48 protein-coding genes and 1 tRNA gene (1 of these 49 cut by a window edge) are annotated in these 57,671 nt (G+C 38.0%); 27 read left to right on the top strand and 22 right to left on the bottom strand.

From position 1 onward, the window contains the following. Window positions 1–930 carry the 3' portion of a pitrilysin family protein gene (locus ASG38_RS05415; protein ID WP_056068451.1) on the top strand. Its footprint begins 399 nt before the window's first position, so 930 of the gene's 1,329 nt are visible here — the last part of the coding sequence; the start codon falls outside the window, past its left edge; the stop codon is at window positions 928–930. Between the two features lie 10 nt (window positions 931–940). Then, the gene (locus ASG38_RS05410; RefSeq protein WP_056067911.1) at window positions 941–2,983 is read left to right on the top strand and encodes a pitrilysin family protein; all 2,043 of its coding nucleotides are present in this window, start codon (window positions 941–943) and stop codon (window positions 2,981–2,983) included. A 196-nt stretch (window positions 2,984–3,179) separates the two neighbouring features. Here ASG38_RS05410 and ASG38_RS05405 read toward each other — a convergent pair whose 3' ends face one another. Next, entirely contained in the window at window positions 3,180–4,046 is an 867-nt protein-coding gene (locus ASG38_RS05405) for a DMT family transporter (protein ID WP_056067909.1), read from the bottom strand. A 120-nt stretch (window positions 4,047–4,166) separates the two neighbouring features. On the opposite strand from ASG38_RS05405, the gene ASG38_RS05400 reads away from it, so the two are divergent. After that, window positions 4,167–4,715: a heavy-metal-associated domain-containing protein gene (locus ASG38_RS05400; protein WP_082482161.1), complete on the top strand. Its 549-nt coding sequence runs from the start codon at window positions 4,167–4,169 to the stop codon at window positions 4,713–4,715. A 54-nt stretch (window positions 4,716–4,769) separates the two neighbouring features. Here ASG38_RS05400 and gldD read toward each other — a convergent pair whose 3' ends face one another. From gldD to mutY, 3 genes are read right to left on the bottom strand one after another with little or no spacing between them, the layout of a single operon-like run. Continuing rightward, window positions 4,770–5,333 (bottom strand): gliding motility lipoprotein GldD, encoded by a 564-nt coding sequence (gldD, locus tag ASG38_RS05395; RefSeq protein ID WP_056067907.1) that lies wholly within the window; start codon window positions 5,331–5,333, stop codon window positions 4,770–4,772. A gap of 2 nt (window positions 5,334–5,335) precedes the next feature. Then, window positions 5,336–5,761: a single-stranded DNA-binding protein gene (locus ASG38_RS05390; protein WP_056067905.1), complete on the bottom strand. Its 426-nt coding sequence runs from the start codon at window positions 5,759–5,761 to the stop codon at window positions 5,336–5,338. Window positions 5,762–5,818: 57 nt separating this feature from the next. After that, window positions 5,819–6,859, bottom strand: a complete 1,041-nt coding sequence (mutY, locus tag ASG38_RS05385; RefSeq protein ID WP_056067903.1) for an A/G-specific adenine glycosylase — start codon at window positions 6,857–6,859, stop codon at window positions 5,819–5,821. Between the two features lie 133 nt (window positions 6,860–6,992). On the opposite strand from mutY, the gene ASG38_RS05380 reads away from it, so the two are divergent. Together ASG38_RS05380 and ASG38_RS05375 are read left to right on the top strand one after the other, a co-directional pair. Next, the gene (locus tag ASG38_RS05380) at window positions 6,993–7,289 is read left to right on the top strand and encodes an HU family DNA-binding protein (RefSeq protein ID WP_056067901.1); all 297 of its coding nucleotides are present in this window, start codon (window positions 6,993–6,995) and stop codon (window positions 7,287–7,289) included. 388 nt (window positions 7,290–7,677) lie between these two features. After that, complete coding sequence (locus ASG38_RS05375) at window positions 7,678–9,222, top strand: ribonuclease E/G (RefSeq protein ID WP_056067899.1); 1,545 nt, start codon at window positions 7,678–7,680, stop codon at window positions 9,220–9,222. Window positions 9,223–9,276: 54 nt separating this feature from the next. Here the strand turns inward: ASG38_RS05375 and pbpC are convergent, their stop codons facing one another. From pbpC to ASG38_RS05360, 3 genes are all read right to left on the bottom strand, one after another. After that, window positions 9,277–11,610, bottom strand: a complete 2,334-nt coding sequence (gene pbpC, locus ASG38_RS05370; protein WP_200937028.1) for a penicillin-binding protein 1C — start codon at window positions 11,608–11,610, stop codon at window positions 9,277–9,279. Window positions 11,611–11,703: 93 nt separating this feature from the next. After that, window positions 11,704–17,199: an alpha-2-macroglobulin gene (locus tag ASG38_RS05365; protein WP_056067895.1), complete on the bottom strand. Its 5,496-nt coding sequence runs from the start codon at window positions 17,197–17,199 to the stop codon at window positions 11,704–11,706. A gap of 325 nt (window positions 17,200–17,524) precedes the next feature. Then, window positions 17,525–17,968 carry a nucleoside deaminase gene (locus ASG38_RS05360; protein WP_056067893.1) on the bottom strand — a complete coding sequence of 148 codons (444 nt, stop codon included), beginning with the start codon at window positions 17,966–17,968 and terminating at the stop codon, window positions 17,525–17,527. A 48-nt stretch (window positions 17,969–18,016) separates the two neighbouring features. On the opposite strand from ASG38_RS05360, the gene ASG38_RS05355 reads away from it, so the two are divergent. Both ASG38_RS05355 and ASG38_RS05350 read left to right on the top strand, forming a co-directional pair. After that, entirely contained in the window at window positions 18,017–19,795 is a 1,779-nt protein-coding gene (locus ASG38_RS05355; protein WP_056068450.1) for a 1-deoxy-D-xylulose-5-phosphate synthase, read from the top strand. 34 nt (window positions 19,796–19,829) lie between these two features. After that, window positions 19,830–20,804 (top strand): DUF3078 domain-containing protein, encoded by a 975-nt coding sequence (locus tag ASG38_RS05350; RefSeq protein WP_337954909.1) that lies wholly within the window; start codon window positions 19,830–19,832, stop codon window positions 20,802–20,804. Window positions 20,805–20,813: 9 nt separating this feature from the next. On the opposite strand, the gene ASG38_RS05345 is transcribed toward ASG38_RS05350, so the two are convergent. From ASG38_RS05345 to ASG38_RS05315, 7 genes are all read right to left on the bottom strand, one after another. Further along, window positions 20,814–22,160, bottom strand: a complete 1,347-nt coding sequence (locus tag ASG38_RS05345; RefSeq protein WP_056067890.1) for a deoxyguanosinetriphosphate triphosphohydrolase — start codon at window positions 22,158–22,160, stop codon at window positions 20,814–20,816. 202 nt (window positions 22,161–22,362) lie between these two features. Then, window positions 22,363–22,557, bottom strand: coding sequence for a hypothetical protein (locus tag ASG38_RS05340; protein WP_056067888.1), 195 nt, complete (start codon window positions 22,555–22,557; stop codon window positions 22,363–22,365). Window positions 22,558–22,686: 129 nt separating this feature from the next. Beyond that, window positions 22,687–22,911, bottom strand: coding sequence for a hypothetical protein (locus tag ASG38_RS05335; RefSeq protein WP_056067886.1), 225 nt, complete (start codon window positions 22,909–22,911; stop codon window positions 22,687–22,689). 33 nt (window positions 22,912–22,944) lie between these two features. After that, window positions 22,945–23,649: an AAA family ATPase gene (locus ASG38_RS05330; protein WP_056067884.1), complete on the bottom strand. Its 705-nt coding sequence runs from the start codon at window positions 23,647–23,649 to the stop codon at window positions 22,945–22,947. Window positions 23,650–23,750: 101 nt separating this feature from the next. Beyond that, entirely contained in the window at window positions 23,751–26,144 is a 2,394-nt protein-coding gene (locus ASG38_RS05325) for a ribonucleoside-diphosphate reductase subunit alpha (RefSeq protein ID WP_056067882.1), read from the bottom strand. 190 nt (window positions 26,145–26,334) lie between these two features. Beyond that, complete coding sequence (locus ASG38_RS05320; RefSeq protein ID WP_056067880.1) at window positions 26,335–27,324, bottom strand: ribonucleotide-diphosphate reductase subunit beta; 990 nt, start codon at window positions 27,322–27,324, stop codon at window positions 26,335–26,337. Between the two features lie 261 nt (window positions 27,325–27,585). Continuing rightward, complete coding sequence (locus ASG38_RS05315; protein ID WP_056067878.1) at window positions 27,586–28,155, bottom strand: DUF3109 family protein; 570 nt, start codon at window positions 28,153–28,155, stop codon at window positions 27,586–27,588. A gap of 179 nt (window positions 28,156–28,334) precedes the next feature. Here ASG38_RS05315 and ASG38_RS05310 point away from each other — a divergent pair, with 179 nt between their 5' ends. The 3 genes from ASG38_RS05310 to ASG38_RS05300 are packed head-to-tail and all read left to right on the top strand — an operon-like array spanning window position 28,335 to window position 29,774. Further along, entirely contained in the window at window positions 28,335–28,910 is a 576-nt protein-coding gene (locus ASG38_RS05310) for a MarC family protein (RefSeq protein ID WP_056067876.1), read from the top strand. A 50-nt stretch (window positions 28,911–28,960) separates the two neighbouring features. Beyond that, window positions 28,961–29,161, top strand: coding sequence for a hypothetical protein (locus ASG38_RS05305; RefSeq protein ID WP_056067874.1), 201 nt, complete (start codon window positions 28,961–28,963; stop codon window positions 29,159–29,161). 4 nt (window positions 29,162–29,165) lie between these two features. After that, on the top strand, window positions 29,166–29,774 hold the full coding sequence (locus ASG38_RS05300; protein ID WP_056067872.1) for an FAD-dependent oxidoreductase: 609 nt from the start codon (window positions 29,166–29,168) through the stop codon (window positions 29,772–29,774). Window positions 29,775–29,880: 106 nt separating this feature from the next. On the opposite strand, the gene ASG38_RS05295 is transcribed toward ASG38_RS05300, so the two are convergent. From ASG38_RS05295 to ASG38_RS05280, 4 genes are read right to left on the bottom strand one after another with little or no spacing between them, the layout of a single operon-like run. Further along, complete coding sequence (locus ASG38_RS05295) at window positions 29,881–31,467, bottom strand: S41 family peptidase (protein WP_056067871.1); 1,587 nt, start codon at window positions 31,465–31,467, stop codon at window positions 29,881–29,883. Beyond that, window positions 31,454–31,897 carry a dCMP deaminase family protein gene (locus ASG38_RS05290; RefSeq protein ID WP_056067869.1) on the bottom strand — a complete coding sequence of 148 codons (444 nt, stop codon included), beginning with the start codon at window positions 31,895–31,897 and terminating at the stop codon, window positions 31,454–31,456. The genes ASG38_RS05295 and ASG38_RS05290 overlap by 14 nt, the downstream gene beginning before the upstream one ends. Window positions 31,898–31,936: 39 nt before the next feature. Then, on the bottom strand, window positions 31,937–32,386 hold the full coding sequence (locus tag ASG38_RS05285) for a 6-carboxytetrahydropterin synthase (protein WP_056067867.1): 450 nt from the start codon (window positions 32,384–32,386) through the stop codon (window positions 31,937–31,939). Window positions 32,387–32,410: 24 nt separating this feature from the next. Further along, window positions 32,411–33,178, bottom strand: coding sequence for an enoyl-CoA hydratase/isomerase family protein (locus ASG38_RS05280; protein WP_056068449.1), 768 nt, complete (start codon window positions 33,176–33,178; stop codon window positions 32,411–32,413). 99 nt (window positions 33,179–33,277) lie between these two features. On the opposite strand from ASG38_RS05280, the gene ASG38_RS05275 reads away from it, so the two are divergent. From ASG38_RS05275 to ASG38_RS05225, 12 genes are all read left to right on the top strand, one after another. Further along, window positions 33,278–33,351: transfer RNA gene (locus tag ASG38_RS05275), tRNA-Ala, on the top strand. Window positions 33,352–33,674: 323 nt separating this feature from the next. Next, window positions 33,675–35,306: a T9SS type A sorting domain-containing protein gene (locus ASG38_RS05270; protein ID WP_056067865.1), complete on the top strand. Its 1,632-nt coding sequence runs from the start codon at window positions 33,675–33,677 to the stop codon at window positions 35,304–35,306. A 7-nt stretch (window positions 35,307–35,313) separates the two neighbouring features. Further along, window positions 35,314–38,907 carry a hypothetical protein gene (locus tag ASG38_RS05265; protein WP_056067863.1) on the top strand — a complete coding sequence of 1,198 codons (3,594 nt, stop codon included), beginning with the start codon at window positions 35,314–35,316 and terminating at the stop codon, window positions 38,905–38,907. A 10-nt stretch (window positions 38,908–38,917) separates the two neighbouring features. Further along, window positions 38,918–42,478, top strand: a complete 3,561-nt coding sequence (locus ASG38_RS05260; protein WP_162239662.1) for a DUF6443 domain-containing protein — start codon at window positions 38,918–38,920, stop codon at window positions 42,476–42,478. Next, a complete protein-coding gene (locus ASG38_RS05255; protein ID WP_056067859.1) occupies window positions 42,475–43,026 on the top strand; it encodes a hypothetical protein in 552 nt (183 codons plus the stop codon). The genes ASG38_RS05260 and ASG38_RS05255 overlap by 4 nt, the downstream gene beginning before the upstream one ends. Further along, entirely contained in the window at window positions 43,004–43,285 is a 282-nt protein-coding gene (locus ASG38_RS18440) for an RHS repeat domain-containing protein (protein ID WP_082482160.1), read from the top strand. Before ASG38_RS05255 ends, ASG38_RS18440 begins: the two co-directional genes overlap by 23 nt. Window positions 43,286–43,353: 68 nt before the next feature. Continuing rightward, entirely contained in the window at window positions 43,354–43,941 is a 588-nt protein-coding gene (locus ASG38_RS05245; protein ID WP_157486054.1) for a hypothetical protein, read from the top strand. Beyond that, entirely contained in the window at window positions 43,941–44,306 is a 366-nt protein-coding gene (locus tag ASG38_RS05240) for a hypothetical protein (protein WP_056067853.1), read from the top strand. The genes ASG38_RS05245 and ASG38_RS05240 overlap by 1 nt, the downstream gene beginning before the upstream one ends. An 87-nt stretch (window positions 44,307–44,393) precedes the next feature. Next, window positions 44,394–44,531 carry a hypothetical protein gene (locus tag ASG38_RS17640; RefSeq protein WP_157486052.1) on the top strand — a complete coding sequence of 46 codons (138 nt, stop codon included), beginning with the start codon at window positions 44,394–44,396 and terminating at the stop codon, window positions 44,529–44,531. Window positions 44,532–44,565: 34 nt separating this feature from the next. After that, window positions 44,566–44,835: a hypothetical protein gene (locus ASG38_RS05235; protein ID WP_056067851.1), complete on the top strand. Its 270-nt coding sequence runs from the start codon at window positions 44,566–44,568 to the stop codon at window positions 44,833–44,835. After that, entirely contained in the window at window positions 44,835–45,488 is a 654-nt protein-coding gene (locus tag ASG38_RS05230; RefSeq protein ID WP_056067848.1) for a hypothetical protein, read from the top strand. The genes ASG38_RS05235 and ASG38_RS05230 overlap by 1 nt, the downstream gene beginning before the upstream one ends. 398 nt (window positions 45,489–45,886) lie before the next feature. Next, window positions 45,887–46,288, top strand: a complete 402-nt coding sequence (locus tag ASG38_RS05225) for a DUF5071 domain-containing protein (protein WP_056067846.1) — start codon at window positions 45,887–45,889, stop codon at window positions 46,286–46,288. A gap of 15 nt (window positions 46,289–46,303) precedes the next feature. Here ASG38_RS05225 and ASG38_RS05220 read toward each other — a convergent pair whose 3' ends face one another. Then, window positions 46,304–46,807, bottom strand: a complete 504-nt coding sequence (locus ASG38_RS05220) for a hypothetical protein (protein WP_056067844.1) — start codon at window positions 46,805–46,807, stop codon at window positions 46,304–46,306. A gap of 80 nt (window positions 46,808–46,887) precedes the next feature. Between ASG38_RS05220 and ASG38_RS05215 the strand changes: the two genes are divergently transcribed. The 5 genes from ASG38_RS05215 to mgtA all read left to right on the top strand — a co-directional run bounded on the left by ASG38_RS05215 (window position 46,888) and on the right by mgtA (window position 53,249). Then, window positions 46,888–47,367 (top strand): hypothetical protein, encoded by a 480-nt coding sequence (locus ASG38_RS05215; RefSeq protein WP_056067842.1) that lies wholly within the window; start codon window positions 46,888–46,890, stop codon window positions 47,365–47,367. 125 nt (window positions 47,368–47,492) lie between these two features. After that, window positions 47,493–48,173, top strand: coding sequence for a response regulator transcription factor (locus ASG38_RS05210; RefSeq protein ID WP_056067840.1), 681 nt, complete (start codon window positions 47,493–47,495; stop codon window positions 48,171–48,173). Next, complete coding sequence (locus tag ASG38_RS05205) at window positions 48,173–49,537, top strand: HAMP domain-containing sensor histidine kinase (protein ID WP_056067838.1); 1,365 nt, start codon at window positions 48,173–48,175, stop codon at window positions 49,535–49,537. Before ASG38_RS05210 ends, ASG38_RS05205 begins: the two co-directional genes overlap by 1 nt. A gap of 193 nt (window positions 49,538–49,730) precedes the next feature. Further along, window positions 49,731–50,441: an MgtC/SapB family protein gene (locus ASG38_RS05200; RefSeq protein WP_056067836.1), complete on the top strand. Its 711-nt coding sequence runs from the start codon at window positions 49,731–49,733 to the stop codon at window positions 50,439–50,441. A 99-nt stretch (window positions 50,442–50,540) separates the two neighbouring features. Next, window positions 50,541–53,249: a magnesium-translocating P-type ATPase gene (mgtA, locus tag ASG38_RS05195; RefSeq protein WP_056067834.1), complete on the top strand. Its 2,709-nt coding sequence runs from the start codon at window positions 50,541–50,543 to the stop codon at window positions 53,247–53,249. Window positions 53,250–53,309: 60 nt separating this feature from the next. On the opposite strand, the gene ASG38_RS05190 is transcribed toward mgtA, so the two are convergent. From ASG38_RS05190 to ASG38_RS05180, 3 genes are all read right to left on the bottom strand, one after another. Next, window positions 53,310–53,933 carry a GyrI-like domain-containing protein gene (locus ASG38_RS05190; RefSeq protein WP_056067831.1) on the bottom strand — a complete coding sequence of 208 codons (624 nt, stop codon included), beginning with the start codon at window positions 53,931–53,933 and terminating at the stop codon, window positions 53,310–53,312. Between the two features lie 161 nt (window positions 53,934–54,094). Further along, entirely contained in the window at window positions 54,095–55,762 is a 1,668-nt protein-coding gene (locus ASG38_RS05185) for a T9SS-dependent choice-of-anchor J family protein (protein ID WP_056067830.1), read from the bottom strand. Window positions 55,763–56,092: 330 nt separating this feature from the next. Beyond that, the coding region (locus ASG38_RS05180) for a T9SS type A sorting domain-containing protein (protein WP_162239661.1) at window positions 56,093–57,671 on the bottom strand (1,579 nt) is incomplete at its 5' end.

Raw genomic sequence — 57,671 nt, 5'->3', positions numbered from 1 at the left:
ATCAACCAGATTGGAGTTGATACGCAAAACGAAGTTGTTAAGGAAGAAAAAAGATTACGTGTAGACAACCAGCCTTACGGAAATCTTATTACTGCCGTAAAACAAAACATGTTCAAAAAACACCCTTACCGTTGGGCTCCTATTGGTTCTATGGAACATTTAGATGCTGCAACTCTGGAAGAATTCCAGGCATTCAACAAAAAGTTCTACGTTCCTAACAACGCAGTTCTTGTTGTAGCTGGTGATATTGAGTACGACAAAACCATCAAATGGGTAAAACAATATTTCGGGTCAATTCCAAAAGGAAAAACAGACCTTACAAAACAGACTTTTACTGAAGACCCAATCACTCAAACTATTAAGGCTACTTATGAAGACCCGAACATCCAGATTCCGATGTTGGTAACGGCATACAGAACGCCTTCAATGAAAACCCGTGATGCAAAAGTTTTGGATATGATTTCTTCTATCCTTAGCGATGGAAAGAGTTCAAGACTTTACAAAAAAATCGTTGACCAGAAGAAAATGGCTTTAGAAATTGGCGCTTTTAACTACAGCCAGGAAGACTACGGCGTTTACTTCATCTATGGTTTGCCAATGGGTGACACTTCTCTTGATGCACTTACAAAAGAAATCGATGAAGAAGTTACTAAGCTTCAGACAGAATTAATTTCTGAGAAAGATTTCCAGAAATTACAGAATAAATTTGAGAACCAATATGTAAACAGCAATGCTTCAGTAGAAGGAATTGCAGAAAACCTGGCTACATATTACATGCTGTACGGCGATATCAACCTTATCAACACCGAGATTGAAATCTATCGCTCTATCACTCGTGAGGAAATCAGAGATGTTGCAAAAAAATACCTGAACCCGAACCAAAGATTGATTTTGGATTACGTACCAGCAAAAGACAAAGCTCAAAACTAAGATATACATCATGAAAAAGACAATATTCATTTTATCAAGCTTGTTCTTAACAGTAATTATGCAAGCACAAGACAGACCACAGCCAAAACCAGGTCCTGCTCCGGTTATCAATATCGGGAAGCCTGAAACCTTTGAATTAAAAAACGGATTGAAAGTAATGGTTGTTGAAAACCATAAACTTCCAAGAGTTTCCTACAACCTGACATTAGACAATGCTCCTTACGCAGAAGGCGATAAAAAAGGTGTTGCTGAAATTACCAGCGCATTAATTGGAAGCGGTACTAAAAAGATGTCAAAAGATGCTTTCAACGAAGAAATTGATTTCCTTGGGGCTAACATCGGATTTAGCGCTAACGGAGCTTATGCTTCAGGTCTTTCAAAATATTCTGACAGAATTCTTGAATTGATGGCTGACGGAGCTTTAAACTCTGTTTTCACTCAGGAAGAACTTGACAAAGAAAAAACAAAACTGATTGAAGGCTTAAAAACTCAGGAGAAAAGCGTTCAGGCTGTAGCTTCACGTGTTGAAGATGTGTTGGTTTTCGGAAAAAATCATCCAAACGGAGAATATCTTACTGAAGAAAGCATCAACAAAGTTACTTTGAATGATGCCATCATGAACTATACTACTTATTTTGTTCCTGCTAACGCTTACCTTGTTATTACAGGTGATGTAAAATTCAAAGACGTTAAAAAGGCTGTTGAGAAATATTTTGGTTCATGGAAAAAAGCTACCGCTCCGGTAATCACTTATGCTGACCCAAAAGATGTTCAATACACACAGATTAACTTTGTGGACATGCCAAACGCTGTTCAGTCTGAAATTTCTTTGGTTAACGTTTCTAACCTAAAGATGACTGATAAAGATTATTTCGCTGTTCTTTTGGCTAATCAAATTATTGGTGGTGACTTCAACAGCTACCTAAACATGAACCTGAGAGAAGCTCACGGATGGACATATGGTGCCCGTTCAAACATTAGAGGTGACAAATATGTTGGAAAATTCAAGTCTAACACTCAGGTTAGAAATGCCGTAACTGATAGCGCTGTAGTTGAATTCTTCAAAGAATTGAAAAGAATCAGAACTGAAAAAGTAGCTCCGGACATGTTGAAAAACGTAAAGGCAGGATACATTGGAAACTTCGTAATGCAAATCCAAAAACCGGGAACTGTTGCCCGTTATGCTTTATTGACCAAAACACAGAACCTTCCTGCTGATTTCTACGAAAACTACATCAAGAATATCAACGCAGTAACTGCTGATGATATCATGAGAGTAGCAAACAAGTATTTCCTTGCTGACAATACAAGAGTTATCATTACAGGTAAAGGAAGTGACGTATTGCCAGGTCTTGAAAAACTTGGAATCCCGATGTTCTATTTCGACAAATTCGGAAACCAGGTTGATAAGCCTGTTGCTAAAAAAGCGGTTCCTGCCGGTGTAACAGCAAAAACTGTATTTGACAACTACATCAAAGCAATTGGTGGAGACAAAAATGCGAAGTCAGTAAAAACTGTATTCTCTACATTAAACGGAAAAGTTCAGGGAATTGATGTTACCATGACAAGAAAATCTTCTGCAGCCGGTAAAAAAGTTGACGAAGTTAAAGGTATGGGCCAAACATTAAGCAAAGAAGTTTTTGACGGAACTAAAGGATATGAGTCGGCTCAAGGTCAAAAAGAAGACTACAGCGCAGATAAAATTGCTAACGCAAAATTCTATTCTCTTCCTTTCCCGGAATTGACTTTAGCTACAAAACCTGGAATCACTTTATCCGGAATCGAATCTATTGACGGAAAAGAGGCATATGCTATCAAAGACGGTAAAAAGACGCTTTACTATGATGTAACAACAGGATTGAAACTGGCAGAAGCAAACACTGAGGAAATGCAAGGACAGCAAATGACTCAGGTAGTTTCTTTCTCTGACTACAAAGATGTAAAAGGCGTAAAAGTTCCTTTCAAAACTACATTAAACGTGGGTATCGAAATCGAATTAACAGCTTCTGATGTAAAAATCAACGAAGGTGTTTCTGATGCAGATTTCAAATAATCCGAATCAAACATAAAATTAAAAAGACTGTCAGCAATGGCAGTCTTTTTTTATGCGGTAAATTTCATCCAAAGGAGAAACACGAAATATTTTCATACAGAAATATTATAAACTTCGCGGCTCTGCGTCTTTGCAAGCAACTGTTTCACGCAAAGGCGCAATGACGCAAAGCTTAAAATTAAATAGAATTGCGAGTTTATTTTTTAGCAGACAAATAAATCCCGATCAATACGATAAAAGCACCTAGAGCCTGAACCAAAGTAAGGCTTTCGCCATCCAGAATACCCCAAAAGCAAGCCACAATTGGCAACATATAGGTTACGGATGAAGCAAAAATCGGGGAAGAAATCTGTATCAGCTTAAAATACAACACATTCGCCACACAGGTTCCAAATACGGCCAGGACACTTATAAACAGCATCGACGTTTTTACATTTGGCAGATGTGCCACTTCATGAAAATTTGTAGTAAACAGAATAATAAGAGCCGGAACCAATAAAACGGCGAAATTGCCTACCGTTATACTCAAAGGATTTACATCCGAAAGATATTTTTTAATCAGGTTGACATTCACAGCATAGCAAATCGCACCACAGACAGCCAGGGTCGCAAACCAGTAATTCTGTCCGGGATGGTTTACAGCTCCGCTCAAAATCAACAAAACACTCCCAAACAAGCCAATCGTCACACCAAAAATCTGCCTTCTTTGAAAATTCAGCCCAAAAACCAACGCCCCTAAAACCAATGCAGCCAAAGGTGTGAGTGAATTTAAAACAGCACTGATAGAACTGTCAATTTGTGTTTGGGCAATCGAAAAAAGAAATGCCGGAAAAAAAGTCCCCATCATTGCCGTCAGTGCAATATATTTCCATTGGTGCTGCTTGATATTTTTAAGGCTTTTAAAACCTATTGCCAAAAGAAAAACAGCCGCAAAAATCATCCGCAACGAGCCCAGTTGAAATGGTGTAAGCCCCACCAAACCTTTTTTTATCAGAATAAAGGAACTTCCCCAAATTAAGGAAAGGAAGAATAAGAAAATCCATTTGGATGGCACTGCTTTCATAACTCATTTTTTACAGCCCAAAATTCTGTCATTTTAACGAATTTCCCGTTTCTTTTTTTATTAATTTTGTAAACCTTTAAAATTCAAAGGGATTGTTAATTCAAATTTAAATACAACATTATGAATTTTTCAAAATCATTACTTATCCTTGCGCTTTCAGGAATGTTATTCGTAAGCTGCAAAAACGAGCCAAAAGCAACAGAAACCGGAGAACCGACAGAAACTGCTACAGACACGACTGCAACGAAACCAACTGCTGAAAACTTACAAACCGCAAGTTTCCAAATCGACGGAATGTCATGTGCTGTTGGATGCGCAAAAACCATTGAGAAAAAATTAGCCAGCCTGGACGGCGTACAGGAAGCCAAAGTTGATTTCGAAAAGAAAACAGCTACCGTAGCTTATGATGCTGCAAAACAAACTCCTGAAACATTAGTTGAAACAGTAGAAGCTGTTGCAGGCGGAACCACTTACAAAGTTTCTAATGTAAAATCATCTGCTGACAAAGCAATGCTTTACAAAGAGAAAGAAAAGGAAAAAGAGAAAAAGAAAAAAGACGACAAGAAAGCTTCTTGCCACGATGATAAAGCTAAAGATGCAAAAGCAGGCGGATGCTGTTCAGGCAAGAAATCTTGTGGTACAGATGAGAAAAAAGCAAAAAGCGCTTAATGCTTCTTCAAAACAAGATAAATAAAAAAAGAGAACCAAATTGGTTCTCTTTTTTTATTTCCATTTTAATGTTTCCATCAATACCTGCATATCATTTTTGACATAGCTTGAGGCCGGCATAATTGAGTCAAAATTAGGCTTTGCATAAAAATATACAGAACCCGTGACAAAATGCTTTAGACTGTCTGTAGCATAAAACTGTGCATTCGTTGCCGCATTACCGCCAACCCTGTAGAACATGCCGTAAACCTTGCTCTTTTCATTCACGAAAGGCTGTTCCACAATATCATCTGCCTTAATAGTGTGTTTGTAAGTCAGATTTTGGGCATCTCTTAAATGTGCCTCAATATCATTCTTAACAGGTTTGTAAGTCAGATAAATTGTGGCTTTCATTTTTGGATAGCTGATTGTAAAATCGCAATCTCCTTTTTGCGAAATAATTGCGTCTTCGTTTATATCAAACGTATAAGGGCAATTATTTTCAAAGTGTACATATTGGGCTTTTGGATATTCCAGTCTTAATTGTCCTGCCGGTTTTGGAACTGTATCGTTCTGGCAACCCCACACAGAAGCAAGAATACATCCGGAAATAAAAAGGCCTATACTTTTTCTAAACATTATTAGTACAAATCTTCTTCAGGTGAGTTAGAATCAAAATTGGCAGATTTTACATCAACTGATGACCCTTGCTTACCAGCTTCAATATCTTTCTTCGTCGTTAAGAAAGTAAATTCCGTTACCTGGATTTCGGTAGTATATTTTGTAACACCTTCTTCTGTTTGCCATTGACGGGATTTTATCCTTCCTTCAACATATATCTTGTCGCCTTTTGACAGATATTTTTCACAGATTTCTGCTGCTTTATTCCGGACAACAAGATTGTGCCATTCCGTAGAAGCAATCTTTTCGTTTGTCTGCTTGTTAATATAAATTTCATTCGTAGCCAGTGGAAATCTGCCAATGCAGTTACCACCTTCAAAATAGTGCATCTTGACATCATCGCCTAGGTGCCCAATTAAAATCACTTTATTTAGCGTACCATTCATTTTTCGTGGGGAGTTAGTAAACCTTCAAATATAATAATTTCTGATAAACCTTATAAATTATGGCAAATCTTTTTCTATAAAATTATAAATTACAATTGGAAATGGCAATGAAATCATTGATTCATAAGACATTGCATTTTCCATCTCGCCTTGAACAGACACCCGAAAAAAGCGAATATGCAAATGCTGATGTGATAATTTATGTAAAATAACGTCATTTTTTAACGGCTTTATTGAAAAAATTTCAAACTTTGAACCATATTCTTCAAAAATTAATTTTGAAATCGTATCAAAATCAACTTCTGCTGCCGTCTCGATTAATGGAAATTCATAGAGGTTATGCCAGATTCCTTTTTCGGTTCGTTTTCTTACAATATGATTCTGGTTGTCATCTGAAAAAACAAGATAGTTAAAATAGCGATTGCGCACTTTTGTCTTCTTCAACTTGACGGGAAGTTCATTTACTTTATTCTTTTGCAGTGCCAGACAGCCCGAATTCAGCACACATGTTCCACAATCCGGATTTTTAGGTACGCATTGCAGCGCCCCAAACTCCATAATGGCCTGATTGAATAAAGCAGGATTGTCGTGTGGAATGAGTTCGCTTGCCAACTCTGTAAATTCCTTTTTGGCTCCACTGGAAGCAATATCGGTTTCAATGTCAAAATATCGCGACAGTATGCGAAAAACATTTCCATCAACCACCGGAACCACTTCATTATACGAAAAAGAAGCGATGGCCGCAGCAGTATATTCACCTACTCCTTTTAACTGTAGTAATTCTTTATAATTATCCGGAAAAATTCCGCCCCTTTCAAATGCTACCAATTTCGCCGTATTGTGAAGATTTCTGGCTCTTGAATAATAACCCAAACCCTGCCAAAGCTTCAACACCTGTTCCTCGTCAGCATTTGCCAAATCAAAAACGGTTGGAAATGAACTGGTAAATGACAAAAAATAAGGCAAACCCTGCGCCACACGCGTCTGCTGGAGCATAATTTCTGACAGCCAAATATGGTACGGATTGACCGTATTTCGCCAGGGTAAATCGCGTTTATTTTGTAAATACCATTGGATTAATAAGTTAGAAAATTCCATCAGATAAAATTGGTTAGCAAAAGTAAAAGTTTATGTTATTAAATTTTAATCGTTTATGGTTGAAATATTGTTTTTTTAATTCATATATTTGCAACCTCAAAATTTTACACAATAAATTTAAAATAGAAAGAAAATGACGAAAGCAGATATCGTTGCGAAAATTTCAGAAAAATTAGGTCTTGAAAAAGGAGATGTTCAAGCAACAGTTGAATCTTTTATGGACGAAGTAAAAAACTCTTTGGAAACGGGTGATAATGTTTACTTAAGAGGTTTTGGTAGTTTCATCATCAAAACAAGAGCTGAAAAAACAGGTAGAAATATCTCTAAAAACACTACAATTAAAATTCCTGCACACAATATTCCTGCATTCAAACCGGCAAAAGTTTTTGTTGAAGGAGTTAAAACGAATACCGAAGCTAAAGTAAACTAATTTATTAATCACTAAATTTTCAAAATATGCCAAGTGGTAAAAAAAGAAAAAGACATAAGGTAGCGACTCACAAACGTAAAAAGAGAGCGAGAGCTAACCGTCATAAGAAGAAAAAGTAGTCTGACTACTTTTTTCTTTTTTAAGAATATTTATAGTTCATTGAAATTTGAAAATAGAATTATTGAAGAAAGAATAAAAAATGAGGCGCTGTTATGCCTTTGATTTTTTCTTTTGTGACTCTATTTTCTCCGGGTACAATACCTGTTAAATTATTGTTTAATCCATCTGTAGATAAGATTTTAGGCTTTAGACTTTAGATTTTAGATTTTAAATCTACACTCTTTTCTCTATCTTCTATTTTCTGAAAAAACAGATAAAAATTTACAGTGTGAATAAAGAACTGATCATCAGATCTGGTTCGGATGCCGTAGATTTTGCCTTATTAAAAGATGGAAAACTAATTGAATTACACAAAGAAGAAGAAAAAAGCAACTTTCAGGTAGGCGATATTTTTATTGCCAAAATCAGAAAACCCGTTGCGGGACTAAATGCTGCTTTTGTAAACGTAGGCTTTGAAAAAGATGCCTTTTTACATTATCATGATTTGGGTCCTAATCTGACTTCTCAGTTGAAATTCATAAAACTTGTAAGCGCAGGTAAATTAAAAGATTTCTCCCTAAAAAGCTTTCCTTTTGAAAAAGAGATTGATAAGGATGGAGTTATTACTGATGTAATCAGTGCCAACCAGTCCATTTTAGTACAAGTTGTCAAAGAACCTATATCGACCAAAGGTCCGAGAATTAGCTCAGAGCTTTCTCTTGCCGGCCGATTTATTGTTCTCGTTCCTTTTTCTGACAGAGTTTCTATATCGCAAAAAATAGAATCCAAAGAAGAAAAAGATCGTCTTAAACGACTCGTACAGTCAATCCGTCCAAAAGGATTTGGTGTTATTGTGAGAACAGTAGCAGAAGGCAAAAAAGTAGCCGAACTAGACAAAGATTTGCAGAATCTGCTCAGCAGATGGACTGCAATGTGCAAAAAATTACCAACTGCTCATCATCCGTCTAAAGTATTAGGAGAGCTCAACAGAGCTTCCTCCATCTTACGGGACGTATTCAATGATACCTTCACGGGAATTCATATAGATGACGAAGAGTTGTACAATGAAACGAAGGATTATCTGCAAGAAATTGCCCCTTCAAAACAATCAATAGTAAAGTTTTATCAATCCAAAGACACGCCTATCTTCGAAAAATATAACATAGAGAGACAAATCAAAACTTCCTTCGGAAAAACAGTATCCATGAGCAAAGGAGCTTACCTGATTATTGAACACACTGAAGCTTTGCACGTTATAGACGTCAACAGCGGAAACCGTTCAAACAAAGCTTCCAATCAAGAAGATACAGCCTTAGAAGTAAACCTCATCGCCGCTGCTGAAGTGGCACGACAGCTCCGCCTGCGAGATATGGGCGGCATCATTGTTGTCGATTTTATTGATATGTCTAATCCGGAAAATCGTAAAGTCCTTTTCGATTTCCTGAGAGAAGAAATGAGCGATGATAAAGCCAAACACAAAATCTTGCCGCCTAGTAAATTTGGTTTGATCCAGATTACACGGCAAAGAGTACGACCTGAAGTGAATATTAAGACCAGAGAAGAAGACCCTAACAATGAACATGGGGAAATTGATGCTCCGATCTCGATTGTAGATAAAATTACTTCAGATGTCGAACGACTATTGAAAGTCCACAAAAAAATCGTGCTGAATGCACACCCTTTTGTGGCAGCATACCTTACTAAAGGTTTTCCATCATTACGTTCAAAATGGTTTTTTGAACATAAAAAATGGGTGAAAATAATACCTCGTGACGCTTACACGTTTTTAGAATATCATTTCTATGATAAAAATGGAAATGAAATTAAAGATTAGATAAAAGAACCGCCTCTCGCAAGATTGGCGGTTTTTTTTGTTCTATACAAACTGCTATTCTTTTACAATTTCAATCCTCCTACTAATCTCATTTCCGGCTTCATCCGTTACTGTGATATAATATTTTCCGGTTTTTGCTTCTACAGACATCTCATGAAAAGTTTGTGTTGTACCTAAAAACTTATCATTCAGATACCAGAATAGTTTTGCCTTTTGGTCGGAATGGGCCACTTTTATAATAAAGGGCTGGATTTCTCCGTTAAAATTTTTGGTGAGATAGACTTTGCCATTCTCTTTTGGGTAAATAAAATCCATTGAATAAGAAGAAGCTCCGAGACAATCTGGCCTAAACGGAGGCAGTGGAACATAATTGATGTGCTTGGTCTTATAATACAATTCCATAACCGGAGGCAATACAAACCAGGGTTTTGCTACCATCCGGTCTACTTCTTCACAATTGCTGTTTACCTGATATTCTCCCGAAGCATCGAGATGTATCAGTTTATGATAAGGACAAACCGTAGTCTGTTTGCTTTTTAGCGGAATCCACTGTTTGATTTTAGGGCAATATTCGCCTGCAATATGTCCGCTCAACTGGCAAACTTCGGCTTCTTCCAAATCATCATACGGAGTTGTAAACCATTTTTTTCTGGGCAAAAGATTGAACACATCAAACAAAACAGGCGCCGCACTTCCTACTCCGGTCAAAGAAGGACGTCCTTCACCGGAAGCATTTCCAACCCACACTCCTACTACATATCTTGAATTTGTCCCGATGGCCCATCCGTCGCGGTTGCCAAAACTGGTTCCTGTTTTCCAGGCCACCTCCAGTGATGAGTCATAGAATTTCCAGGCTTCATCCCCTTCCGGACGGTTGACTTCTTTCATGGCGTTATACGTCAGCCAGATAGACGCCGCACCTAAGTTTTTCTTATCATAAGATTCCTTTCCGAAATCCAATTTTGCTCCGTGTAACCAGTTCAGTTCCTTGAATTCATCCGTACGGTATTTTGCTGAATGCGTCGTAAAGTAATTTAAAGTAGAAGTTAGTCCGGCATAGGTTTTCGTCAAATCCCAAAGATTGCTTTCTGCTCCACCAAGAATGAGTGAAAGTCCGTAATGGTTTGGATGTTTGTTGATGTCCCGCAACTTAAACTGCTGTAATTGGTCGTAAAAACGATAAACGCCATGATCTTTAAGCATCAGTACTGAAGGAATATTCAACGAACGCGACAAGGCTCGATGAGCCGGAACAGCTCCGTCATAAGTCAAATCGAAGTTTTTAGGGCTATAACCCGCAATTTGTGTTGGAATATCCGGAACCAGAGTATTAGGAAGTATTTCTCCTGCATCAAGCATCGAAGCATAGAGCAACGGTTTTAATATACTACCTGTACTTCTTGGAGCCGTAATAATGTCAACATCTTTTTGATGGTCTTTGTCTGTTGGAGAATTACCTACATAACTCAGTATATTTCTTGTTTCGACATCTACAACAATTATGGCCAGGTTATAAATTTCCGACTGCCTGTATTGATTATAATATTGCGTGGCGATTTGGTTCACGCGATTTTGGAGCGCAAATTTGACCGTTGTCTTTACTCTTGTACCTTCTTGCCTTCTGGCAACATTTTGAAGCAAATGCGGCGCTATTTGGGGCAAGTCATAAGGCTTTTGAGGCAACTCTTCCAATACGGAAAGCTGATAGGTAGTTTTATCGATTATTTTTTCCTGATATAATTTTTTTAGCAAGCCATTCCGCTTATTCAGAAGCTTTTGTTGGTTTTTACCCGGATAAATCAGACTGGGCGCGTTTGGCAATACTGCCAATGTTGCCGTTTCGGCCCAGGACAATTGATGCGGCTGTACTCCAAAATAACGCCAGGAAGCCATTTCCAGACCTACAACATTTCCTCCATAGGGAGCGTGGGCGGCATACAATTCTAATATTTTTTCTTTGGAATAGCGAAATTCCAAGCGGGTTGCCAATACCAACTCGACCAGCTTTTCGAAATAGTTTCTCTTCTTTTCACCTCTTGAAAGTCGGATAACCTGTTGTGTCAACGTACTTCCGCCACGAACTACCCTACCCGCATCGTGATTTTGTTTTGCGGCTTTGACCATCGCAATCGGGTTGAATCCGGGATGTTGGTAAAAATGTTCATCTTCAAAATAGACGATACATTTTTTGAATTTTTCAGGTATGGAATCCTGTGCCGGAAAACGCCATTGTCCGTCACGGGCAATTTTAGCACCTAAAAGCTCACCTTCTTCGCTTTCAATTACGGTAGAATAAGGTTGCTCAAAAAGTGTTCTTGGCAGGCAAAAATAGTAGGCAATGAAAAGCAATCCGAAGAAAACAGATTTCTTCGGATTACGTTTTATCATATCAAGGACGCGTTTAAAAAACGCTTTTATCTTGCTTTTCAATTCCAGCTTAACTATTAGGCTTCTTTAAAGAAGTCTTTACTTTCAAGGTGTTTATTTTACTACATTAACCCATTGGCCTTGCGTTCTGGCATAATAGGAATTGTCATACATCGCCTCGCATTGTACTCCAGGAAGGTAATATTTACCCAGATAAGATGCATTCAGCAGAATCCTGAAGGTTTTGGTTTCATTTGACTTGAGCGTAAAATAAAAATTCGTACGGTCGTCACGAATATCCGTATAATCTACCTTGTTGTCCGCAAAACTTCCATAATCCGTGAAACGCGTATTTACAATTTCCCAACCCGATGGAATAATCTGCGTCAGGGCAACATTTTCAACCGTTTCGCCTTTAGTATTGGAAACCGTAACTTCTGCTACAAATTCTGTTCCTTGTGCCAGTGAAGCAACATTGATGGCATTTCCTTTTCGGTCACGGAAAGTAATATCTGTAGACAAACCTCTCTGTTCTGTCTGTTCCTGTCCGATAGGCAGGATGCCGCTCGTAATCACTTTTATGTAAAGTGTCGTGTTCTTGTTGTTTTTAACCGTAACTGTATTTCCAACTCCAGAAACCTGCAATGTTCTGTCAGCAAATGCTTTTGCCGTTTTAATCGTTTCCGATTTACCTCTGCTGGTAAAGCTTACATCAATTCCCTTCGTTCCGTTCTGCTGCGCGAATTTCGACATCGCATACAAACAATAAGCAGTAGTTTGTGTTGACATCCATCGGTTGGAAGACATTTCTTTTGCCAGTTTAGTTGCCATAGTAAAGGCTTCTGTTTTTCTTCCTAACAACAGTAAAGTCTCCAAAGCCATGGCTCGGTTTCTTTCGCTGGAACCATAATAATAGTAGTAACCATACATTGAATCTTCGTCTATTTTGCTCTGTCCAAGCAATGTCATTCCTACATTTTTCTGTCCGGCCAATGCATACGTAGCCGCAAGCCTTAGTTTGGTATCGTTCGTAATTCCTGAAGTTTCTCTAAGCCTGTTCATCGACGATAAATCCGGATTACCCGCCAAAGCCAATACATACAATCTATAGGATTGTGCAAAATCATTACGGTAGCCTTCGTTGTAACGCCATTGTTTTGCCGTTTTTGACTGATAGGCAAGCCATTGCTTTTTCAGGTTGGCAGGAAGCGCATAGCCTTTTCTCTCTGCTTCAATCAGGAAATGCCCAACATAGGTCGTACTCCAATCGTCCGGAGTCTGATTGCCTTGCCAATAAGCAAATCCTCCATTCGCTAACTGGAATTGCGCCAGTTTTTGGATTCCGGCCGTAATATTCTTTTGGATTTTGGATTTTCTGGCCGTATCCAAATCAGCAATATCGCCCAAATACAATTGTGGGAATACGCTTGATGTGGTCTGCTCCAGACATCCGTGCGGATATTGGATTAAGTAATCCAATCGCTTGTTAAAATCCATTGAAGGGAATGCGGACACTTCCAGTTTAGCCGTATTGGTTCCGGCTACTCCAAAGGCATCCCAGTTGATGGTTCCGGAACTGTTTGGCTCCAATATCAGTTCTTTATAATCCTGCGTTACCGGATTCGGATTCAGAATATCCAGTTCTACATCAAAGCTGGCCTTTTCTTTTCCGGAAGTCGCTACTACCGTAACTTTTCCGATTCCTGTCAAATCGCCAACATTTAAATCAAAATAGGCTATTTTTTCGTCTGGCTGTGCAAACGACAAGGTCTGTTTTGAGTTTCCAATGACACGGAAGCCATTATTGGTTTTCAACTGTAGGGTAACATTTTTAACATGCTTTTCCATTGCAAAAACCGTAACCGGCAAGGTTACCTTCTCTCCCGGAGAAACTTTTCTTGGTAATGATGCCAATATCATCAGCGGATTTCTGACCGGAGTTGTTTTTTCTACGCTTCCATAAGCACTGGTTTGCGCATCACCTGCCACCACCATTGTCCTTACCGAACCTACATATTTTGGAAGTGTAATTTCATGAGATTTTGTTTGCCCTTTTGACAACGAATAAGGTCCGAGATAGATTACAACCGGTTTAAATCGGTTGGCTTTTTTAGCCTGTCCACCACCTAAATCCTCATCACCTCCAATACTGAAAATCTGATTTACCTTACCACCATACGCTCCTATAACTTCATCATAAATATCCCACGTTTTCACACCAAGGGCTTCTCTTGAATAGAAACTGTTCCATGCATTTGGAGTCTTGAATCGGGTAAGGTCCAGCAATCCTTCATCAACAATGGCTATGGTATAGGTCATTGCCTTTCCATTCTTCTCACTTACTTTTATTGTCGTTTTCTGCTCCGGTTTTAAAACTTCCGGCATGGCTATCTGCGGTTCTAAAACCGTATTTTTATCGACCACTTCAATCGGGATAATTCCGTACAGACGAATTGGCGAGTCATTTTTTGTAGAAGCATGGGGTTGCAGTAATGTGATATGGATATACACATTAGGCGCCATCTTCGAGGTAATCGGTATTTCAACCTGTGTTTCCCCTTTTTTGCTTTCTGCCCATAATGTCTGGACTACCTGCGCACCACTTTCAAGTGAAATCAGGGCACGTCCACCTTCACTTGACGGGAAAGAAACGATAGCTTTTTCTCCAACATTGTATTTTTCCTTGTCTGCCGAGAATACCAGCATTTTTGCTTCTGCACCGTTGGTATTTCTTGTTTTTCCAGACCAGATTGGCCAGTCAATCATTACAGTTTCACCAGAAGAATGTCCTCCGTTAGGGTCTGTTACCCGCACAAGATAGCGTCCCCATTCATCGTCGGTTGTCTTAAACTGGAATCGGGCCTTACCGGAACCGTCCGTATTCAATACCTGAGAATAGAACGGAGTATTTGTTGTGGAACTGCTGTAATTTGACAAATCATCTGAAGCATCCCACCACCAGCGCCAATCTACTTTGTAGACTCTTACTTCCAGATTTCTAACCGCTTTTGGTCTTCCGTTTTCATCAACCGTTACTACATCAAATGCATTGCTTTTTCCGGTTTCAAGCATTCCGTATTTGTTTGGTTCCGGAGTTTTTACACCCACATAAGTCTGGAAAGGCGAATAAGTTGCCGAGATAACATCTGTACTAAAGTCACCTCCGTTTTCATACACTTTAGTAATAAACGATGCTTTTAGCATTCCCGGTGCCTGCGATTGTAATCTTGGCTGGATGCTGACATTGGCTTTTCCGGTTTCGTCAATTTTTCCTGAATAAATGTTTACTTCTTCCGTAGAAAATTTACGTGCCGGGTCGTCAAAAACATATTTACTATAATTCTTGAATGTAGTTTTTTGCTGCGTAAATTTCGCCTGCATTTCGAGTTTCAAATCTTTTGCAACGGCTCCATGCAACCAGGCTACATCAACCCTGGCATCATTTTTATGGAAAGCCGACAGCATTTTCCCGTCAAACCCATTTTTGATTTTCAATCGGTTTGGTTTAATGGTTTCAATTTTTACGGCTTTATAGAAACGCGCTCCACCCACAGAAACAACCGCTTCGTAGTTTCCTGTTGGCGCATTTGGCTGTGTTTTGAAAGCGAATTTGTAATGATTCTTATCTGTATATTTCTGAACTTTCTGATAAACTACCTTTCCATTCGGGTCAGATAGTTTTAATTTAATTGGATGCGTATTAGGCAATCTGCTTGATTTATCATTGAGAATGAACGACAAATAGATTGTATCGCCAGGACGCCACACGCCCCGCTCTCCATAAATAAATCCTTTTAGTCCTTTTTGGAGTGCTTCTCCGTCTACATTAAAATTACTCACTGATTGTGAGTTTCCATCATCCAGTTTGACGTAGGTAGTGTTTTTGTCTTTTTTAATTATGGCAAAAAATGCTTTTTTATCGGTACTAAAATTCACTATACCATCACCATCAGTAGTTTCTGATACCAGTTTTTGTTTTTGGTAATTATACAATTCTACTGCTGCACCTGAAACCGGTTGAGTAGTTACGATATTATTGACAGCGAAGAAATAAGAACCATTTTCACCTCGTTTTACAATAACACCCAAATCTGTAGCCAATATATTTGTAGCTACCTTATTGTTGGAATAATATGATTTATGGCATGGATTATCCCTTTCATTCCAATTATAGTCATAATCATAGTAGTCGTAATCAAAAGAATCGTAGCTGGAAAAATCTTCCGGTTCCTCATCTTCTTCAGCAACCGGCTCTTCTTCCGCAGGAGTATCACAGGTATATAGAGAATAAGACCTTTTGATGGTAAATTCCACACGGTAAATCGCTCCTTGCTCCGGTTTGATTAAGGTCGACAAATCCAGAGAATAGCTGTTCCACTTTTTATAATTGGCAAGCTTGTTTGTGGTTAGTTCTAAAGTTTTTTTGGCAATAGGAAGTGCTACTTTTCTCAAATCATAGTTGCCATTCAGTTCATTATCCTGTAAAAACTGGAGTACGTTGTTTTCAAAGATACGGTATACTTTTACATCCACTTTTTTCAGATTGGCAGCTTCGAAATTTACTTTAAGGTTGTGAGAACTTGGCAAAATTGTACCGCTTTTCACAAATCTTACTTCCGGTTTGATTTGTTCAAAAGTAATTTTTGCGGCATAGCCTTTTTTCATTTTATAGCCGTCTGTATTTTCAATTCCCTGAAAAACCTCCAGCAGCAACTTGCCATCAAGAGCTACATCTGAAAAGGCTTTCAATACGTTTCCATCTACCGCATAACGAAGATTACCTACTGTTTCAAGAGCTACCAAACCACTAAAATTTTGGTCTTTTTTTAGCGGGTCTGAAAAATTGATTCGGACAGACTGGTTGTTTTCATCTCCAATTCTTACATCTACAATGGTAAAATTATTTTTGCCCGGAATTGTAAATTCCTTTTCTCCCTTTTGGTTGATATCCGCCGGGTCGCCATCCCATTTGATTAGGACTTTACTATCATCTTCACCTCTTTGTATCTGGTCAATAACAAAGGAGAATTCCGTTGGAGAACTGCCTTTTTCATTAAATTTTATTGGCAATTCTTTACCATTCTGCGTAGCAGACACCAGTTTTTTTGCTGTTGCCAAATCCATATTATCCGCAGATTTCAGTATCATGTTCAGGAATTGAGTGTCTTTTGTATACGACTGTAAATCCTGGACTTCAACTTTGAAATCCTGTTCGATTGTTTTAACCGTAAAATTAAAATCGGACAATTCTTTCGGAACTTCAATCAACTTATCCAAATGGAGCGTAACCTGATATTGTTCACCCTGTTTTAGTTTTTTCTTTGGTTGGAATGCCAGAATGTTATTTGGCAATACGACCACTTTACCGTCAACACTTGGAGAAATATCAAAAATATCTTCATCCAATTCCTGGTTGGGTTTCCATTCTGCCTTTGAAAATGCCAGACCCACCTGAATATCAGAATTGGCGGAAATCATTCCCGACGAGAAGCTGGTAACATAATCGCGAAAAAGCGAAAAATCCGAATCAAAATCTTCAGGCGAAGATTTTCTACATGCATTTAATAAAAAAAACACCGAAACCAATAGTATTAGTTTTCCAGTTCTCATAGAATGATTGATTTGAAGTTGAACGTATGTTTTGTCCTTTGTGACATTTTCAGCATAACTGAATAAGCCATGTCTTTATTGTAATAAATATAGGATTAATTTTTAAATTTTTAACAAGAAAAAATCATGCCTAATTTTTTCTTTTGAGGGAAAGAAATTTTAATTGATTATTTAAAACCTTTTATCAAACCAATTTCAATAAGTTTATATTTTCCTTGTTTTGCGACTTAGCGCATTTGCGAGCTACTATTTCACGCAAAGCGGCAGAGTCGCAAAGTTCATGTTGAGCATTATCTGATGTAAACTTCCCGATAACCATTACATTTTATTTGCGCTTTTCCAGAAAAAAACGTTTCATCAAACTGGAAGCTTCTGCTTCTAAAACACCGTATTCTACAACAGTTTTTGGATGCAGCTTTGTTCCTAAAGCCATGTATCCTCTCTGTTCATCTCTCGCTCCAAAAACAATTCTGGAAATCTGGCTCCAATACAAAGCTCCGGCACACATCTGGCATGGTTCTAAGGTAACATATAATGTGCAGTTTTTAAGATATTTCCCTCCCAAGAAATTGGCTGCTGCCGTAATCGACTGCATTTCGGCATGTGCCGTTACATCGTTCAGCATTTCCGTAAGGTTATGGCTTCTGGCAATGATGCGATTTTCAACAACAATAACAGCCCCGACAGGGATTTCTCCTTTTTCAAAAGCGGCTTCTGCTTCCTGCAGGGCCTTTTTCATGAAATATTCGTCGGTGTTGCTGTTTTCCATAACCCAAAAATAGAAAACAATATCGTAAATTTGATTTTTAATCCGGAAATGAGCTATACTATCCTTCAAAATATAAATTCTCCCGAGGACCTGAGAAAGCTGACTGTAGCTGAATTGCCTGTTTTGGCGGGCGAACTTCGCGATTTCATTATTGATATTGTTTCTGTCAAAGAAGGTCATTTGGGTGCAAGTTTGGGCGTAATTGAATTGACAATTGCCCTTCATTATGTTTTCAACACGCCCGATGATTTATTGGTATGGGATGTGGGTCATCAGGCATACGGACATAAAATCCTTACCGGCAGAAAAGATAATTTTGACACTAACAGACAATGGGGCGGTATTTCCGGATTTCCAAAAAGGAGCGAAAGTCCGTATGATACTTTTGGCACAGGACATTCTTCTACCGCAATTTCTGCTGCATTGGGAATGGCAATTGCCTCGAATCTTAACGGTGATTTTGAAAAACACCATATTGCCGTTGTAGGAGACGCTTCTATTGCTTCAGGAATGGCTTTTGAGGGATTAAATCATGCCGGCATGACAGATGCCAACCTATTGGTCATACTCAATGACAATGCTATAGGAATTGACCCTAGCGTAGGTGCTTTAAAAAACTATCTCACCGCTGTAAAAGACGGAAAAAACCCGAGACAGAATAACATGATAAAATCACTCAATTTTGATTATTCGGGTCCGATTGACGGTCATGATATTGCTGCCGTTATCAAAGAATTAAAACGGCTAAAAAGTATAAAAGGCCCAAAATTTCTCCATATCATCACCACAAAAGGAAAAGGACTGGAACAGGCCGAAAAAGACCAGGTAAAATATCATGCACCCGGTAAATTTGACAAACTTACCGGAGAAATTATTTCAAAATCAGAAGAAAATCTGCCTCCAAAATTTCAGGATGTTTTTGGACTGACGCTATTGGAACTGGCCGAAAAAAATGAAAAGATTGTAGGAATTACACCTGCAATGCCAACGGGAAGTTCCTTAAAATTTATGATGGATGCCTTCCCAAAACGTGCCTTTGACGTAGGAATTGCAGAACAGCATGCTGTGACTCTGGCAGCCGGAATGGCAACACAGGGCATGATTGTATATTGCACTATTTATTCTACATTTTTGCAACGGGCCTATGACCAGGTGATTCATGATGTAGCCTTACAGAATCTTCCGGTGATTTTTTGCCTTGACCGCGCGGGATTGGTTGGCGAAGACGGCGCTACCCATCATGGCGTTTTTGACTTAGCCTATTTGAGATGTATTCCAAATATGATTATTTATGCGCCTATGAATGAAACCGCTTTTCGGAACATGTTATATACTGCACAACTTGGACTGGAACATCCTATTGCTATCCGGTATCCGAGAGGCCGAGGAGTGATTGTCGACTGGAAAAAACCTTTCGAAAAGATTGAGATAGGGAAAGCCCGGCTTTTAAAAGAAGGTAACAGAATTGCTATTCTTTCTACCGGATTCATTGGCAACAACGTTATTCCCGCTTTAGCCAATATTGACAGCCCAAAAGACTTTTCGCATTATGATTTTCCGTTTGTAAAACCGTTAGATGAAACCTTGCTTCATACAATTTTTAAAAAATATGACGTTATTATTACTTTAGAGGACGGAGCGGCAAAAGGAGGTTTCGGTAGCGCTATAACAGAATTTGCAGCTCAAAACAATTATACCAAAAGGATAAAGACTTTAGGAATTCCGGACGAATTCATCGAGCACGGAAGTATTGGCGAACTACAACGTTATAGCAAAATAGATGCAAAAAACTTGCAAATAATTTTTGAAACCTGTCGAAATTATTGACTTTTGCACTGTCCTAAAATTTAATATGCCTGTTATGAGATTATCTCCTTTAGCCTTAGGGTTATTCTTATTTTTTTCTGTATCGTCTTTTGCCCAATCTGTAGATACTATTCAATCCAAAAAACTAGATTCGGCTATTGTTAAAAAAGTTGTTACCCATTGGGAAAGGAAAAATGTGGTAGGATTTGACTTAAACGAAATTGCATTTGTCAATTGGAGTGCCGGAGGAAACAGTGCTATTTCCGGACTATTAAAAGGTACATTTACACGAAAATACGAGAATGGCAACCTAAAATGGCTTAACGAATTAATCGTACGTTACGGGGTAAGCAAGCAGGATGGTGTGGAATTGAGAAAAACAGACGATGCTTTCCAGTTCAACTCTACTTTTGGTTATAGAAAAGATACTACTTCCAACTGGTTTCATAGTGCGAAGTTTAATTTTAACACGCAGTTTACCAGTGGTTATGCCTATCCGAATACTGAGAAGGCAATTTCCAAGCCATTTGCACCAGCCTACACCTTTTTAGGGGTCGGAGCCGAATACAACAATAAGAAATACAACCTGCAGCTTTACATCTCGCCTCTTACTTTAAAGAACACTTTGGTTTTAGACCAACGACTGGCAGACCAGGGAGCCTTTGGGGTTCAGAAGGCGGTTTATGATGCCGTTACCGGAGAAAAGATTGAAGATGGTAAGAATTCTCGAACGGAACTCGGTTTCCTTTTTACCAGCGGTTATAAGAAAGAGCTTTTCAAAAACATCAATTTTGAAAACAAGCTGAATCTCTACACGGATTATATCAACAATTTTGGGAACATAGACGTTGACTGGCAGGTCCAACTGGATTTTATTGTCAACAAATATGTGCGTGCCAATATCAACACCCACCTGATTTACGACCACGACATCAAGGCTAAAGAAGAAATCAATGGCCAGCAGGTTACCGTAGGACCAAAAGTACAGTTCAAGCAGATGCTGGGTGTGGGCTTGATTTACAGCTTCTAGGCTTATTTATTACAGTTTCTTACGCCCGTTTATCGTATTAAATAATTCCAATGCATTTCCATCGGTCAGAAGTGACACGTAATGGCAAATGTGCAATAACCTTTTGTAAAGGTCATTTTTCTCATCATGGAATTTTTCCGGAAGCATTTTCAGCAATAGTCGGTCATAATTCGACGCTTCTCCGTGAAACTGGTTGTTAAATGCCGTAATAAATTTGTCCAGTAAAGTCTGGATAATCTGATAGCCTACCAATTCCTTTTCGATGACTTCGCGGCTTTGGTAGATGTTTTTTATGCTCAATTTGATGATGTCATTCATCTGGGCTACATATTTGCTCTTTTCCGTCAAGGCATGATGAAATTTCCCTTGAAGTATCAGTTCTTCATTTTCAACGAATACTTTTACGACATCACTAATCAAACTGCCAATGGCCAATGCTCTCAGGTAGCTTATCCTGTCTTCTTTAGTAATTAAGGAATTGAATTTTTTAGTATCGATGCTGTCTTTTACCAGATTGATAAGGTATTCCAATGCAAAATCTTCCGAAACCAGACCCAAATTTATTCCGTCTTCGAAGTCGATAATCGTATAGCAGATATCGTCAGCCGCTTCGACTAAAAAGGCCAACGGATGTCTTTCATAACCAATGTCATTTCCTGATTTGTTAGGTATCATACCCAACTCTTCCGCAACTTCTTTGAAAAACTCCTTATCGGTTTGGAAAAAGCCGTATTTCTTATCCGAAATATGGCTTGTCGGTTTCTTAGGAAGTGATTCTTTTGGGTATTTCATAAAAGCACCCAAAGTAGCATATGAAATCCTGAGACCGCCTTCAATACCCGGTCGCGAAGCCGTCAATAATGAAAAACCGTTGGCATTACCTTCAAAATCGATTAAATCCTGCCATTCTTTTTCAGAAAGCTGGCCTTGGAACTGTTTTCCCTTTCCGGTCTTAAAATACTCGCCTATGGCTTTTTCTCCCGAATGCCCAAACGGCGGGTTTCCTATATCATGAGCCAGAGAAGCTGCCGCAACAATTGCCCCGAAATCGTTTGGCTGATAGCCATGAACTTCTCTCAAATGCGGGTATTTTTCAATAATCTGTTTCCCAACCAATCTTCCGATGGAACGACCAACAACAGAAACCTCAAGACTATGTGTTAGTCTTGTATGCACGAAATCTGTTTTGGAAAGCGGAATTACCTGTGTCTTATCCTGAAGGCTTCTAAAAGCAGAAGAAAATATAATTCTGTCATAATCGACTTCAAAACCAAGACGCGTATCGTCTTGTTCTTTTCGCAATCTTTTTCCTTTGTCGCCTTGTTTTCTTAAAGACAAAAGCTGTTCCCAGTTCATCATGGAAATTAAATTTTACCCTTCGATTCTATTAAGGGTGGTATTTGAAATTATGAACGTACGGAGTGTTACGTTCTTTAAATTATTTTTTCAGGAAGATTCTACTTTACTACTAAGACACGAGTAAAATGAAAACAGCTATTTTCAAATTACCATTATTAATCCTATCCTACTCAGTATGAACAAATCCTATAATTTGACATTATCCTTTAGATAACGCTAAATTGGCGGCAATTTCTTTGGCACACATTAATCCAAATAAATTTGGATGTGCCGCAGCACCAATCACACCAAAATGCTCTACTGTTTTTGGACAAATTCCGCCTCCATTAACTTTTGTTTGTTCATTTTTTGTTAATTCTTGGACCCCATCTAATTTTAGAATATCTTTTAACATGTTTTAAAGTATTTGAATTCCTTGCTAATATAAAAAAAACATCTAAAATCTTATATTTCTTTTTTGAATCAATCTAAATTATTTTTTGATAACTGCCTTGAAGTTCTATAATCCATTTGTTTTTTAAAATTATTCTTTCAGGTTTGCCAAAAAGAAATTCTTGGATTTCTTTGGGTATTGGTTATGGGTCTTATCACTCGGATTTTCAATTACCGACTTGATATTTACTTCATCCCCAATCTTAAAATTGGCTTCAGTATATTGGTAATCCAGAAGGTAAGGACCGCAGAAATAATTTCCGTTTTCATCTTTTTCTATGATTCCGGTATAAACTCCTTTTTTTTGTTTTGACATTGGTTTATGATTAAAGTAAATAATTAGTTTGTTTTATGACAGTTTTGCCATTTCGTCAAGGATAATATTGTTTTTCACCTGCCTGAAAACAAAATCTTTTGCTTCTGAAAAAGAAATGCCGTATTTCCTTTCTACCTTTTGATATTTCACCGGATATCTTGACAGCAATGTATCATAATAGCTATCCAGTACTTTTTCTGAAGGCGATATAAATTCCAGTTTAAGTTCAAATCTACGCAGAAGTGCTTCGTCAATCATTTGAATTTGGTTGGTCGCAGCAATCAATATGGCGTTTCTTGGGAAATTGTCGATAAGCTGCAACAGAGCATTTACGACACGTTTCATTTCGCTACTGTCTTTATTGTCGTAATCCCTAACTTGTCCTAAAGAATCAAATTCATCAAAAAACAGTACGGAATTTTCATAATTGGCTTCCTTAAAAATGTTATTGATGTTTTTTGCCGTTTCTCCTAATTTGGAAGATACTATAGTTGAGAGGTTCACAATAAAAATTTTCTTGTCCAGCTCTTTAGCAATCGCTTTTGCCGTCATGGTTTTGCCGCATCCGGTCTTGCCATACAGAAAAATTTTATTGGCTACAGGAAGCTCATACTGGTGAAGGATTTCAGAAAAACGGTGTTCTTTCAGAAATTGTTCGACCTGTTCTGCCACAGAAGCTTCAAAGACGACATCTTCTAAATTTACATTTTCCCTATCCCTGAAATATAGTGTGCTCAAGCTCTTTTGATTTTGTAAGCAAATATACTAAGACTAAAACTATTGGTATAAAAAAACAGCCATCAATTGACGGCTGTTTTTTATAGATATTGCGTTTGTTATTAAGATCCGCACATTTCGCAATCGTCCGGTTCTGCATTTTTGGAACGCTCCAACATTGCACGGAACTCATCGACAGCAATTGCAGGTTCTGCAACAGTTTCTACCGCTACAGGTTCTGCTTTTTTATCGTTATTAAGCGTAAACTTAATCGCATCAACCGCCGACTTGGTTCTCAGATAGTACATTCCTGTTTTTAATCCGGACTGCCATGCATAGAAGTGCATTGAAGTCAGTTTGGCAAAATTCGCATCCTGCATGAACAGGTTTAACGACTGTGACTGGTCAATAAAATAGCCTCTTTGGCGTGACATATCGATGATGTCTTTCATTGACATTTCCCAAACAGTCTTATACAGTTCTTTCAAATCCTGCGGAATGATATCAATGTTTTGGATTGACCCGTTATGACGCATGATTTCCTGTTTCAGGTCTTCATTCCAAAGACCCAATTCTACTAAATCTTCTAACAGGTGCTTGTTTACCACGATAAATTCACCTGAAAGCACTCGTCTTGTATAGATATTTGAAGTATAAGGCTCAAAAGCTTCGTTGTTTCCAAGAATCTGAGATGTAGAAGCTGTTGGCATAGGAGCTACAAGCAATGAGTTTCTCACCCCATTTTCCATTACTTCTTTTCTCAAAGATGCCCAATCCCAACGACCAGACAAGTCTTCGTCTTTTAATCCCCAAAGATTGTATTGGAATTCTCCCTGTGAAATAGGCGAACCTTCAAAAGTAGAATATGGTCCTTCTTCTTTTGCCATTTCCATCGAAGCCGTAACGGCAGCAAAGTATAGCGTTTCGAAGATTTCCTGGTTTAATTTTTTAGCTTCATCCGAAGTAAAAGGCATTCTCAAAAGAATGAAGGCATCTGCCAGACCCTGAACCCCTAATCCAACCGGACGGTGACGCATATTTGAATTTTCTGCTTCCGGAACCGGATAATAGTTTCTGTCAATGACCTTGTTCAGGTTTCTTGTTACACGTTTTGTTACGTTATAAAGCAGTTCGTGGTTGAACTGTCCGTTTTCCACAAACATTGGCAATGAGATAGAAGCCAGGTTACACACCGCAATTTCATCTTTAGAAGTGTACTCCATGATTTCTGTACACAGGTTAGAAGAACGGATTGTTCCCAGGTTTTTCTGGTTTGATTTACGGTTTGCCGCATCTTTATACAGCATGTATGGTGTTCCCGTTTCAATTTGAGATTCCAGAATTTTTTCCCATAGTTCTCTTGCCTTAATGGTTTTTCTTCCTCTGCCCTGTTCTTCGTAAGAAGTATACAGCGCTTCAAATTCTTCACCATATACGTCGTAAAGTCCCGGACATTCGTTTGGACACATCAACGTCCATGTAGAATCTTCCTGAACACGTTTCATGAACAAGTCCGAAGTCCACATAGCAAAGAATAAATCACGCGCACGCATTTCTTCTTTTCCATGGTTTTTCTTCAGGTCAAGGAAATCAAAAATATCAGCGTGCCATGTTTCGATATAGATAGCAAAACTTCCTTTGCGTTTTCCTCCTCCCTGGTCTACATAACGGGCGGTGTCATTGAAAACACGCAACATCGGAACAATTCCGTTTGACGTTCCGTTTGTTCCGCGGATATAGGAACCCGTGGCACGAACATTATGGATTGAAAGCCCGATTCCTCCAGCCGATTGTGAAATTTTGGCTGTTTGCTTTAGCGTATCGTAAATTCCGTCGATACTGTCGTCCTGCATTGCCAGAAGGAAGCAGGAAGACATTTGCGGTTTTGGAGTTCCGGCATTGAATAACGTTGGCGTTGCATGCGTAAAGAACTTCTTAGACATCAGGTCATAAGTTTCCAATACTGCATCCAGGTCATTCAAGTGGATTCCAACAGCAACACGCATCAACATGTGTTGCGGTCTTTCTACAATTTTTCCGTTTATTTTTAGCAGATACGAACGCTCCAACGTCTTGAATCCGAAATAATCGTAGTTGAAATCTCTATTGTAAATTACATGGGAATCCAGAAAAGCCGCATTTTCCTGAATCACATTGTATACTTCTTCTGAAAGAAGCGGAGATTCCTGATTGGTTCTTGGATTCACATAGAAATACATTTCTTTCATCGTTTCTGAGAACGATTTTTTGGTATTCTTGTGAAGGTTTGAAATTGCTATCCTTGCTGCCAACTGGGCATAATCCGGATGGGCAATTGTCATTGCTGCTGCGGTTTCTGCTGCAAGATTGTCCAACTCTGAAGTTGTAACACCATCATACAACCCCTCGATAACGCGCATTGCTACTTTTACCGGATCTACAAGATCGTTCAAGCCGTAGCATAATTTTTTAATTCTATCCGTAATCTTATCAAACATTACCGGCTCTCTGTGACCGTCTCTTTTAACTACATACATAAGTTTACAAATTTGGTTAGGGAATGGAAGACCATTCGGGATTATTAAAAAGATTAAAACAATCCGCAAAAGCGGGAATAGTACTGATAACAAAGAAATTCTTTTCTTTCCGTCTATAGAAAGAAAAACAATTCTGTATTATCAGGAAATGGTTTAAAAGACAAAAGGGGTGTCTGGCTTCTAAAAAAATCTAGAAATCGGCGTCGAAACTAATTTTTTGCGATTCGCTGTCGTTTCCTGTTCCGCTGTTTAAAACTCCAGCTTTCTGATATTCTGAAACTCTTTTTTCGAAGAAATTTGTTTTACCCTGTAAAGAGATCATATCCATAAAATCAAATGGATTCGCAGAGTTATACACTCTTGCACATCCTAATTCTACTAATAATCTGTCGGTTACAAATTCTAAGTATTGTGTCATTAAGTTTGCGTTCATTCCAATTAAGCTCACCGGAAGAGATTCTGTTATAAATTCTCTTTCAATATCAAGAGCCTGTACCAGGATTTCTGTAATTCTGGCTTTTGAAACTTTGTTAACAAGGTGGTGATTGTGCAAATGCACAGCAAAGTCACAATGTACGCCTTCATCACGTGAAATCAATTCATTTGAAAAAGTAAGACCCGGCATCAATCCACGTTTTTTCAACCAATAGATAGAACAGAATGCTCCTGAGAAAAAGATTCCTTCTACGGCTGCAAAAGCAATCAGTCTTTCAGCAAATGAATCCGATTCAATCCATTTTAAAGCCCAGTCTGCTTTTTTCTTAATTGCCGGAAATACTTCCAAAGCGTGGAAAAGCTGGTCTTTTTCTGCTTCATCTTTTACATACGTATCAATCAGAAGAGAATAGGTTTCGCTGTGGATATTCTCCATCATGATTTGGAATCCGTAGAAAAATTTAGCTTCCGGATACTGAACTTCGTTTACAAAATTCTCTGCCAGGTTTTCATTCACAATACCGTCTGATGCAGCAAAAAAAGCTAAAATATGTTTGATAAAATATTTCTCATCATTATTCAGCTTATTGTTCCAGTCTGATAAATCCTGGTGCAAATCAATTTCTTCGGCAGTCCAAAAACTTGCTTCCATTTTCTTATACCACTCCCAAATATCATGGTGTTTTATAGGGAAAATCACGAAACGGTCTTTGTTCTCTTGTAAAATTGGTTCTATCGCTGCCATACTATCTTGACTTTTATTGTGTTATCGGAATTTATTCTTTGATTTCTTGACACTACAAAGATTGTCATTTGTATTCGTAAATGAAAGCCAAACTTATCCACAATTGGACATAGTTTTTAACAAGAGGTAAATTAATTCTTACTTTTTTAGATTTATTTAAAAAACTGTAAATCAGTTATTTACAAATTAAAAAACAACGCTAACTCCCATAAAACAAAGGAATTTAGAGTCGAAGAAAATTAAAATTTTGAAATAAAAAGTTTATTGATTTTTAAGTTCCTGGGCCACCTTTTCAAGTTCGGCATACCAGTCTTCTCCAAAACGACGAATGAGCGCTTCTTTTACAAATTTATACACCGGCACTTCAAGTTCTTTACCTAAGGAACAAGCGTCGTCGCAAATCTCCCATCTGTCATAGTTTACTGCCGCAAATTCCGTAAAATCTTTAATACGTATTGGATACAAATGACAAGATACCGGTTTTTTCCAATCTACAATACCTTGATTATAGGCTTGTTCGATACCGCAAAGTGCAGTTTTCCCGTCAAAAATTACATAAGCGCAATCCTTATTGTCAATCAGTGGCGTTTCCAAATCGCCATCTGTTCCTTTTATCCAGGTACCCTGCGCTTCAATAGCATCAATTCCTTCTTTACGAAGGAACGGCTTTACTTTTGGATAAATTGCTTCCAGGATTTTTGTCTCTTCTTCATTTAAAGGAGCACCCGCATCACCATCTACACAACAAGCCCCTTTGCAAGCTGAAAGGTTGCAAACAAATTCTTTTTCTAAAATGTCTTCTGAGACAATTGTTTTTCCTAGTTGAAACATGTTGCAAAGATAGTTTTCAAATGTGAAATAGCGTGTTAATTTTTGAATTTCCGGCTTTACAGAAACAATTAGCTTATTTTCAATAACTTAATTTGAAAAAAATCATTAAAAAATTAACGAATCATTAATGATTTTTCATTTTTAATGAAATAATTTTGCAGCTTCAAAAAAGCATCGTTATGGGATTCGATTGGAGAGAAATTTTTACAGCTAGTATGGTTTTGTTTGCCGTTATCGACATCGTTGGCAGCATACCTATTATTGTCGATTTGCGCTCAAAGGTAGGACACATCCAGTCTGAAAAAGCTTCTATTGTTGCCTGTGTCATTATGATTGCTTTTCTTTTTGTGGGCGAAGAAATTCTAAAGTTAATCGGCATTAACGCCAGTTCGTTTGCCGTTGCCGGTTCTTTTGTCTTGTTTTTCCTTGCTCTGGAAATGATTTTAGGAATCCGTCTTTATAAAGAAGACAACCCGAGCACCGCTTCTATTGTTCCAATTGCTTTCCCATTGATTGCAGGTGCCGGAACCATGACCACAATCCTGTCATTGAGAGCAGAATATGAAAAAATCAATATTATATTCGCCATAATCATCAATATTATCGTAGTTTTTGCCGTTCTGAAGTCGTCATCCAAGATAGAAAAGCTGCTTGGAGATAACGGACTAAGTGTCATCCGAAAGATATTTGGCGTTATTCTGCTGGCCATTGCTGTTAAATTATTTGGCGCCAATGTTAAAGGGCTTTTTATCTAACATAGATTTTATTAATTTCACCATTCATAATCAGAGAACCCCTTCTTATAATGAAAATTTTTACTTACATATTAATCTTCCTTGCGTTAGCATTAATCATTTTCAACATTACTATTTTAGACTTCGACCACTTATTCGAAGGAGACAGTGTTGTTGGATTGATAGGAATTGCCGCTTCATTCTGCGCCATTTTCATTCTTCTGATTTTCAGAATGTCAAAAATGATCGAAGAAAAAACAAAAGACAAATAAGACCATGTTTGACGTTTTAATTATTGGCGGAGGCGTTTCAGGAATGTCCTGTGCCCTTGTTTTAGGGTCTGCTCAAAACAAAGCTTTTGCTGCCGACAAGAAAATTGGAATTTTTACACACCAGAAAGCTTCAAATCTTCAGTATGCCGTTTTCAATAATGCCTATGGAATTCCTGCGGGAAAATTAGGCTCGGAACTGTTGGAGGAAAGCAAAGAACAGCTTGCTTCTCTTTACCCACATGTTCAGCAAATTGAAAACGAAAAGGTCATGAAAATTGAAGGAGCCTACCCTAACTTTACGGTTGTAACCAATAAAGGTTCTTATCAAACCAAAATTATTGTAGTGGCAATCAACGCTACTAACACTTTCGCCATCGAAGGATTAATGGAATATGTAATTCCTCACAAAAAAGCGATTGCAGAAAAAAACAGAATCCAGCTAAAAAATGAAGACCATTTCGTTGCCGACGGAATTTACGTGGCCGGAACATTGGCAGGCCTGAGAAGCCAATTGTCAATCGCAGCAGGAAGCGGCGCTTCAGTTGCTACGGACATTTTGACTTTATGGAATAATGGTACGTATTCGCAAGTACACGATAGTATTAGAAAATAATTTTATTTAGAGTAAAAAAGGCGCTAAGGTACTGAGGTGCTAAGGTTTTGTTTTTTTCGAATAAGTTTATGATAACTAAAAAGCATCCCGAAAAGGATGCTTTTTTTTATTTTATTTCTTGTTTGTTTTCCAGAACCGCCTTAATCATGGCATCTTCTTTTAATACAATTTCATAGTATTTGTCGTCTCCGTATAATTGTCTGGCAAATTCAGCAGCCAAGTAGCGCTTAACCAGATTTTTGGTGTGCTTCAGGTCGAGAAGCACTCCGTTTTTGATTAAATATTTTTGGAAAGTATTGAAATAGCTATCTGTCTGTTGCATTTTTGTCAAAAACTGCTGGAAAGTCAGGTTTTTAAAATCATTACGGTTTTTATCCAACTCTTCAAAAGCAAAATAGCCTACGAGTCCGGATTGCATCATGTAGGCAATGCTTTCTTCGCCGTGTTCTACTTCCAGAGGCACAAAAATATCCGGAACGATTCCTCCTCCGCCATATACAATGCGTCCTTTTGGCGTCCTGAATTTTAGCGTATCGGCTACTTTTATACTGTCCGACTTGTATAATTCGCCAGACTCAAAACGTTTTTCAAATTCCTTAAAGTATTCTTCACTCCCTTTTTCATAAGATTTCTGGATGGAACGTCCTGTTGGCGTATAATAACGCGCTACGGTCAATCTTACAGCCGATCCGTCACCCAAAGGCATTTCACGTTGCACCAGTCCTTTTCCGAAAGAGCGCCTTCCTACTATGAGTCCGCGGTCATTATCCTGAATAGCTCCAGCTAAAATTTCACTGGCCGAAGCACTGTTTTCGTTAATCAGTATATATACTTTGCCGGTTTCAAAACTCCCATCGTTGGTAGCATAGGTTTTGTCTACTCTGCCTTTTTTGTTTTTGGTAAAGACAATAAGTGCGTTATCTTTGAGAAAATCGTCAGCTATTTCAATTGCCTTGTCCAGATAACCTCCGCCATTGTCACGCACATCAATTATAAGCGTTTTTGCTCCTTGTTTTTTAAGACTAAGAAGTCCGCTTTCAAATTCGTCATAGGTAGTTTCTGCGAAACGGTTTATTTTTATGTATCCCACGCCTGGATTGACCATCACGGCAATGTCTACACTTTTGATAGGAATCACATCACGTCTTACCTTGACTTTTAGCTTTTTATTTTCATTTTTTCTGTAGATGGTAAGCTCCACATCAGAACCTACACTTCCTTTTAGTTTGGAAAAAAGCGTGTCATTGGTAATCTTACGACCAAAAAGCTTGTAATTGTCTGCGAAAAGAATTCGGTCACCTGATTTGATACCTGCTTTTTCTGAAGGTCCGCCTTCAACCGGTTTTATGACCGCTACCGTATCATTATACATATAAAAATTAACGCCAATACCCACAAAATCACCTTTCATGCTTTGTGAAACCTGCTCAAATTCATTCTTGGCAATATAGACGGAGTGTGGATCCAATTTATCCAATATTCCGGTAACAGTCAGGTCGACAATAGAGTCTGTATTGACATTGTCTACATATTCCCTGTCAATAAAATCGAGAAGTTTGTTGAGCTTGTTTTTGGGGCTGGTTTTGGAGAAAGCAACACCCTGGGTTGGAAAATTAAGCATTCCTCCCAAGACTACTCCTATTGCCAGGGCAGCAAAAATAACAAGTGGTAGATATATTTTATTGTTTTTCATTCATTTCGGTTTCAGAAATATGAACTACCTCAACGCCGGCATCTTTTAAAAATTGTATACCGGAATCATCCTTATAGCCTTCCTGATATACAACCCGTTTTATTCCCGACTGATGAATCAGCTTGCTGCATTCTTTACAGGGCGACAATGTAATATACAAAGTGGCTCCTTCACAAGATTGCGTCGAACCGGCAACTTTTAGTATGGCATTGGCCTCTGCATGAAGCACATACCACAACGTTAACCCATCAGCTCCTTCGCAGGAATTTTCAAATCCGGATGGCGTTCCGTTATAACCGTCAGAGATAATCATCCTGTCTTTCACAATAATTGCGCCAACCTGTTTTCTTTTGCAATATGACAACCGGCTCCATTCTTTTGCTATGCGAAGGTAGGCCTTATCATATTTGTTTAGTTTATTCAAATTCATACGTTTACGAAGAAATTTTTACGGCGATTGCCCCAAAGCCTAGTTGTCGCTTTGAAACCATTCTGCATAGGATGTTTCTGTTTCCTGTAGTCTCAAAGAATGCAGGGCTATGTTCTCCGGCAGTCTGCTTTTGATTTTTTCAGCGAAATCAATCACCATGTTTTCGCTTGTTGGTTGATAACCGACTAAAATCACATGATGCCCCCTATTTCTTAATTCCTCTGCCAATTCAACATGGGGCGTATTTTTATTAAAAACGGTTGCATGGTCAAAAACATCTACAACTTCTTCGCGGACTATTTTTTTCAGGTCCGAAAAATCAATCACCATTCCAAATTTCACGTTGCTAGTATCTGAAATCGGGGTTCCTATTACGGTTACTGACAATTTATAGCTATGCCCGTGTACATTTTTACATTTTCCGTCATAGCCATACAGTGCATGTCCTGTTTCGAAACTAAATTGCTTGGTAATTCTGATTTTGCTCATTCTTTTTTATTTCTGCAAATTTAGTTACTTTTTGAATTGGTTCAGGGCATTTCTGCTAAAATCTGACAAAACCAACTTCCCTGAAATTGAAGCTCTTTCATACAAAAGCGTATCCCAATTTTCGGTTCCTTCCCACAGTACTTTTTTCATTTCAGACAAGGCTTCCTGATTATAGGATGCTAATTTTGAAGTAAAAATTTCCAACTCTTTATCCAAATCTTCTTTTGTTTCAAAAACTTTGGCATACAGGCCTTTTTCCTGAGCCCAATAGGCATTTTTCCATTCGTGTGCTGCCAACGTCATTTCGCCTAAAGCGCCCTTACCTATTTTTCTTGAAACGGCCGGTTCAATCACAAAAGGCCCAATTCCGATAGCCAGTTCTGATAGTTTAATAGCGCTGTCTACTGTTGCAAAAGCATAATCGCATGCCGCAGCCAGTCCTACACCACCACCAACGGCTTTCCCATGAATGCGTCCAACAATCAGTTTGGAGCATTTGCGCATAGCATTGATTACGTTTGCAAAACCCGAAAAGAAACTGGTTCCTTCCATAAGGTTCGATACAGCCAAAAGCTCATCAAAAGAAGCTCCGGCACAAAATGCCCCATCGCCTTCGCTTTTTAGAATAATCAGATTTACGTCCGGATTGCTGCTCAAATTGTTTAATTCGTCTGTCAGTCTTTGTAATAATTCACTTGGGAAGGAATTACTTGCGGGATGTCCGAATTCAACGGTTGCTATTTTATTTTCGATAACGGTATACAGAGACCCGTTTAATCTTTGTGTGGTCATAAAAAAATATTTGCAGGTAAAGTTACGCTTTTGCAAAATAAATTCATCGGAAGGTATTTGCTTTTTGAAAATTAATTCCCTTAATTTGCCACATGCTTTGGGGATGTAGCTCACTTGGCTAGAGCGCTTGGCTGGCAGCCAAGAGGTAGTGGGTTCGAATCCCATCTTCTCCACCTGATAGGACAGATTGATATTGTATCGATTTGTCCTTTTTTATTTAACAAAAACCTCAATAACTCCTGATTTATCATTTCACCACCATTTCATCATATTTCACTTGTATCCTTTACTATATTTAATTCCGTCTTCAATAAATTCACTTCTTTTAAATTTTAACATTTTTTACAGATTTTCTGTAATAGAAGACTTTCGAATGCACCTAGATTTGTCATAAACTATATTTTCATTTATAAAATGTTATATTTCAATAATAAAATTTTATTTCTTTACGTTTTAACACAAATTAACAATACTTAACTTAAATAACTACAGACACATGAACCCCATCAGACCCTTTCCGGCAAGACTGGCTGCCGGACTTTGTTTCCTGCTTTCTGCGGGGGCACTTAACGCCCAGGACATCCTCTGGGAGAAATCCTACGGAGGAAAACACTCAGACTACTTGTTTGATGCCCAACCAACTCCTGATTATGGTTTTATTCTCGCTGGAAGCTCGTTATCCAAAAATACGGGAAACAAAACTGATGATAACAATGGAAATCTGGATTATTTCATCTGGAAAATGGATGAAAAGGGTAATCTCGATTGGCAAAAAGGATTCGGGGGCTCCGGAGCTGATCTGCTACAAAGTATAAAACTGACGCCAGATGGAGGTTTTATTTTAGCAGGCACTTCCAATTCGCCTAAAGGCCTTCATAAAAAAGATGAATGTAAAGGGCTTGAAGACTTCTGGATCATAAAATTAAATGCCAAGGGAGCCGAACAGTGGCAGCGCACTATAGGCGGTACCGGACAGGAACTTCTGCAAAGCATTGCATCAACTTCAGACGGTGGTTATATCATAGGTGGTTCTTCCGGCTCTTCCCGAAGTGAAAAGCTGAAAAATGGAAAAGAAGATGCGTTTGGAAAAAAAGAGGATAGTCAGGGCGGCCTTGATTATTGGATCGTAAAGCTAGACAATGAGGGTCAAATTGAATGGCAGAAAACTATCGGCGGACAATACCATGATGAGTTGCGAAGCATCATCCAGACAGACGATGGAGGCTATATGCTTGCCGGATCTTCAAACTCTACAGCAACAGGAGACAAGACTGAAAAAAGATATGGTGAAAGCGATTATTGGGTAATAAAAACAGACAAGTTCGGAACGATTGAATGGCAGAAGGTCTATGGCGGAGAAGGCGATGAACAGCTCAAGACGATGCTTCATACCTCAGACGGCAACTATATACTGGCAGGAAATTCAGCTTCTGAAACCACCGGCAATAAAAACGCCTCAAATAAGAACGGCATCGACTTCTGGCTTCTGAAAATAGATTCATCTGGCGAGATACTATGGCAGGAAACTTATGATATTGGAAAAACCGACCTACTTGCTTCTCTGGTTGAAAATGAAGACGGTTCCTTGCTGATTGGTGGACATGCAATGAGCGAAACTGCCACCGATAAGAAAAAGGACAAGGAAGACATTAATGATTATGTGGCCATAAAAATTAATGAGAAAGGAGAAGAACAATGGCGAAAGACCGTAGGAAGCAACGGGCAGGATATTTTGAGAAAAGCTGTCAGGGTTCGCGATGGGGGATATTTATTGGCCGGGACTTCCAAAGGCAGCAATTCCCGCGACCGCAACTCTTCACAAGGAAGAAACGATTTCTGGGTTGTTAAGCTAAAAAACGAAAAGAAAAAGAAAGAAGAGAAAAGTCCTATCGAGGCCTTCCCGAATCCTACAGCTCAATTTACCAATGTTATCGTAGGTTATGAGTTCGAGAAAGGCACAGCAACCGTATTTGACTTGTCAGGCCGCCAGTTGCAGCACTTCGATATCCAGAACAGAACCGTTCCTGTTGACCTTGGAGGACTACCTATAGGAATTTATTTGGTCGAAATCAGGACGAATGTACAGAATGACGCTATCAAAGTAGCCAAGACTATTATTAAAAACTAGACATGTCATGAAAAAATATTATTATATACTGTTGTTTGCCATAAATTTTAATGCGAATGCCCAATTAGACAAGACTATTCCAGAGTTGACAAAGCCCAACCCTGAAGTTGCGAGCCTTGGCAAGTATGGCGAACTACCCATGAATTATTATAGTGGCACTGCCAATATAGACGTCCCTTTACACGAAATTGATTTTGATGGGCTAAAAATCCCCATTGCGCTTTCCTACTCAACAGGTGGCATTTTGGCAAGACAAGAAGCCAGCTGGGTTGGATTGGGTTGGGGGCTTTCGGTAGAACCTGTTATTACCAGAAACACAAGAGGGCTTGATGATGTTACGCAGGTAGGAGCAAATGTAGGATTCCCTTACACAAGATATGCTCTTCCAGAGTTTTCTTATAACTTCAGTTATGCGAGTCCTCTCTGGGAAGAACTAGGCGTACATGAAGATTACAACAACATTGTAAACACTTATGATACTGAACCCGACATTTTTACCGTGAACTTGTTTGGTGAAAGCGCAAAATTTATACTTACTCAGAAAAACCTCAACGGTGGTGTTATTGGCACTGTCATGATTAATGCTGACAGCAGGATACGGGTTGTCTATAATGAAAGTGCTAAAACCTTTACTGTAACCAATGACAGAGGATTTGTATTTTATTTTACAAATCCAGAATATTCAGTCACCGCAGTTGAAAGACAAATCGCTAATGATTTCGCAGTGCTCAGCGGATTTGACAATCCCATGATTACAGGTTGGAAAATAGAAAAGATTGTATCTCCAAAAGGCAATACGCTTTATTACAACTATTACGAAAGGGCTACTATTAAAGACCAACCGATAGCCAGTGAAAAAGGACATAATTTAGTATGCCCCAATTTAGATAATTTTGCACCATGGGGAGGCTATATCAGTTCATATATCCGCCCATCACGTTCTCTTAACTGTCATGCTGCGCTCTATCTTGCTTCAATTGTTTATGATGATTTTAGGGTAGATTTTGTAGGATCAGACAGGCTAGATTTAATGGACGGAAATAATGGAAGATACCCGATAGTTACCTCAATCGCCAACTACAGAAATGAAAAACCTAAAAAACTGGACCACATTTATGTTAAAGATTTAAAAAACCAAACGGTAAAAGACTTCCAATTCGGCTATTCTTATTTCAATGCAAACGCCACGTTTAATTCTCAATTCACACAGGAATATCTCAGATTAAAACTGGATAATATATTCGAGAATGGAGAAATGCTCAGGCGTTTTGAGTACCTAAATCCTGACCAATTACCCAATAAACTAACCAAATCAACAGACTATTGGGGATATTATAATGGCAAAACGAATGAACATTTATATCCATCATACAAGGCTTTAAAAAATTGTCTGAGTACGCCTACTATGGTTTCAATTATAGCAGCAGACAAATCTCCCGATTTTAATTTTGGTAAGAATGGACTCCTGACCAAAATATATTATCCAACAAAAGGTTATAGCGAGATCACTTATGAGCCACATTCTATACTTCTTAATAGTCAAACTAAGAACACAAATGTGCCCTTTGAAGATGTTGAAGTATTTCAAGCTGAATCATATGACGAGTCATCTCCTGGAAATTCTGCGGTATTTACCTTAAATGGCACACCTGTAGATTATGCATGGAAAAAAGAGTCAGGTGTAGGTACCCCACCGTCAAGCATTTTCGGGCATATTGTCCTGGAAATAAGTTGTGGTAGTGGATTTGTTCCTGGTGGCGGAACAGAATCCTATAGAAAATGTACCGTTTTGGATGTCGATGCATGGAAACCAGCACTTCAGATTATCAATGCATCCAACAATCAGGTTGTATTAACAAGACGGTTTTCTTCCGATATCGTGTGCAATCTCCTATGCCCTCCACTTTCCATAAATAATGGAGTAGCCGTTATCAACATCCCTTTAAGCGATTTACCTGCTGGCAGCTATTATTTTAGGGTAACAGCACTAAAACATATCTCTAATTTGCTTGATGCAGAAGAAGGGTTCCAACCTGGAAATCCTGATTATATGAAACAGTACTATTTCCCGGTACGTGCAAAAGTAAAAATCCCAAAATCATCCATCTATGCTAACTACAATAAAGAAATTGGTGGGGCTAGGGTCAAAAAAATCACTAATTATAATTACGATGCGACTATTACAGATAAAAAGGAGTACAAATACGTAACGGCATTGCCATCATCCTCAGAATTGTACTCATCAGGTATACTGATGGATGTATTAGATTTTGCTAATGACTACTCATATGGTACTGATGACTTCCTGTGCCCCAATGGTAACAGTTGTGCAAGTGGATGCTCCGTAAGAAATGTGACCGTATATTCTGAAAACAGACGAAACCAATACGCTCCTTCACAAGCCCATGTGGGATATTCAAGAATTGAGGAAATCTTTTCCGCTAATACAGGTATTGAAACAAATGGAAAGGCAGTATATCATTATTCTGCAAACAAAAATGAGAGCGTGTTCTATTCCAGCGTTTCTTCCCATATGATCTACAGACCCAACAATCCTATTTATGACAATTTAAATCTTGCTCTGTCACCAAAAAGGACATATGAAGAAAGTAATGGGGACCTACTTAAAACTGAACATTTCGATGCTTTAGGAAATTTAAAAAGAAGGGAAGAAAACACCTATATGTACCACGACTATTACCCTCCGAGGAAAGTAGGTATTGGAATGCATATAAAATTCCACCTGAATTATAGTTTTGCTTGTATTGGAAGTAGCCCTGTAGTAGGTGGAACCATAGAAAACATGCAGATTTACGAAATCAAGGATGAAGTGACTCCTGTACTACTGAAAAAAACAACAGAATATTTTTCAAATGGACAACTTGAAAAAACAATTTCCTATGACTATAACAATAAATACCAACCTTCGGTAATTACAGAAACAACATCAGAAAGCGGAGCAAACAAGATCATAAAAAACTATTATCCGGGTGATGCAGAAATAGCATCTTTTCCTTACACCTCTGAGCTTGTATCCAAAAACATTATTGGCTCACCATTACGCTCAAAACAATATTCCGGAACAGAATTATTAGAACAGGTAGATAAAGAATATGGTCTATTCAATGGTTCTCTTTTAGCAGAAGCATCTGTCAAGACATTGAAAGGAGGAAACACAACCGTACCTCAAACAGAATTCAATCTTGAAAGATATGATGAAAAAGGAAACCTGCTACAGTATAAAAAAGCCAACAGCATACCTATAAGCCTTATATGGGGCTATAAAAAGACACTGCCAATAGCAAAAATTGAAAATTTAGCCTACAATACTATACCTGCTTCTACAATAACTGATTTACAACAAAAATCAGATACAGGTACGGAAGCAGACCTATTATTGGCATTAGATGCTTTAAGAACCGCTTTCCCTGACGCCCTGGTCACTGCATTTACATACAAACCAGGAATTGGAATCTCAACAAAAACGGACTCCAAAGGCAATAAGGCAAGTTATCATTATGACAATAAGGGCAGATTGAAGCAAGTAAGAGATCGGGACAACAACATCCTTTCTGAGAATGAATATCATTATAAACCATAAAACGGAGCAAATGAAAAAATTAACATACCTAGTATTGCTACTTCCTTTCATTGCGTTTGGACAAAGTCAGGACAAAAATTATATTAAAACAACCACCTATAAAGTTCCTAGTACGTCAAGTATATTAACTCCTTCGCTGAATCAGGCTGTAGAGAGCACTTCTTATTTTGACGGAATGGGCAGACTACTTCAGATGGTCACCAAAGGCCAGTCAGGAAATGGCAAAAGTATGACAACTGCGACCGAATATGACGCTTTTGGCAGACAGTTAAAGGAATATCTTCCATACGTTTCTCAAAGAACAGATTTAGATTATATAGACGGAGCGCTTACAGAAGTACTTAATTATCCTGAATATCAAGGAAAGGTACCGTATGAAGAAAAGATTCTTGAGAATTCTCCTTTAAACAAAACGCTAAAGAAATCAGCTCCGGGATTGGCCTGGTCAATGGGCAGTGGCAAAGAAATAAAAATCGATTATTTGACAAATACCTCACAAGACGGTGTAAAACTTTATAAAGCAACTGCTACATGGAATTCGGCTCAAGGAGTATATGATGTTTCACTCTTATCGGCAATCTATAACGAAGGCCAATTATATAAAACAATAACCAAAAATGAGAACTGGACCAGTGGCTTAAACAACACTATTGAAGAGTACATAGACAAAGATGGGCGATTAGTATTGAAGCGTACATACAACGCTGGTGTAAGTCATGACACTTATTATGTTTACGACCAATATGGCAACCTCTCCTATGTATTCCCTCCCTTAGTCGACAATCCTGCAACCCAGCTAAACGATCTCTGTTATCAATATAAGTATGATAATAGAAACAGGCTTATTGAGAAGAAGCTTCCCGGAAAACAATGGGAATATATGGTATATGATAAACTTGATCGTGTTGTGGCAACGGGACCAGCCGTTTCGCCTTTTAATGGAAATGGATCAGGCTGTCTGATAACCAAATACGACCTGTTTAACCGACCTGTTTATACAGGATGGCTTAGTACAAATGAAACGCGCAGTGTGCTTCAGTCTCAACTCAATAACATTAACAACAATTTTTCCGAAAAAAGGCTATCAGGAGGTACCGTTGACAATATTAATATCGGCTATACCAGTGTAGCTTTCCCGACAAGTGGAATGAAACTATTGAGCGTAAACTATTACGACGATTATAATTACCCTAATGCCCCGACAAACTTTGACCCTATCGAAGGACAAACAGTCTATTATAACAATACGGTAAAGCCTAAAGGTTTACAGACTGGAACATGGTTACGTATTCCGGACTTATCGGCCTCAGCTACTGGCGAACTATCCTATTCTCTCTATGATTCAAAAGACAGAACAATACGCTCAAAAACGATAAACTATCTTGGCGGCTATACGACAATTGACAGCAAATTCGATTTTTCAGGCAAAGTGATCTATTCTGTGACAAGACATTCTAGGGCTGGCGTAGGTGAAATTTACATAAAAGACAGTTATACCTATTCTGACCAGGATCGTATGATAAAGCATACCCATCAGGTTGGTGAAAATGGAATACCACAACTACTTGCCAAAAATGAATATGATGAATTAGGCAGGCTTATTGTAAAACGAACGGGAGGCACTGATTTATCCGGCACTAATCCTTTACAGAAAATCGATTATACATACAACATTAAGGGCTGGCTAAAAGAAATCAACAAAATAGATAATCTCATACAAGCTGGCAACCCTGATGACTTATTCGCATTTAAGATTAATTACGAAACAGTAGAAAACACAGTTTATGGAGAAATAAAACCTCTATACAATGGAAACATTTCTGAAACCTTTTGGAGAACATCCAGTAACGACATCATAAGATCTTATGGGTATAAGTACGACGATCTTAACCGTCTTAACAGAGCCCTTTATCAAAAAAGCGGTAGCGTATTTAATTCTTATGATGAAGAAATTTCCTATGACAAAAATGGGAATATTACAGATTTGTCCAGAAATGGAGGATATGACGGAGATTTTATGGCTCTTGAAATGGACAGGCTGGCCTACAGTTATCATCCGCAGAAGAAAAATCAATTGATGAAAGTGCTTGACTATAGCTTTAACCCCGAAGGTTTCATTGACGATAGCCCTGACGGATATACTGACCCCGAAGACGACTTTGCTTATGACGCTAACGGGAATATGATTTCTGATCAGAACAAAGGCATCACTCAAATACTGTATAACCATCTGAATCTGCCTATAAAAATTGTTTTTGGTTCAGAATCCAATAAAATTGAATATCTTTACGATGCTGCCGGAAAAAAAGTTCAAAAGCTGGTCACTGAAGTTGGAACACCCAGGTCTTTCACCTATCTTCAAGGATTTCAGTACAAGGGCAAAACACTTTTATTCTTTCCAACAGCTGAAGGCTATGTAAATTACACACCGGCAGTCTATGGTGGCAGTTTAGGAAACGAGACTGTAATAACGCCTGAAAGTTATAATTATGTCTTTAACTATAAAGACCATTTGGGCAACATTCGCCTTTCTTATGGGCTCGATCCGGTTACTAACGTTCTTAAGATTATTGAAGAAAACCATTACTATCCATTTGGGCTCAAGCATACCAATTATAGCTCAGGCTGGAATTCTTTCCAAAGGATTGATGAAAAGGTAAGTTTAAGACCTGGAAGACCGAGTGCACCGTTGGAGTATAAATATAAGTACAACGGGAAGGAGTTCCAGGACGAGCTGGGGCTTAACTTCTACGACTACGGAGCTAGGAATTATGACCCTGCGATTGGTAGGTGGATGAATATTGATCCGCTGGCGGAGAAGTATGATAATAGCTCCCCTTATGTTTATACTGTAAATAACCCTGTTTTTTTTATTGACCCTGATGGAATGAGAATAAGATGGGCAACTTGGAGCGATGTGCAAAAAGATGAAGAATTAAGCAAACAGTTTTCTTCAAGGAAAGAATATAGGGAAGCAAGGAGAGAATTAAAAAAAGAGTATCGAGAAACAATGAAAAATTCTGAAACTGCTTCTGCAATATACAATGACTTAGATGCCGATTCTGCAACCCATACTATTTATGCTCAAAAAACTACGGGTGGAGATACGAAGAAGACCGAATCAGGAGGTACTAATATTAAGATTGGAATAGGCAACGGCTCTTCTGATTATTTGGACGGAATTAGTAGTAATGAATCAAATATTCAAGCGCAAATAGGACATGAAGGTGGGCATGCTTGGGCTAAAATGAACGGATTGGAAAGTGAGTTGAAATCATTAGACAGACAAACAGCTAATCCATTTGATGTTACTCTCTATAACAACGCATTAGAAAAAAGGGAAAGATTTGCATCTCATGTCGAAAATATGGTTAGAGCAGAATTAATTACGAATGGTGCACAAAACATGAATTTATTATCACAATATTTTTCAAGGAAAGCAGTATATACGGGAGGTTCTTTTTCTAAAATTGAATATCAGACTACAACATACAAACTGTTGGAAAATAATCCCTATAATGCAAAAGGATATTTGAGTAGAACATATAATTTACCCGTAACAAAAAAATGAAAAAGATAATTTTAATATCCGCATTGTTTTTCATGATTTCATGTAAAAGTCAAAAATCAACACATAATAACAATTGTGATGTTTCAGAAACAGAAAACCTGAAAGCATTTGACAGCTTATATACCAATTTAGATACTACTCAGGTGTTTAAAAATAAACTAAAAGAATTTGGAAATAATAAAACAGGGGTTTTGTTTTGTCAATTTCCAGCTAATATGAAACATGGAAAATTTACTGAAATAAAAGCTATTAACGATAAATTAATTTATTATAATTCAAATGAGAATCAAATACTCTTAAATGATTCTGAAATTGAAGTACTTTCAAGCGGCATTCGTTCTATTAATAAAAAGTATTACTATGAACAATGTGGTGAATATATTTCAGATGATACTTTTTACTTAATGTTAATCAAAAGGGATGGTAATATTGTGGCAAAATATTTTACTGATGGGAAATTAAGTTTTAAAAAAACTGAACGTAATCTAAATCTAAATACACTCAAGGACATTTTAGAGATAATGTATAGAAACTCTTTCAAGAACTGATTACAAATATAAGTACAATGGAAAAGAGTGGCAAGATGAGCTGAGGCTTAATCTTTACGACTATCATGCTATGCTTTATGACCCTGCAACGGGACGAAGAAACAATATTGACCCAATGGCAGAGAGTTCAAGAAGGTTTTCTCCCTATAGCTACGCAATGAATAATCCTGTCTTCTTTATTGACCCAGATGGGATGGTTGTAACACCAGGAAGTCAAAAAGAATGGAATAAGCAAAGACCGCAGTTTCAAACGAATTAAATTCTCTTCGAGGGAAAGTCAACAAACTTAATGCGACGGCAGCGGCCAAAGGATGGAGTGCACAAAAGTTGGCGGGAAAGATTGGCGACGTGAATGATAGAATTACAAGTCTGACAGGAACAATGAATAATTTAAGTACCTTAGAGCAAAGTTCTCAATCGTACAGCTTAAACAAAATTGCAGCGGGAGCAACAGGGGATACGTCCTATGACCCTGCTACTGGGGATGTCGTGATTAGTTTCGGAAATACCGCTAATTTTGTTCACGAAACGACTCATGCTGGACAATTTGAAAGCGGGGATATTGCATTTGATTCCACTACTCCTGGGGTTACTTACGCAAATGATACTGGCGATGAAATTGCAGCTTATAAAGCTCAATATGCTTATGATCCGTCTTCTGTTTCTGGATTGAATTCTACATCAACGGCTAATTCTTTTTCAGGGATTACGGTTAATTGGCTGCAAAATCTAAGCGATTCAAGCGGTAATAAAATTTATGCTCCTGGTGGTGCGGCAAACACAGCGGTTTACCCTTTGAATACGAATTCTGGAAGAGCAGATATTTTAAAAGGCTATCCTAACAATTCATCACTTCAAAGTTTGCCAAGTAATTTTACATATAAATCGATTACAACTTTAAAATTTAGAAAATAATGAGAAACTTAATCTGTGCTATATTCCTAATTTTCTTATCAAGTTCCTGTAAAGTTGCTCAAGTTTCCGATAACAATATGATTGGAACATACGTAGCTATTGGAAAAGACTATAATTACCGCCTTTCATTAAATGCGGATAAGACATTTGACCTCAAATTTACAGCCTTAGATGCTAAATCTGGATGCGAGGGCAAATGGGATCTCAAAGATTCGGATTTGTTAGTATTGTCTTGCAATGAGCCAAACGATATGGTTGAAACTTTGCGAAGCGGATATATGAGTCAGAGGATTCAAGAAGTAAAAATAAAGAGTAGGGATAAACTTATTTATAATAATAGTGTTACTCTTAAAAGGATTCCTTGATAAAATCCCTCGCCATTCAAGCGAGGGATTTCCTTAATTGGACAAACAGAAGACCTAAAAAAATTAATCTTCTTAGACAACAATAAAATGATAATTAAAAAACACGAATTAATCAGGATTATTGAAAGACGTTCGAAAGAGATAGAAAATACGCGACAAAAAGCACCTGGCAAATCATTGGAAGCAATCTATAAAGGCACTATGATTCATGAGATAGGGGCATAATTTAGGTGGAAACCACAAAGATACAGGCCATATAATGGATTATACTTTTGCACGTGAAAAAAGGCCAGCAAACTGCCTTGGGGATTGTGGAGAAGGAGTATATACTTATTCTATGTCATATGTTGACAAAGATGGGATTCGAGCAATAATGGGGCGTATGGGGCAGACAATAGAAGTTGATGGCAGAGATGGTCCACGCATTAGCACATATAGTGTAATCCGTTCGGCTTATTTAACATCAAAAGAAAATGACAGAATCACAGAAGGTTCAGTTGGAAAATTAACTTTAATTCAAAATCAATAATGAAAAATTACTGTCACATAATTTTATTATTAATTCCTTATTATGTATTGTCTCAAGATAAAAATTTACAGATCATTGATTCTTGTAAAACGATATCAGACAATAAAGTTCTTATATTTAATAAAGAGAACTTGGATTTTAGTTTAAAATTTAACGATGAAACCAGCTATATTAATATCGATTTCAGGAACAATGATGATGATGAAATTCAATTAAAACGAGTAAGATTATCTGAATTAAATACTATTAATTTAAAAGATAAAAATTATTTCCTGACATATAATTTTATTTATAATGTAAGGTATAAAGAATACTCCATTTACAGTATCTCTCTAAAATGCGATGAGAAAATTCCCGACAAACTCAAATATTATGAAAACATAATGAAAAACCTAAAAAATGGTAAATTGATTAGCCCTATTACTGCTATTGAAATCGCAAAAAAAAATGGTCTTAATACGATTTTTTCATGTGTGCTGGATGAAGATCCAAGATGGAAGGGGCTTAATTTTTATGAAGAAAATGAAAAGAAATGGAAGGTAACCTGGACCATAAAAACAGAAAGCAATTCAGATGGCGGTACAGATGTAATCAAACTAAATGCAAAAAATGGAAAAGTTTTGTATAAATACACAGAATTTCCAATTGATTAGATACAAGACTTAAAAACGGATTGGACAAAAATTAAACCCAAAATGAAGAAACTTTTAGCAATTCTAACAATAGCTTATATTCTAATCAAATCATATTCTTGTTGCAAAAATATTCTTTGTCATTTGATAAAATTATTCTTGACAAGTTCGAATCTATTTTTCAATTAATTCTAAAGCAACCTTCGGGTTGCTTTTTTGTTTATACCATAATTGCAAGACAAACGCCAACTTTATATTCTTTTTATAATTTCCTAGATTGTATATTCCTCTCCAAAAAGCAAAAAATGGCAATTTGAGTAATAGAAAACGATCGAAAAAGAAAACGTCACGTTATTATATAATTTAAAAAGATTACCGTAAATCTTATATTTTATAAAAAAACAATACAGATTAATTAGATGAAAATAGACCCCAAAAACTTAGTACCAAAAAACAAAGAAGACTCAAATTTCATCAATAATTTAAAGCTGAAATCTATTTCTGAAATAAGAGATATAATTCCACAATTATTAGAATGGATGCAGGACATGAATTGGCCTCAAGCCCCGTTAATAGCCGATTATTTCTCTCCTCATATCAATGAAATTCAAGAGGAATTGATATCGATTTTGAAAAGTAATGATGAAATATGGAAATATTGGATTCTTCATGGCCTAATATTACATTCTGAGATTACACCTAGTCAGAAAATATTACTCGAAGTAAAAAGGGTTTACTTAAATGCATCAAAACAAGAAAAAGAAGAAGAGGTTGATGTAATTGCAATGGAAATATTAGAAAAATACCATATCCCTTTTTAATCTACAACAACTTATTCATAATAACTCACTGTTTAATAAATCACTATATAATGTTTCTTTCCAATCTTTAAACTCAGCATACAAATTGAAAAAGATTTCTTCAGATTTATTTTTTGGAGTGGGCTTATTAAGTAGTATTCCAATTCCAACATTGTGAGATTGATTACCATGATTGAGAACAAAATGCTCTTTATTTGAGTCCTCAAGGAAAAAATCACTGTAATTATAATTTAATTGCAATTCTTCTTGATTAACAAGTTCAAGTATCAAAGTTTTTATTTCAATTGGTGTTTCGATTTCGATTTGAAATTCGAATTTTTCTAAAAATTCTTTGACAGTATTCCATTTGGAAAAATTAAATTCGATTTTGGAATTGTAATATATGTCAATATAAAAATTTGCGCTTAAACTCCTTTCAGTCCATCCGTCGGAATATAAATAAGATAGAATATAATATTCATTCAGTTTAAAATTCCCTGCCGAATCTATTCTTTGTATTTCAATCGGATTGAATTTCATGAGTTAAAAGATTTCATTTCTAAATTTTAATAATTTTAGACTTTAATTTTTCTCGAAATAGAAAACTAAAAACAAATATCATGAAATATAAATACAGCATCCCAATTATTATTATTTTATTGATAGTAAGTTCAATTATTCAGCACAAAAATCGGGAAAAAGAAAAAAAGATTTATAATTTAATATTCAATGAAATTAAATTTTCAGGCACCATTACCGGCTTACAGGTTTCAAAAAACCATGATTTCGGGATTATCACAATTAAAATCAAGGAAACAAATTGCAAGGAATTTAATCCCATCATTAACACCAAACATATATTACCATATACTATTAAAGATTCGGCAGCAGAAATTTACATTACTGTTTCAAGTAATCTAAAAAAGGGTGATTTTGTAAAAGTTGATTCTAACAATGGAAAGGCTATTTTTAGCAATACAAGCGGCATTCTTTATCAGGGTCAAATTCATATAATCTCTGTAGAAAGCGATATTGATTTTGTTAAGAAAAATTCTACTCTCAACAAAAAACACCTGATTTCTATCCTCGATAGCCCATAAGTCAAAAGGTAAATCTTCGATAAGTCTTAAAACATTTTTAACTGTAACTGACCCACTTTTTACATTACTTCTTTATAATACAGCTTATTTCGTAGCTTTGTATACTCCACTCCAAAAAGCAAAAAATGGCAATTTTAGTAATAGAAGACGACCAAAGGGTAGCCGAACTCATACAAAGAGGACTTGAAGAACAGGGTTTTACTGTTACTTTAGCCTATGACGGCCTTTCAGGAAAGAAGCTAGGGTTGCAAAATAACTACAAGCTGATTATTACAGATATTATTTTGCCAAAAATGGATGGAATTGACGTATGCAGGCAAATACGGGAAACCAAACCCGACATTCCCATTATCATGTTGACAGCCCTGGGCACAACAGATGATAAAGTAGAAGGATTTGATGCCGGAGCAGATGATTATCTGGTCAAACCTTTTGAAATGCGCGAACTGTTGGTGCGTGTCCGGGCATTGCTAAAACGCAATACCAAAACCGCAAACAGTGTCGGTTTTATTATACGTTTTGCTGACCTTGAAATGAACCTGCACACCAAAATCGTGAAACGGGACGGACAGGAAATTAGCCTTACACCAAAAGAATTTAAACTTTTGGAATATCTGATGCACAATCCGGAACGGGTATTATCGCGTATTGAAATTGCCGAAAAAGTATGGGACACCCATTTTGATACCGGCACCAATTTTATTGATGTCTACATCAATTATCTGAGAAAAAAAATCGACCGGGATTTTGAAAAGAAACTCATACACACCAAATCAGGAATGGGATTTATTTTGAAGGCAGAATAATGAAAATCAGGACACAGCTCACTTTACTATTCACCCTAATTACAGCGACAATTCTACTGGTCTTCGCTGCGGTTATCTATTTTACGGCAAAAGAAAACAGGGAAAAGGAGTTTTATTCCTTATTAAAAAAAGAAGCCATTACCAAAGCCAATCTTTTTTTAAATGCCAGAGTGGATAAAAAAACCTTACAGGAAATCTACCATAGCAACCGAAAGATATTAAATGAAGTAGAAGTTGCTATTTATGACCCATCCTTTGATTTGCTTTATCATGATGCTGTTGACATTGATTATGTGAAGGAAACCAGGCAGATGATAAACGAGATTAACCAAAAAGGAGAAATCAGCTTTTATCAGCAAAATTGGCAGGTTATCGGGCTTCGGTATGAATTCCAGAATAGCTATTATATAGTTACCGCCACAGCTTATGACCAAAATGGTTATATCAAACTTAATAATCTGTTTAAGACTATCGTTATTGTTTTTATCATTTCTGTTCTGTTTATCTACATTGCCGGGCGTTTCTTTTCAAAAAAAGCATTTGGCCCTGTAAAGGAAATGACCGAAAAGGCAGCAAACATTTCTGCCACCAATCTTGACTTGCGCCTAATGAGCAACGGAAGCAAAGACGAACTTTCAGAACTGGCCAACACATTCAACGAAATGCTCGACCGCCTGGAAAATTCTTTCGAGGCACAAAAACATTTTGTTTCCAATATTTCCCATGAATTAAGAACGCCTCTTGCGGCCATTATTGCCGAACTGGAACTGTCAACCCATAAAGACCGCACTATCAATGAATACAAAGATGCCATAACCAATGCGCTGTCTGACGCCCAAAAACTGGTACGCCTTTCCAATAGCCTGTTGGATTTGGCAAAAGCGAGCTACGACCCATCCGAAATTGCTTTTAAGCCTGTGCGTATAGACGAAATATTATTGGATGCCCGATTACAGGTACAGCAGGCAAATCCTGATTACAGAATTGATATCCACTTTGAAAGTGATTTTGAGAATGACGACCAGATATCTGTTAACGGTAATGAATATCTTCTAAAAGTAGCTTTTGCCAACCTGTTTGAAAACGGCTGCAAATTTTCAAATGACAAACAGAGTACCGTTTCTTTTTCATATGGTGATGGAAAAATCCTGTTACGATTCGCAGACAAAGGCATTGGTATTTCGAAAAAAGACATTGAGAATATCTTTACTCCGTTTTATAGAGGCGAAAATAAAAAATATGCCGACGGAAACGGCATTGGCCTTTCGCTTACACAAAAAATCATAACACTTCATAAAGGCACTATCAGCGTAAAGTCTGAAAATCCCGGAACTGTCTTTACGATTGAACTGGCCCACATTTAGCCTTTCTAATAAAATTCTAATTTTTTTCTATTGATTCTCTAACGGCTCTTTCCATTGAGAATGAAGATTTTTGTGTCAGCAAAAAAGCACAATGATTTTTCATCTTAAAGCGGAATAGCCGCGGCACTTCTTTTTGTACCCGACTTCGTTTGAGGCATTGATTTTTTGCTTGCAGATAAGTAAATATACGCCAATGACCCTTTTAAGTTTTTCTACACGCCTGTTATTTGCGCTTGTATTTGGCGCCTCCATCGGCATTGAACGACAGTGGCGTCAAAAAAGCGCAGGACTTCGAACCAATACTTTGGTGTCATTAGGTTCTGCTGCCTTTATCCTGCTTTCGGTTTCGCTGACAGATGTGGCGGGTGACCCAAGCCGTATTGCGGCGCAAATTGTAACCGGTATTGGTTTTCTGGGCGCAGGTGTAATCATGAAAGACGGCCTGAGCGTACAAGGTTTAAACACAGCCGCCACTATTTGGTGTTCTGCAGCTGTAGGTTCGCTTTGTGGTTTGGGATTATTTGCACAGGCAGGGATTGTTACGGCTGCGATTATGCTTACGCACATGCTTCTCCGCCCGCTTGGACAAAAGTTGAGCTTGCTCACATTCATAAAATCAAACAATATACAAACGGACTATCTGTTCACTATTAAATGCAAAACCGAAGTAGAAAATCAGATTCGCGTATTGCTGATGCAGATGCTCGGAAACGAGGACAAACTATTATTAAAATCATTAACCAGTAATGACACAGAGGATATAAACCAGGTAACAATAACCGCAGAGATTAAATCTGCCACACCCCAGGACAACCTGATAGAAAAAACGGCAAGCCGTCTCACTATCGAGGAAAAAGTAATTAAAGTAAGTTGGGAGATTACGGGAACAGAATCAGACTTATAGCAATAGTTTCAGCCATGCAGAGATATCCTTCTCCCAACTTTTTTACTTTAATATTTAGCAATACCACAATACTTATTCATCAAACAAATAAAAAGCCCAATGATGACAAGTTTAAAAAAGAAGATAAAAAACCCGCTTCATTCCGTAATCAATTCAAACGGAATGAATATGGGAACCGTCACTAAACTGCAAAATGCATCCAGCCAGGACGACAAGTTTGTTTATGCTATGCTGGAAACCAGTGAAAAAGGAATAACAGATACTACTGCGGAGGAACGCAGACTGAAATTCGGAATCAATGAATTACAGCACCAGAAAGCACCAAAGCGGCTTATGCAGCTATTGAAAGCATTTGCCAATCCTTTTATTTACATACTACTGGTCATTGCTGTTGTTTCCTTTGTTATTGATGTTTGGTTGCCGTCTGTAGAAGACCGCGATTTCAAAACTGTCATCGTAGTTTCCGTTATGATTCTGGTAAGTGCTCTTTTACGTTTCGTACAGGAATACCGAAGCAATTCAGCAGCCGAAAAGCTAAAGAGTATGGTAAAGACCACTGCTACCGTATTCAGAAAGTTTACAGGTAAAAAAGAAATCCCTATCAGTGAATTGGTTCCCGGAGATATTGTATATCTGTCTGCCGGAGATATGATTCCTGCCGACTGCCGCATCATACAGAGCAAAGACCTTTTTGTAAGCGAAAGTATGCTTACAGGCGAGGCACTGCCTGTTGAAAAAAGTCATTTCCCTATACGGAATGCAGAAAAAAAGCAGCCTACAGAGCTCAATAATGTTTGTTTTATGGGTACAAATGTAGTGAGCGGATCTGCTACAGCAATTGTTGTTGCCACCGGCAGCTATACTTTTTTTGGAAGCATTAGCAGGTCTATTGTGGGAGAACGTCCCGAAACCAGCTTTGACAAAGGGATTAACAAGGTCAGTTTCTTACTTATCCGCTTTATGCTCGTGATGGTTCCGCTTATTTTTTTAATCAACGGATTACTGAAAAATGATTGGGCAGAAGCTTTGCTTTTTGCTATTGCCATAGCGGTAGGCCTCACACCTGAAATGCTGCCTATGATAGTGACAGCCAACCTTGCAAAAGGCGCTGTAACCATGAGCAGACATAAGGTAATTGTAAAACGTCTGAACTCCATCCAAAACATTGGAGCTATGGATATTCTTTGTACAGACAAAACCGGAACCCTGACATTGGATAAAATTGTACTGGAAAAACACCTGAATGTTTACGGAATAGAAGACGATGAAGTCCTGAAATGGGCCTATCTCAACAGCTATCATCAAACAGGCCTTAAAAACCTGATGGATGAAGCCGTATTGGAACACGCCGATTTGCATGACTATCTGAAGGTAGAAGAACAATATATTAAAGTTGACGAAATTCCTTTTGATTTTCAACGCAGACGAATGTCTGTCGTACTTAAAACGCACAATGGCAAACACCTTCTTATTACCAAAGGAGCCGTTGAAGAAATGCTGGAGCTATGCACGAATGCTTTTGACCCCGGAGATGACCGCAGCCTTCACATAGAAAACGACTCTGTCGTGCCTATGGACGATATGATGCGAAAAACCGTATTGAACACTTCTAAAAAAATGAATGAAGAAGGATTGCGGGTTTTGCTGGTTGCTATTCGTGAATTTGACAGTTCACATCCTCTCACCTATTCTGTTCAGGATGAGAACCAGCTTACCTTAACAGGTTTTATTGGCTTCCTTGATCCGGCAAAACCATCTGCAAAACCTGCAATTGAAGCCCTGCAGAAATTAGGCGTAGGCATAAAAGTACTTACGGGCGACAATGAAATCGTGGCAAAAAAGATTTGCAATGATGTGGGCATTCCTGTGCAACACGTCGTCAACGGTATTGATTTGGAAAAAATGACTGATGATGAACTATTACAGCAAATTGATACGGTTTCTGTATTCGCCAAACTAAATCCTTTGCAAAAAGTAAGAGTCGTAAAAGCCTTGCGGGGCAAAGGACATACGGTTGGCTTTATGGGTGATGGTATTAATGATGCTGCAGCGTTAAAAGAATCAGATGTGGGTATCAGTGTAGATACAGCCGTGGACATTACGAAAGAAAGTGCCGATATTATTTTGCTCGAAAAAGATTTGATGGTATTGCGTAAAGGTGTAATCTATGGAAGGCGAACGTTTGGAAATATCATTAAATACATCAAGATGACGGCCAGTAGTAATTTTGGTAATATGTTCAGTATGTTGGGAGCAAGTATGTTCTTACCATTCCTGCCTATGTTACCCGTACACCTGCTGGTTCAAAACCTGCTTTATGATATTTCACAAATTTCGATTCCGTGGGACAAAATGGATGAAGAATTTATCCGGAAACCCAAAAAATGGGATGCCGGTAGCGTATCCAGATTTATGCTTTTCATTGGCCCGATAAGCTCCATCTTCGATTTTGCCACGTTTGCCGTTATGTTTTTCGTTTTTAAGGCCAACACTCCGGAACATCAGACCCTTTTCCAAAGCGGTTGGTTTGTAGAAGGCCTGCTTTCACAAACACTTATCATACACATGATACGTACAAGAAAGGTTCCTTTTATACAAAGCTGGGCGGCAACTCCGGTAGTAGCCTTAACTTCTCTGATTATGGTTATAGGCATCCTTATCCCTTTTTTACCTTTTGCAGCAGCATTAAAAATGCAGCCTCTGCCCTTAAGCTATTTTCCATGGCTTATAGGCATACTGACGTGCTATTGTCTGCTTACGCAATTAGTAAAAAACTGGTTCATTAAAAAATTCAATTCCTGGCTTTAATACAGGTATTTATAGCAAAAACACCAAAAGCCATTTCGATGGCTTTTGGTGTTTTGCATTTTATTTTACCGGTTCCCTTAAAATAGTTTTGAGTCTGCTCTGTTCGGTCTTATTGAAATCTGACAGGTATATTTCGTGGTGTAGTCCATTTTTTTGAAAGCCATTTTCTTCTATAACTTTTCTCATTTCCTGTAGTGTTTCAATTTCCTTCGAAAATGGCCCAACATGCAACATCTGGACAGATTTTCCCTCATTCATCCGAAAAAACTCGATTTCTTTTACAAGTTCCATTTTATTTTTTGCGAAAGCCGCCTGAATTGCCTGGTCAACATCATTTTCTGACACATATTCCGGCATCCGGATTAGCAAACGGTATTCCCATTCGTTCCTGGCAATTGCTTTTGGTGCTTCATCCATAGTAATCCCTGCAAATTTTCTTTCGTCATACCACCACAGTCCTTCCAGTTTTGAAACCGTAAAATCCTTGTCCTGCTGTTTGAACATAAATTTGATGGTATAGGCAGTTGTATAAAGCGCCTGTATCTTTTCTGAAAATTTTTTTTCGGAAGGGTCGCCCTTGCCGGTTAATGAGATAAATTGAGCCGGTTCTATCTCAACAATTTCAGGTTTGGTTTTAGAAGCAAAATAGGTTTTATACTTCTTTGTTAAATCTAACTTTTCCATTTTGGCTGTCGTTTTTTGATTAGTATTACGCAAAATAAAACTACGCCAGTGACAACCCTATGGCAACAGGTTTTCAGTTTAACAATTAATTGCAATAATCCTAAAAACTAAAAGTCCCTAATCTTTCGAAAAGGGACTTTTTTAAACTAATTGTAAATCATTTATTTCTTCACAAACTTTGTGATTGCTCCCCTCACAGACTTTACAAAATATAGTCCCGGGGCTAGCGGGCTTACGTCAATACTGTTATTTCCGGATTGTAAAGACTCCTGTTGTATTATTTTTCCTGTCATATCCATAATTGCAACATCAATTGCTTCGTCCAGTTGGATAAACAATTGGTCTGATGCCGGATTAGGATAAACCAACAATGTATTTTTGTGGGCAAACTCCGGAGTATCAAGTACTGAAAACTGGAATCTTGCACTCACAGGATAATGATTGGAAGTCGTATTAAAATAATTACTGATATTTTGTGCTACTGTCACCTCCTGTGCCACGCTGTTGGGAATATAGTTTGCAGACAATTCGTTAGAAACAATCATATTTTCAATAATAGGGCGGGTTCCCCAATTGGTGTTTGCGTCAATTATGTCTTTAGTCACAGCACTGTAATTGGCCGTATCGTCTATAAAATTTTTATACGGTGAAACGGTACACGAACACGTATTGCTTGAAGTTCCGACAAGAAAATCGTTAAAATCCCCTATAAGGATAAGGTTTTTCGAATTATACGCTGCACCGTCAAGAATTGTTTTCAAAGCCTGCGAAGCTCCCAACCTGCGCGTATAACTCAGGGCGTTTCCGTCTTCTGCCTTGGCGTGGATATTTACCAAAGTTACCGGTACTAATGTTGCGCCCGAAACAAGATTCACATTATATAAAGCAGGATAACGGCCGCTGGACCAATTGAAATAATATGAATTGCCCTGGGCGGAATTACCACTGCTTAACTGCACTGCATTTATAAATTGTACTCTTGCCTTTTTATAAATAATTGCCTGTCTTTGGTCACAATCATCTGTACTGTAAGGTACAATTTTACCTTCCCATTGGTCGCTGCCTAAAAGCGACACTAAAGTTGTGATCGAAGGAAATGCAGATGTATGCGAAACTTCCTGAATACAATAAATATCGGAATTCATGGAACGCATGGCAGACACAACATTATTAATTTGCAGTGTTTCGTCTGTTGGTCCAAATGTTGTACAGCCCAACCATTCCGTGTTCCAATTGGTAATTTTAAAAATACCAGAATTCGGATTTGTTGGCTGAGGTTCGCCTGTTACTTTTACATTTTTGATTTCCCAAGTAGCACTTTGTGTAGCACTGCTCATATAACGGAAAGCAATACGTGAATTTTGCGATTTAGCAGCATCAGGAATTATAAGTTCACCTGAAGAAACATATTGCCAGGCGGCAGGAATATTTTGATTGAGCCCTGTCAGTTCTATCCATTCTGTCGTTGCAGGATTGCCTGTAAAATTAGAAGTAACAAAAACCTTATACCAGCCTTGTGACACACCCACATTCATTACGGCAGCATTTCCACGCGTATGGCTGAACGTAAGTTTTACGTTATCTGTCTGGTCCAGATTCATTACAGGACTTACAAACCAATCCTCATTTTCAAAACTTTGCCCTCCGGCATATCCGTTGCAGATAGCCCCATACTGCGAACTAAAAGTCCAACCTTGAGAACCTGTGACACTGTAGGCTGTGAATGTATTGAAACTTGCCTGCGTAAGCAATGTCTGGTCAAGAATTGTAGTTTGTGCACAAAGGTTTGAAAAAACCAATAAAAGCAATAGTCTGAAGTATTTTTGCATTTTGTAGGGGTATGAATCCGGAAAAGCCGTACAAAATTTTCAGGACAAGCGGTTCACAGATAAAGTTAATCGGACGCAAACATACAAATAAAACCGGCTTTTATTTTTACTAAAACATTAAGTTTGAGTACTTCCCAAATTCAACATATCTAATAAGAAATTGATTTTCTGGTATATAATTTTACACTTTGCATCGCACCTTTACATAAAAAAAGTTATTCGCAAAGATGCAGAAGCGAAGAAAAAAGACGCACTTTTCCTATTGTATATTATTAAAAAAGCCCCCAATCTTTTGGAAGGGAGCCTTTTTTGTAAACTAATTAAAAACTATTATTTCTTCACAAACTTTGCAGTTGCTCCGGATTCGGAACGTATAAAATACATTCCTGAAGCCAGTGAGCTTACGTCAATACTATTGTTTCCAGACTTTAAAGTCTCCTTTTGTATTGTTTTTCCTGTCATATCAGCAATTGTAACATCTGTTGCTTCATTCAATTGGATAAACAGACGGTCTGTTACCGGATTCGGATAAATTTTCAATCCGTCTTTTATGAATGTGTCCACACCTAAATTCGTTATCTGAACACAATTTGAAGTTGCGGAGCATCCGTTTTGAGTCACGATTACCGCATACGAACCATTTCCACTTGCCGTGTAAGAAGCATTGGTTGCTCCGTTTATAGGTTGATTGTTCGCACAATTAATCCACTGATAGGTAGCTCCCGTTGCAGATGCTGTTATCGTACTTCCCTGTAATGCTGTTGCAGTATTTACCAAATTAACAACAACTGTCATCGTCGCTGTCGTGACACATTGACCCGTTGTAGGTGTAAAAGTATACGTTGTGGTTGCTGTATTGTTTATTGCCGGACTCCACACACCTCCAATTCCGTTATTGGAAACTGTTGGCAGTGTGAATGTATTACCGGAACAAACCGGTGCAATCTGCGTAAATGCAGGAACAGTTGGAGCAGTAACATTCATGGTAATTGTATTGCTCGTAACGTTAGTTGGTGAAGCACAGGCCGCATTACTTACCATTACACAAGAAACAGTACTTCCGTTTGCAAGTGTAGTAGTTGTATAAGTTGGGCTATTTGTACCAACGTTATTGCCATTGACTTTCCATTGGTAAGAAGGCGTTGTTCCTCCATTAACAGGTGTTGCCGTAAAAGTAACGCTTGTTCCCTGGCAAATGGAAGTCTGTGATGCATCAATTGTTACTGCTGGAGTACAAGCTACCGGAGGCGGCCCTACCAAACAGATAGTAAAAGGAAGCGTAGTTATAGCTGTATTAGGATTTAATACGCGAACATAATAGGTTCTGCCTATAACAAGATTGTTATTCGTAAAAGTTGTAAAATTCGTGCCTGATGGAAGACACTGAAGCCTATTTCCGGTACAGCTTTCTTCATAAATTTCCATGGCGAAATACATCGTTGAATTTGTTGTTGCTCTTGACACCGTAACAGTCATCGTCTGACCTGTAGCGGTAAATTTATACCATACGTCCTGGCTACTGGTGTTAGCACAGGAAGGAACTGCTCCATCCAATAAGGCTCCCCTGAATGTACCGGAAACGTTTACGCAGGTATTATTTGGTGTAAGTTCTATGGCTGTGGCACAACTGTCATTTGCAGGTTTTGGGAAAGACTGGACACAGATATTGAAAGCCAAAGTAGTCAGTTGAGTACCCGGATTCAGTACGCGCACATAATACGTCCTGCCAACCACGAAGTCCGTATTGAAATAGCCGACACCATTCGTACTCGGTTCGATACACTTGAAACGGTTGCCCGAGCAGCCGTCCTCATAGATTTCCATCGCAAAATACATCGTAGCGTTTACCGTTGCCCTATTAACGAAAACGGACATAGTCTGTTCCGTTGCCGTAAAACGGTACCAAACA

It is taken from the genome of Flavobacterium sp. Leaf359, assembly GCF_001423985.1.
GTDB classification, from domain to species: Bacteria; Bacteroidota; Bacteroidia; order Flavobacteriales; family Flavobacteriaceae; genus Flavobacterium; species Flavobacterium lindanitolerans.
The sequence above is the reverse complement of the archived record's forward strand: the minus strand, read 5'-3'. Positions and strand labels throughout refer to the sequence as shown.

Coding starts and splice junctions, on each gene's coding strand:
- ASG38_RS05410 (WP_056067911.1), top strand. CDS start 941: ATGAAAAAGACAATATTCATTTTATCAAGCTTGTTCTTAACAGTAATT.
- ASG38_RS05405 (WP_056067909.1), bottom strand. CDS start 4,046: ATGAAAGCAGTGCCATCCAAATGGATTTTCTTATTCTTCCTTTCCTTA.
- ASG38_RS05400 (WP_082482161.1), top strand. CDS start 4,167: ATGAATTTTTCAAAATCATTACTTATCCTTGCGCTTTCAGGAATGTTA.
- gldD (WP_056067907.1), bottom strand. CDS start 5,333: ATGTTTAGAAAAAGTATAGGCCTTTTTATTTCCGGATGTATTCTTGCT.
- ASG38_RS05390 (WP_056067905.1), bottom strand. CDS start 5,761: ATGAATGGTACGCTAAATAAAGTGATTTTAATTGGGCACCTAGGCGAT.
- mutY (WP_056067903.1), bottom strand. CDS start 6,859: ATGGAATTTTCTAACTTATTAATCCAATGGTATTTACAAAATAAACGC.
- ASG38_RS05380 (WP_056067901.1), top strand. CDS start 6,993: ATGACGAAAGCAGATATCGTTGCGAAAATTTCAGAAAAATTAGGTCTT.
- pbpC (WP_200937028.1), bottom strand. CDS start 11,610: ATGATAAAACGTAATCCGAAGAAATCTGTTTTCTTCGGATTGCTTTTC.
- ASG38_RS05365 (WP_056067895.1), bottom strand. CDS start 17,199: ATGAGAACTGGAAAACTAATACTATTGGTTTCGGTGTTTTTTTTATTA.
- ASG38_RS05360 (WP_056067893.1), bottom strand. CDS start 17,968: ATGGAAAACAGCAACACCGACGAATATTTCATGAAAAAGGCCCTGCAG.
- ASG38_RS05355 (WP_056068450.1), top strand. CDS start 18,017: ATGAGCTATACTATCCTTCAAAATATAAATTCTCCCGAGGACCTGAGA.
- ASG38_RS05350 (WP_337954909.1), top strand. CDS start 19,830: ATGAGATTATCTCCTTTAGCCTTAGGGTTATTCTTATTTTTTTCTGTA.
- ASG38_RS05345 (WP_056067890.1), bottom strand. CDS start 22,160: ATGAACTGGGAACAGCTTTTGTCTTTAAGAAAACAAGGCGACAAAGGA.
- ASG38_RS05340 (WP_056067888.1), bottom strand. CDS start 22,557: ATGTTAAAAGATATTCTAAAATTAGATGGGGTCCAAGAATTAACAAAA.
- ASG38_RS05335 (WP_056067886.1), bottom strand. CDS start 22,911: ATGTCAAAACAAAAAAAAGGAGTTTATACCGGAATCATAGAAAAAGAT.
- ASG38_RS05325 (WP_056067882.1), bottom strand. CDS start 26,144: ATGTATGTAGTTAAAAGAGACGGTCACAGAGAGCCGGTAATGTTTGAT.
- ASG38_RS05320 (WP_056067880.1), bottom strand. CDS start 27,324: ATGGCAGCGATAGAACCAATTTTACAAGAGAACAAAGACCGTTTCGTG.
- ASG38_RS05315 (WP_056067878.1), bottom strand. CDS start 28,155: ATGTTTCAACTAGGAAAAACAATTGTCTCAGAAGACATTTTAGAAAAA.
- ASG38_RS05310 (WP_056067876.1), top strand. CDS start 28,335: ATGGGATTCGATTGGAGAGAAATTTTTACAGCTAGTATGGTTTTGTTT.
- ASG38_RS05305 (WP_056067874.1), top strand. CDS start 28,961: ATGAAAATTTTTACTTACATATTAATCTTCCTTGCGTTAGCATTAATC.
- ASG38_RS05300 (WP_056067872.1), top strand. CDS start 29,166: ATGTTTGACGTTTTAATTATTGGCGGAGGCGTTTCAGGAATGTCCTGT.
- ASG38_RS05295 (WP_056067871.1), bottom strand. CDS start 31,467: ATGAAAAACAATAAAATATATCTACCACTTGTTATTTTTGCTGCCCTG.
- ASG38_RS05290 (WP_056067869.1), bottom strand. CDS start 31,897: ATGAATTTGAATAAACTAAACAAATATGATAAGGCCTACCTTCGCATA.
- ASG38_RS05285 (WP_056067867.1), bottom strand. CDS start 32,386: ATGAGCAAAATCAGAATTACCAAGCAATTTAGTTTCGAAACAGGACAT.
- ASG38_RS05280 (WP_056068449.1), bottom strand. CDS start 33,178: ATGACCACACAAAGATTAAACGGGTCTCTGTATACCGTTATCGAAAAT.
- ASG38_RS05270 (WP_056067865.1), top strand. CDS start 33,675: ATGAACCCCATCAGACCCTTTCCGGCAAGACTGGCTGCCGGACTTTGT.
- ASG38_RS05265 (WP_056067863.1), top strand. CDS start 35,314: ATGAAAAAATATTATTATATACTGTTGTTTGCCATAAATTTTAATGCG.
- ASG38_RS05260 (WP_162239662.1), top strand. CDS start 38,918: ATGAAAAAATTAACATACCTAGTATTGCTACTTCCTTTCATTGCGTTT.
- ASG38_RS05255 (WP_056067859.1), top strand. CDS start 42,475: ATGAAAAAGATAATTTTAATATCCGCATTGTTTTTCATGATTTCATGT.
- ASG38_RS05240 (WP_056067853.1), top strand. CDS start 43,941: ATGAGAAACTTAATCTGTGCTATATTCCTAATTTTCTTATCAAGTTCC.
- ASG38_RS17640 (WP_157486052.1), top strand. CDS start 44,394: ATGATAATTAAAAAACACGAATTAATCAGGATTATTGAAAGACGTTCG.
- ASG38_RS05235 (WP_056067851.1), top strand. CDS start 44,566: ATGGATTATACTTTTGCACGTGAAAAAAGGCCAGCAAACTGCCTTGGG.
- ASG38_RS05230 (WP_056067848.1), top strand. CDS start 44,835: ATGAAAAATTACTGTCACATAATTTTATTATTAATTCCTTATTATGTA.
- ASG38_RS05225 (WP_056067846.1), top strand. CDS start 45,887: ATGAAAATAGACCCCAAAAACTTAGTACCAAAAAACAAAGAAGACTCA.
- ASG38_RS05220 (WP_056067844.1), bottom strand. CDS start 46,807: ATGAAATTCAATCCGATTGAAATACAAAGAATAGATTCGGCAGGGAAT.
- ASG38_RS05215 (WP_056067842.1), top strand. CDS start 46,888: ATGAAATATAAATACAGCATCCCAATTATTATTATTTTATTGATAGTA.
- ASG38_RS05210 (WP_056067840.1), top strand. CDS start 47,493: ATGGCAATTTTAGTAATAGAAGACGACCAAAGGGTAGCCGAACTCATA.
- ASG38_RS05205 (WP_056067838.1), top strand. CDS start 48,173: ATGAAAATCAGGACACAGCTCACTTTACTATTCACCCTAATTACAGCG.
- ASG38_RS05200 (WP_056067836.1), top strand. CDS start 49,731: ATGACCCTTTTAAGTTTTTCTACACGCCTGTTATTTGCGCTTGTATTT.
- mgtA (WP_056067834.1), top strand. CDS start 50,541: ATGATGACAAGTTTAAAAAAGAAGATAAAAAACCCGCTTCATTCCGTA.
- ASG38_RS05190 (WP_056067831.1), bottom strand. CDS start 53,933: ATGGAAAAGTTAGATTTAACAAAGAAGTATAAAACCTATTTTGCTTCT.
- ASG38_RS05185 (WP_056067830.1), bottom strand. CDS start 55,762: ATGCAAAAATACTTCAGACTATTGCTTTTATTGGTTTTTTCAAACCTT.